Here is a 57,671-nt window from a genome sequence, read left to right on the forward strand (position 1 = left end):
TCAAGTCGCCGCTCGATATGCTTGTTGCGACACAATATGTTGCCCTGGCAGAGGAAAACGCGGAATTGGTTCAGAACTGAGTCAACCGCGAGAGAGGGAAGACCGATGATCTACACACGGCGCTTGTTCATGACACGAAGCTTGGCGGGGCTTGGGGCTCTTTCGTTGGTTGGCGACGTGGCGCGCGCGGCTGACGCTCCGATTGCAATCACCTGGCGGGACCTGGTGCCTCAAGACGGTGGCACCGAAATCGAAGCGCTGCGCGAGTTGGGCGTTGTGCAGCACGGTCAGTTGAGCACGCCGTTCGATCAAGAGAAGAGCGGTGCCGTGACCACCGACTACAACGGCAAAGTGGTGCGTATTCCGGGCTACCTCGTGCCGCTCGATTTCGACGGAACCGCGGTCACGGCCGGCTTGCTTGTGCCCTATGTCGGAGCTTGCGTTCATGTTCCGCCACCGCCGCCTAATCAACTGATCTATGTGACCGCCGACAATGCGCCTTATGAGGCGCAGGGGTTGTTCGAGCCTGTTACTGTTACCGGCCTCTTTGGCACATCGGCGGCAACCACTCAGTTGGCCGAAGTGGGCTACGCGCTTTCGGCAGATTTGATCGAGCCTTACTCGTAACCCAAACACGGCGCCAAATCGTGCAAAATGGCGACAGCCATGGAAAATGCGCACGCGCAAATTGCCCTCCGGGTCGTTGCCTGTTTAACATAAGCCTCAAAATCCGAGCGGTGCAGGACGGCAAGAACATCGGGCGACAGGTAAACAGGCGAAGCTTTCTGACAACTGCCGGGGCCCAATTGGCTTTGGCGGCAGGGTGTACTGTTGGCGAAGACTTTCAAAAGCCGGCCAAGGATGTGCCAGAGCAATTCCTGGGGGCTCAGACGGAATCCTCGGTCGCGCGGGCCAACGTGCAGTGGTGGCAAGCCTATGGTGACGACAAGCTGAACCGCCTGGTGCAACTGGGGCTAGAGCAGAACTTGGATGTCCGCAAGGCAGTGGCCCGAGTGGAGCAATCCCAAGCCATTTTCGAAGGGGCAGGGTATCCGGTTTCCGGTGTCGCCCGCGTGTCAGAATTCAAGGTCGCAGGTGGTGGCACCGAAGGGCGGGCAGACACTGGATTTGTTCGGGCCGAGGCCAGCTGGCAAGCAGATCTGTATGGGCGACTTAAGCGCGAACGGGAAGCAGCAAAGTACCGGCTAGAGGGCGCCTATGCCGATACCAACGTGGCGCGCGCAACTCTTTTGGATGAACTCGTAACGGCCTACATCGACGCGCGGTTCTATCAAGAACTCATCCGGATCAATCTTAGGGTGGTGTCTTCGCGTGAGCAGACATTGAATGCCACCTTACAGGCGCGAAAGCGACGCTCGGAAATGGGGGCGGTCGAGGCCGAGGAGACGGATATTCCCGAGGTGTCAGACCTGGATGTGGCGCAGGCGCGAACACTGGTGGCGTCTGCCCGTGCAGAATTGCCCGAAGCGAAAATCCTGTTTTTCAAATCGGTGTCGAGGGTCGGTGCCTTGCTGGGGCAAGCTTGGGACCGCCCGCGCGAGGGGTTGGACCGAACGGCGCCGCAACCGGTGCCGTCGACGCGCGGCCTGAAGACGGGTGTGCCGGCGGACTTGATACGAAACAGACCGGATGTGCGTTTGGCCGAAAAGCGTTTGGCGGAATCCGTGGCCCTCGCCGGCGTTGCCGAAGCAGACCTGTTTCCAGAACTTAAACTCACCGGAAACATCAACGTTAACTACTCAGGGAACGATTTGCTCCCAGCTGCGAGCTTCGCGCGGTTGGGGTTGGACATTCCTTTGTTCGACCTGCCGGAACGACGGTCAAAAGTCCGGTTTCAAAAGGCCCGCACCAAAGAACTGCTAGCAGTTTGGGAGGAAACCGTTGTCGAGGCGGTAGAGGAAGTTCAAGATTCCCTGGTCAGCCTGCGAAACCATCAGGAAGCCGTGAAATTCACTTCAGAGGCTATTGCCAATTTGAATGAAGTTCTGAAACTGGCGCGGAAGGCCTATGTGGCGGGGCAGAGCGGGTTCCTGCAGGTGCTGGACGCGGAACGCGGTCTGCTCGCAGCTGAAAATGCGCTGGCTTTGGACAAGCGTAACTTTGCAGTGGATTTTGTGGACTTGAATGTAGCGCTTGGCGGAGCTTACGACCAGAATCCTGTTTAGTTTGTGCAGCTTGCACGCCAGATACCTGCAGCCCGTTTTGGGCTGCAGGCCTTGTCGACGGTGATCAGCCGTTTAGTTCTGCTTGACACTTACGTGCGGCTTCGATGGCTTTGAACGTGCCGTCCAAGCTGACCGAAAACGCCTCTTCCCGTTTGGGGAAAACAACCATGGTGTAGCGCTTTTGAACTTGGGTAACGAATTCGGGGTTGTCGATTAGGATGTACCCACCCTTATAACCATCTTCCATGTGCTTGGATTTCTTCCGAGCATTGCCCTCATAAAGCTTACCATCAAGCGAGATAGTCACCTTCTCCTTGCCGCCACGAAGTTTGATGTCGGCTTTGGTGAACACACCGAGGTACGCAAAATCCTGGGCTTTGTTCAGGCCCATCTGGACAATGTTTGTGTTCGAATCGATGCGCTCGGCCAAGCAGGAATTCCGCGTTACGTCGACCCACACAGTCCAGCCTTCAACTTTTCCCCACTCAGTAAACACGTCATCAACCGAAGGCAGAAAATCGTCTGAGGCTAGGGCTGAAACAGCGGGCATCGCAATCAGTGCGGCAGTGGCAGCAAGTGTCTTTAAAGTCATATAAACCTCCCAGGGTCAGTAGCTTGGTCTTATTGTAGCTTGATTTAATTCAGATATTCTATTCCGTGACTACAACAGAGCACGTTGGTCAATAATGTCAACAGCGTGCGAGAGAAAAAATTTCAAGAGCAATCGCTTTGCGAGAATACAGAGCGCCAAACTGCGTGCGTCAGATGGGAACCAGAGAGGTGTGAAACAGCGCGAACCAGGGGCGCAGCCCTTGGTTGAACTGTGGTTAAGCCCGTGGTGCAGAGGGACCTACTTTCCAGCTCTGGCTGTCCGAAACAACAACGCAAAGACAAACATTGACCCAATGGATGTGGTGACAATCCCGACCGGAAGTTCCTGTGGCGCCAGTAACAATCTGCTGAGAATGTCCGAGCCTGTCAACAAGGTCGCCCCCACAATCGCCGCCGTCGGTAACAGGTTGCCATGTAGCGGGCCGGCGATACCGCGGGCGATATGAGGGACCATCAAGCCAACAAAGCCGATGACGCCAGCCACGGATACAAACACGGCTGTTGCCAGGGCGGCTGCAAAGAACATGCTGAATCTAAGACGTTGCACAGGGACCCCAAGGGTCGAGGCCGTGAGATCTCCGGTGAGCAGCGCGTCCAGCCAGCGGCTACGATAGAGCGCGTAGGACAAGATTAGCAGCAGCCCGGCACAAACCAGGGGAAAAGTCTCCCATCGTGCAAGCCCAAGGCCGCCCAGCATCCAGAAAATGACCGAATGCGCTGCACGGCTATCGCCGGCAAAGATCAGGTAATTGGTGATGGCGGAAAACAGAAACGACACCGCGAGGCCCGACAAGATCAGCTTTTCCGGCGCGCTGGTGCGCAGCCCGTGAACCAGCGCCAGAACAATCCCCGACGCCACTAGGCCACCGAAGAACGCAGCCAGCGGTAAGGTCCAGAAGCCAAGGACGTCACCAGTGACGGTGATCACGAATACTGCTCCTGCCGCTGCGCCCGAGGACAGACCAAAGAGAAACGGGTCGGCCAGATCATTGCGGGTGGTGGTTTGCAAGACAACGCCAACGACACCCAGACCCGCCCCAATGACCGCCGCGAACAACGCACGCGGCAGGCGCAGGTCAAAGACGATCCGATGCAGCGGCGACATCTCTCCATCTTCGATCCCCGCGCCCAACAGCACGGCTTGTAACGCGTCACGGGCAGGAATGGGCGTGGTTCCGTAGATTGTTGAGATCAGCAAGAAGGCGGCCAAGACGGCCGCCCCCAAGAATAAATTTAGGCTCAATCGCCCCATATCAGTTCAACTCGGGGTGCATCGCCTGCGCCATTTTCGAAATCGCCTGGATGTTTGCCGGTCCCGGTGTCAGCTCTTCATACCGCAGACCGATCCAGCGTTCGTTCTTGACCGCATCGGTTTGCGACATAACCGGATGTTCCTGCAAGAACTTGAAGGTGTCTTTGGCCCCATTGCCGGTTTGATAATCCAGCAAAACCAGAAATTCCGGGTTCGCCGCAGCCACCGTCTCCCACGAGGTGCGACCCCAGCTGGTGTCCATATCGTGGGTCACGTTTTCACCACCAGCAGCGGCGATCATCGCGTCGGGAATGGCAAACTTGCCTGCGGTGAATGGAGCGTCTGCCGGACCGTCCAACAGGAAGACGCGCGGCTTTGCCAGATCGGCGGTCTTGGCCTCGATCGCGATCAGCTCATTCTTCCAGCCCGAAACCAGCGCTTCGGCTTTGTCTGACACCTGCATGACCGCGCCCAGCCGCAGAACGTCATGGAACAACAGGTCCATGCTGGCCGCCGGGCGGTCCTTGTCCAGATGCACACAGCTCTCTGTCAGGATCATCGTCTTGATGCCAAAGGGTTCCAGTGTGTCAGGGGTGACGTCGCCGCCGGGCTTCATGCCATAGTACCAGCCCGCAAAGAACAGGTCCGGCTCGGCAGCTACAAGATTTTCGATTGTGGGGTATTTCGGCGCCAATTCGGGGATATCGCCGCGAAGCGTGTCGAATTCGGGGCTGGTCTTGTACCAGCCGGTGATGCCCGTCAGGCCGACAATCCTGTCCTGCAGGTCCAAGGCAAAGGCCATGTCAGTCATGTTCATGTCGTGCACGACCAACCGTTCGGGCGCAGTTTCGAACGTCAGCGGTTCACCGCAATTGTCGACGGAGATCTCTTGCGCAGAGGCCCCGTTTACCATGGCTGTGATCAGCGCCACGGACCAGATGTATTTCATTCCTGTTGTCTCCATAGGTCAGGTTGAAAGAGTTGTTTTTCGGATGTCCAGCACCGGAATTATCCGGCCCTCGTGTTCAAAACTCAGATAGTCGACGCCAAAGGTGTCGCGCACATGTTCAGGTGTCAGAACGGCTTCCACTGAGCCAAAACTGGTGAGCCGTGTGGATTTCATCAGTGCCACATGGGTCGCAAACTCGGGGATCAAGACCAGGTCATGCACGATCATCACCACCGTGATCCCCAATCCCGCGACCAGCGACAGCATCCGTCCCTTGGCATCCGGGTCCAGATGGTTTGTCGGCTCGTCCAGAAACAGCAGGGACGGCCGCTGTGCCAGGGCCCGCGCGATATGCGCCCGCTGACGCTCGCCGCCCGAGAGCATAGACATCTTCTTGTTGGTCAAATGTCCCAGGCCCGTTGTCTGCAATATCCGGGTCAAGTCTTCGGCATTTTCCCGGCCCGAGCGATCCGAACGGATTGGTATCTGGCCCAAAGCCACGTAATCGCGCAGCGTCAGGCGCCCATCGGGCAGTTCGTGCTGGCTGACCACGGCGATCATACTTGCCCGCTCGACCGCTGACATCTGTTTCAGGTTGCGCCCCTTGATCAGGACATCCCCCAAGACCAAGTCCGCCGCGCCACAGAGTAGATTCAATAGCGTGGTCTTTCCCGCGCCGTTTGGACCGGCAATAGCCAGAACGGCACCTTCCTCCAGATTGAAAGACGTACTTTGAAGCAGGACGTCACCGTTCAGGGCAAAATATTCTAGATTGCGCGCGACGAGAAAGGAATTTCCGGTCATGACAGCCCCCGAGAGGTCGTCGAAATCAGAATAAGTCGATCAGCTTTTTTGGCACTGCTGCCTCCACTTGTTGCCAAGTGCGGACAGAGGATGCCGATCCTGCAACCACGCGTCAAACGCGCCATCAAAGCCTCCTTCCAGGACGCCCCGCCCCGGGTTGGTTGAACATTTGATGGCAGGTCTCCTGACTTGCGGGTCGATGCTTGGCCATCCTTCCCGGCCCTTGGGGACCAGTGGGTGATTGGCGTTGCTCTCCACTTACAGTTGCGGGGGCAGTCACGGAATTGGCGCTGATTGGCGAACCTTACCGTATTCCCTTTTATCCCTTGGGCGAACCCTAAGGAACCATCACGAATTTGAGTGCCTGACTTTGATGAACGTGTCAACACAGCCTAATCGTGCAACAATGCTGTGAATGAGGCGGAATTGGCTTATGTGTCCGTCGAATCCCTAAAACTCAACGAAGCCCTAAACGATGTCTGGCATGTAAAACTGGCCGCATTCGGATGTAACGCGCAGACCCGTCAGGCGATGATAAACGAATTCATTTGCCTTGTGCGTGGCATGGCATTTCAAAGCCAATGGCACAAGGATCCCGAATACCATAATGATATGCTGGAGAACTGGCTTTTCAGAGCACAATCCATTCCAATCCTCAAGAATATATGCCGATAGTCGCAGCATAAAATGCTGTGAATTTCTGAAATTCAACCAGAACTGCCGCTCAATGAGGTAAAACACACTTTTCTTCCGGCGCGATCCCTTACTTTTGATGGAAAGCCAAAATGGGAAAGAAACCGATGCTGTCCAACTCGCTCATAGAAAAAGATCGCGCTCATTACTTCCACCCCGTGGTGCCAATTCGAGCGCATGAAGAGCGTGGCGTGACAGTCATGCAATCGGGCAAAGGTGTGTTCCTGACCGACGCCAATGGCAACGAGTTGCTCGATGGGTTTGCCGGTCTGTGGTGCGTCAACGCAGGCTACGGCCACGAAAGCGTGGTCGAAGCTGCGGCGGAACAGATGCGCCGTTTGCCCTATGCCACTGGGTATTTTCACTTTGGCAGCGAGCCGGCGATTGAGCTGGCCGCCAAACTCGCCGAACTGTCCCCAGGCGATCTGGACCACGTGTTCTTTACTCTGGGCGGCTCGGACGCTGTCGACACCGTCGTTCGCATGGTACGCTACTATTTCAATGCCCGCGGTGAGACGTCGAAGAAACACTTTATCGCGCTGGAAAAGGGCTATCACGGCTCTAGCTCAAATGGGGTTGGTCTGACCGCGCTGCCGGTATTCCACGACAAGTTCGATCTGCCGATGCAGTGGCAGCATCACATTGCCTCTCCGTTCCCTTATCGCAATGACGCGGCCACGGGTGAAGCGATCATCGCGCAGGGCGTTGCCAATCTGAAAGCCAAGGTGGCCGAACTAGGCGCAGACAACGTCGCCGCCTTCATCATGGAGCTTGTGCAGGGTTCAGGTGGCGTGATTGTGCCGCCTGATGGCTATGCACGCGCGATGCAGGACACCTGCCGCGAGTTGGGCATCCTGTTCGTTGTGGACGAGGTGATCACCGGTTTTGGCGGCACCGGACCGATGTTTGGCTGCGAACACGAAGACCTGACGCCGGATTTCCTGACCACGGCCAAGGGGCTGACCTCGGGCTATGCGCCGATGGGGGCGATGTTTGTATCGGATCGCATCTATCAAACCATTGCTGACGCCGCGCCCGACGGCATGCCATTTGGGCATGGGTTTACCTATTCAGGCCACCCGGGTAGCGCCGCCGTCGCGCTGGAAGTCATCAAGCTTTATGAAGGTGGAATGATCGAGAATGCCAAAACCGTCGGCGCTTATTTCGAAGCCCAGTTGAAAACCGTGCTGGATCACCCTGTGGTGGGTGATGTCCGGTCCAAGGGCCTGCTGGCTGGAATCGAGATCGTGTCGAACAAGGACACCAAGGCCAAGCCTGCCAAGGACAAGGATGTCCCCGGACGACTGGCCAAGACCGGTTATGAGAACGGCGTAATTTTCCGGGCCTTTGCCGATGATGTTATTGGCCTTGCCCCACCTATTTGTATCTCCGAAGCAGAGATCGATCTGCTGATCACGCGCCTCCGCGCAACCCTGGACAAAAGGATAACCCCATGAAACTGTCTGACTTCAAAGCCCTCACATTCGATGTCTATGGCACTCTAATTGATTGGGAAGGCGGCATGATCACAGGTCTGAAACCGCTGACCGACCGGGTGAGCCACAGCCTGACAAGGGATGATATCCTTGAGGCGCACGCGTTTTACGAAAGCACTGCACAGCGCTATTCCCCGGCCAAGAAATATTATGAACTTCTGCCCGTCGTGTATCGCCGTCTGGCCGAGGAATGGTGTGTCGAGGTGACCTGGGAAGAGTGTGAGGCTTATGGCATGTCCGCGCGTCACTGGCACGCCTTCGACGATACAATCGAAGCGCTGACCTACCTCAAAAAGCACTTCAAACTGGTGGTTCTGACCAACACCGACAATCTGACATTCTCGGGCGCGAACACGCGTCTGGGTGTGCATTTTGATGGTGTTTATACCGCTGAGGATGTCGGTAGCTATAAACCCGCCGATCGCAATTTCGACTATATGCTCGAGATGCTGGCGCGTCAGGGGATCGAAAAGGGTGACATCCTGCATACCGCCGAAAGTATGTTCCACGACCATGCGCCTGCCAACAAGTTCGGGCTGGCCAATTGCTGGATCTACCGCCGCCACGACAAAGAAGGGTTCGGCGCCACCATGAACCCCGGCGAGATGCCCACATATGACTTTCGGTTCAACAGCATGATGGACATGGCCAAGGCGCATCAGGCAGAACTGGCCGGATAAACCGGATAAACCGGATACCCGGAGGAGGAAAGAATATGGCTGGATCACCGAAACTCGACCGGATCGATATCAATATTCTTTCTACTCTGCAGGAGCAGGGCGATATCACCAATGTGAATCTGGCAGAGGCTGTGGGTCTGTCCCCCAGCCCCTGCCTGCAACGGGTCAAGCGCCTTGAAAAGGCCGGGTATATCCAAAATTACCGTGCGGTTCTGAACCTCAAGAAACTGGCAGAACACGTCATCGTTTTTACCGAGATCACGCTGGCCGACCACCGCCGCAAGGATTTCATCAAATTCGAAACCGAAATCCGGCAACACGACAATGTGGTCGAATGCCATCTTTTGAGCGGCGGTTATGACTACCTGCTGAAATTCGTCGCGCGTGGCGTGTCGCAGTATCAGGAAATCATGGAAAATCTGCTCGATCGCGATCTCGGGATCGACAAGTATTTCTCTTACATTGTGATCAAACCGGTGGTCGAAAAACACAGCGTGCCGGTTCAGGATCTCGTTGAACGGGATTGACGGCTCCCGAGGGGTATTTTTATCCGTATTGTCAAAGCGCAAGACACTTGTTTCACACAGCAAAGAATAATGATGCATACGACTGTGAATTTGCAGGATTTTCCATCGTGTCCACCTGGTGGTGCGCACAAGGTCATCCCTCCGGTTCCACAGGCTCCATCCTCTCTAACCGTATTTAGGGGATCCATAAGGCATCTGATGCACCCGGACAGGGTTGGTGCTGTTGATTGCATTCATCGGAATTGTAATCCCGGTGTATTGGGCTTTTGCGGTCGACTTGCTGACCTCAAAGACATCGCCGCTGTTTAAAATAGGCGAGGTCGAATTAAAGTCAGCCCAGGTCGCACAGCTGTTCTGGGCCGTGGTTGGCATCGCCGGATTCCTGGGTGTTTTTGACGGAGCGGAGGTGAACCGGTTGGGTTGTGCGCTGGCGTTGAGCGTTTTTTAAACCGGTGTCGCCCTGGCCCTGGCCCTGGTGCTATTGCCATTGAGTGACCATTTTACCGTTGGCGCAGTGTCCGGCCTCCTTTTCAGAAGCCCATTTTTTTGTATTTGTGGCCGCAACCTTGGGTATGTGGTCGATGGAGGTATTCGTCCAAAGATGCTGCCGTGGGATTTTGCCTTGTGTTTCTCACGCTTTGAATGGGGCAGTTTTTTGGCCCGTTATTGATTGCTTTGACAGTTAGGTTGTGTGGACAAAAAGGGTTCACATCAGGCTTTGAGCATGATTCAAGCTGGTATCTGCGTTGGAGACCAGCTTGGCACGAGACTTGATGCCGGCCGAGGAGTGGGCGTTCTTTGAACACTTCATTCTTGCCACCCGCGCCCCAAAATGGATGCAAACCCACCAACCACCGCCTTGTTCTTGATGGCGTTTTCTGGATAGCAGGTACTCGGAGAACCCGCTCTAGCGAGACACATCTACGAAACTTGCAAGCGACATAAGACTGGGAACGTCTGATCCCAGCCCGAAGCGGACATGGTCGGTTTGCACGCCGGGTGAGAAAAAGTAATTCGCTGCGATCCAACTAAACGTCATCGATGCGCAAGAAGCGGACCTTTCAATGTTACTCAGACTCACCCTCTTGCTTGTTGGCCGCTTGGATGTTGGTCCTGATAAGCTGAGCCGGTGGGTTTGAGCAACAAACATAACCATGTTTTAACTGTCGCATCTGGCGAAAGCCTAAGCAACAACAGCCGCCACTCTCTCAACTGTCCAATACATAGCAACCATCCCAATCCCGTAGATGATGATCAAACGGGCTGCGGACCGTTTCCCCTCTGAAAGCCCAAGATGCGCAAACAACCACCCAAGAGTTAAAACCAGGGCTACAAAAATCAGCTGCCCGACTTCCACGCCGAAATTGAAAAACAACAAGGCGATGGGAATTTCGGCAGGCGGCAAACCAATTTCCGACAACGCTCCGGCAAATCCCAATCCGTGCAGCAATCCAAAGGCGAAGGCTACAATCCAAGGTGCTTCGAAGGTCAACGATGTCCTTCCCCGCGATTTCCAGACGATCTCGGATGCAAGAAACACAATGGACAAGGCGATTGCAGCTTCGACCGGTGCGGATGGTAAGTTCACATATCCCAGCGTTGCCAGGCCCAGAGTTATCGAGTGCGCCACCGTGAAGGCAGTGATTGCCTTAACAAGCTTCCATCGGCTGTTGACCACAAAAATCAATGCCAGAACAAACAGCAGATGGTCCACTCCGGCAAGAATGTGCTCGATCCCAAGGACGGTATAGCGCTGCGCGGCGCGTAGCGTGGACCCAGACCCGGCGAGCCATTCGTTTAGCTCAACTTCGATGACGTCACCTGTTCGTTTCGCCAAGCGCGTGACGGGCTCTTGCTCTAACCACTTGACGGTCAACAAGGTGCCTTCGCGCTTCCAGGGAAGGAACAAGGTGTCGTCCGCTGACAAACGAGTGGAGCACGTAAAGACAAAGACGACCGCGTACCCTCCACGTTCGCCATTCGGGTTTCCGATAATCGTGCATCGGTCGGGCAAGTCAGGTGTCAGAATTGCCGACGATATTCTGCGCGGCACCTTCGAGGTCAACCGGTACGTACCCGGCGTGGTTTCAACCAGGTCCGCGCGATCAACACCCAGTGAATGGGCGGATGCCGTACTATGCCCGCTGATCAAAGCCGCGATGGTAAGGAGGATCGCAAGGCAGATTGATCTAAGCGCCATTGTCGGTCCCATCCAGGCGCTCCACTTCAACTTGGTAATCCTGCCGAACAGATTGAAGCTCCGTTTCCAACAACTGACGAGATTTGTCCGCGAGCCATTGCGCCGAAATCCAATCTCTGGCGCGGTCAAAATCCGGCAACTGAGGTGGGTTTGTCTTAATGACGCGAAGGAAATGAACGGACCCCGTCGGGCTTACAAAGGGTCCGTGCCAATTGCGATCTTTTGATAGGGCTTCCAGCGCCTGTCGTGCCGTTTCTCCACCCAGAGCCTGAACCAACCGTCGTTGATCCATGTATCGCAAGACCCGCCCAAACGACATGTCGACCTCACCAAACCCAGCAGGATCAGAACCCGTATTGAGGTCGTTCAGAAGCCCTTGGGGAACTTCGCCGCTTGCCTTGAACATGACGTGGTCAAGATCGAAACTTGGCGGACTTTCGAATTTGTCAGAATTCGCAGCAAAGAATTCTCTCAGGTCAGCTTCGGTAGGCTCGCGCAAATCGCCGGCAATGAAGAAACGCATATTTTGCAACAACAGAGCCCGAATACGAGAACTGTCGGAAAAGCCTCGCTTGACGGCCTCGCGAACAAGGATTTCCTCTTCGATGAAGCCATCGACTATGTCGGTCTTTTCCGCATCGGTCAGTGGCCGCAATTGCAGTTCTTCTTCTTGATCGAAAAGGAACTTCTGTGTTTGGGTATCGACAACGATCAGGTCGCGTTGGTCGGTGGCGAATAAGGCCTGCATCACGAACAGCAACCCCGCGAGAGCCAGAAAGTGCACAAGAGGTTCGCGAAGGACCCGCGCAACCATGCTCTGCGCAGGACCAACGTGTTCCTGCATTGTATTGCGATCAATCGTGTTCATGCGTGCATTCCGTTAGAAAGGACGCCCCCATAAAAGGCGTCCTTTGGTTGGATTTACAAGTCTCATGCAAATCTGCGCATCCGTTACTTGCTGTTATCCTGCAACATAGCTGGATGCACATAATTCGGATCGGTGATGCCGGATTTGCGCGCGGCGTAGGCTGCAAAGATGTGGCGCTGCAAACGGCTGATCGTGTTTGCGGTGTTTCTGCGGCGATCGTCCAGAAGCGGCGAGTATTCCGAGAAATCAATTGCAATGACTTCGTTCTGCAGGAAGATCATCCGCAAAAGCTTCATCATCTCGAGCGTTGTCAGGCCGCCGATTTCTGGATTCGAAACCCCCGGTACCGCAGACGGGTCGATCACATCCATATCCAAGGAAATGTAGATCCGGCGCCCCTCAAGCTCTTCGATCAACTTCTGAGCAGTGGCGTCGAACCCGTTCCTTTCGAACTGAGGCATAAAGTAATAATTCGTCTCGTTGTTGAACATCCAGTCCATGCGTTCGACGCTTTCATAGGCGCCGCGCAGACCAACGTGAAAGATCTGGTCCCCGTTCACCAACCCTTGCTCGTGTGCAAATCGCAGAGCTGCTCCGCCATGAGTGAACATGCCTAAACGACCATCGGGGGGCGCAAGATCCGTGTGGGCATCAAAATGGACAATGGTAAAGCTTTTGGGCCCAAAATGGTCATGCAAAGCCATGAGTGATGCAACTTGCGTGCCATGATCCCCGCCGATGATCATGGGCATGGCTTCGCCTTCCAGGATTTCCTTGAACACCAGAGCCTGATCCGCAAAGTTTTGCATCATCAGCGATGGGTGCTGGTTGGCGTTGCCATAGTCGACGATGTTTAGCTCGTCGAAGTACTGATTGTTGAACCACATGTCGTGGCCTGTTTGGGCAAAGTCATAGTTGTGGATGAGGCGCATGTAGTTGGCGGCCCAGCCCGTTCCGCTGGATGGGTTGTATTCTGACGGCGCCCCAACAATGGCGATGTCCACCTCTCCGGCGATCAGGTCTTCGGTCGTCATTGCAATCGGTAGGCCAAAATAGGTTGGAAAGGCATGTTTCATCGGCACGGCATAATACCGCTGCAGATCTATCGGTCCTGCCTGCCGTTCCGGGTTGTCGCCGATCATGTCCTTGCGCAAGTAATACTTGTTCCATCCCGGATCGAGAAGCTGAACATTAGGGTTGTCCGGATCACGCCACGGCACAAGCGTTTCCGGTATTCCGTCAATTCGCCGATCAGCAGAGAGATCCGGGGCCGGATTGTCTTCGGCAAAGCTTGCTGATGACAGGGAGACAGACGCAGACAATACTGCAGCGGCAAAGGTATGAACTTGCGTCATCTTTCTGCAAGCCTTTCATTATCAATGGATTTTTTGGCGCATTGTGTTTAAGTCTACAAGCGGGGGAGACGTCACACTGTGCAAAAAGTGCAGCTCACATGCTTGTATTGGAATTGGGGCAAGTAAGAGGGCAGCGTTGTTTCAGTGAGTCCTACGATGCTCCCCAGGTGGGGATGGACCGTATCCCGGGGAGGAAGTTGCACATGTCGGGAATTCAACATTTCAGTATCGACCTGGCGGACAGCGATACACTCGAAGCGTTCTATGCAGAGCAGACAAATACCGACACGCAATTCCTGCAACTTTCGACTGGTGCCGCAGTTTTGACGGCACAAAGCCTGGATTTGCAGGGCATTCGGCTACTGCGCGTTTCGGGGACTGGTCAGCACCTTTGGCATGACCGGATGCTGTCAAGCGAATGGCGGTTCGCGGTTCTGACCAATGCAGATGGCGACGCCACGATGGGGCGAACTGAGCTGGCACCAACCACCGGCCACCTGCTGCGCCCGGGGGAAGAGGCACCTCTAAGGATAAACGGGAGCTATACCACGCTGGAACTGACGTTTAGTGAAATGCTTCCCAAACACATGGGTTGGGATTGTATGCCCGGCAACTTGGCCAAACTGGACGAAGACGTCTCGCGTGCGCTGCTTCAAACAGCCAATATGGCCTTCGCGTCAACTGACTGTCGCGCGGGCAATCCTGCTGCAACATCATCGTGGCGCAATGTGTTTTTGGATTTACTCGATTTGGCGTTGATGCCCTGGAGGGTCGACCCAAAAAGCCGAAAGACCACCATGCGACACTCCACGCATTCTGATCTGGTTCACACGGCAAGGAAACTTCTGTTAGATCGAGATGCCGAGCATGTCGTGGATGTCGAAACGCTTGCTTCAAGTGTGGGGGTCTCTCGTCGGCGTGTGTTCCAAGTGTTCAAATCGGAACTTGGTATTGGGCCGCGCCGCTTTCGCGAAGTCGTTCGCTTGAATGCCTTGCGCAATCATTTGCTGCGCGAGACGCCCGAGAGCAATTCGGTAACCTTGCTGGCAAACGACTACGGCTTTTCTGAACTGGGGCGTCTGGCTGGAACCTATCGAAAGACTTTCGGGGAATTGCCCAGCGAAACGCTAAAGCGCAGCTATCGCCGCGAACTTTAGTTTCGTAGCGTTTCGTGCGGGTACTCGCCAAACTGTTTGTGATACTTTCCGGCCAATCGCCCCAAGTCCCCAAACCCAAGGCCCATGGCCAATTGCGTGACTGTATGGCTGTCAGTATCCGAGGCCTTTAACATCTGCCGCAGTTGTCCAAGTCGCAACAGTTCCTGATACCGCCTGGGCGTCAACCCGATGGATTTTCTCAGCGCATAAAACAGGGTACGCCGGGACACGCCCAGCTTTTGGGACATGGCCTGGATATCCACATCCATCTCATCAGGGTCGCTTAACACCCGGTCCAGACCCTTCAAGACACTGTAGGCCGCAGTGCTGCCGTCCATGAAACTTGTGGTGTCTGAATCCGCTTCCAACCAGGGGGTAAGCGCGATTTCCAGCGCGTCCAGGATTATATCCCTCAACTCGGAAAACTGCGCTTCGGTTGTCCCGGGTTCACTCGCGATTTCTGTTGCGTGACGACAGATATGTTCGAGCCGGGCCAACAGAGGGCGTGGGTGCTTGCTAAGTGGGGTCCCCGAGAATTGCCAACCCAACTGCTCTGCAATCTCGCGCGACACACCTATCTCTAGTGTCACAACCGGACCCAGAAAAACATAATCCATCTCTTGGCCCGGCAGAAACAACATCGCATCGTTTGGGGTCAACTCGTGACCAAGAGATGTCGCGCCCTTTTCTGCCCCGACCATAAAGCCAAAATGAACCCGTCCGTCATCCGACATTTGATCCAGCCAGCGACAGTGGGCAACACCGCTCGCCCAAAGCAGGGTGACCCCGTTCAAATCGACCATGTCATACGTCAGATCCGCAGCCCCCGGTGAAAACTGCGTGTAGCCGGGGATCATGCCCGTGGCATCAAACAGGAATTCACCGATCTGATCCGGTGTGTTCAACAAAAAGCGCTGGCGTTTCATGGTGATACTTTGATTGCGTGTTTCCCGGCTGGCAAACGCATTTTTCACGACTTCCGGCATCGCATTGCACAAATTACGTAGCGAGCTTGCGGCAGCTCCTACACGATAAAGTCGATTGATAGTGCGAAATTTGGAAAGGGTCGACGATGAGAATTTCAACAATCCTTGGTGTTACGACATTGGTTGCTTCTCTGGGCGCGTTCTCATCCCAGGCCTCTGCCCAGATGCTCAAAGATACCGTCGACGCGGCGCCAAAAGAAGAGCCAGCGCCGATGCCGCATATCAATCAAGACGACCCGACCAAGATGAATATCAAACAAGACAAGTCCACGAACATTTGGCGTGACCTGCGCGAGGGGACCGGCAGCAGAGGTGAAGCGGGACCAATCGATATTCAACGTTACCAGTTGCAAATGGAACCCGTGGGCATTCAAACCTTCTTCAAGCTGCCAGTTGCCCTGCGCCCCGAGGACCTTGTGGCCGGGGAAATAGACGTGGCCATCTTTGGTGCCCCAACCGGAGCGTTGCCGCATTCGGCGGGCAACATGTGGGGCCCGGCTGAAATTCGCACCACGCGCGATTATGGCGGGTACGGCGATCCAAAGTTCCCCCTGAGCTGGGTGGAATACGAGACATTGCTGGCTCCGTTCACGGTTCTGAATGCGGTCGATTACGGGGATGCCGGGTTGAACGCATACAATCAGGCCCACACGCTGGAAGAAATTCGCCGAATGACACGCGAGATCGCTTCGGTTGGCACTATTCCGTTCATTGTGGGTGGCGACCACTCTGTGCCGAATGGAACGTTCCGTGGCATTGTGGATGTTTATGGCCGGAACAATGTGGCGTTTGTCCATTTCGATGTGCATCTTGACCGGGGCCAAGGCAAATTCGGGGCCTACTATCACTCGGGCAGCTTCATGACGATGGCTGTTGAAGAAGGTCTGGTTGATGGCAGCAATGTTATTCAATACGGCATGGCCACCCCGGTCTTTGGAGAAGGCGACTGGGACCAGGTTCTTGCTGAAGGCGGGAAGGTTTACCATATCCACGAAATTCGCCGTGATGGTGTCGAAGAAACCTTCGACAAGATTTACGAGGACCTAAAAGATATCGATCTGGTTTATGTCTCATTCGACATCGACACTTTTGATATGAGCTATGCCCCTGGCACCGGATCGTCATCACCCATCGGTTCGCACCCCGAGGATCTGTTCCCGATGCTGCGCGAATTTGCAGCCCGTAAAACTATTGTCGGCGTGGACTTTGTGGAGTTCAATCCGTTCTACGACAACAAAGGGCAGCAAACCGCGCGCCTGGTGCGTCGAACCATGTTTCAGTTCCTAACTGGGATTGCGATGAAGAAGGCAGGAATGGAACCCGACTACATCCACCCGCGAATCTCGGGCAAACCCTGAGTATTTGATGAAAGATGACGGATGTGGGGCAGTGCCGCTGTGCCAATTGAGAGGTTTGCCCGAACTTGCCAGCATCTAACCGTGTAGTTCCGCCTGTAGAGCCAAGTATGACCCTTGAGATAGGCATAGCGAATTCGTGCAGACGACATGGTATGTTCCTTTCTTTGTAGATTGTGTGTGGGTGGATCAGAGGAAGAGTTCCTCTTCTGATCAGCCTTTGGCGTGGCTGTGAACGCGCAGGATCAGGTCGAAGTCCGGCTCGCCGTACTCGTCCTTCAGGGGACCGGTGATCGCGTATCCGGTGACAAGGTCGTCATAGACCTCGTCGACCCGGAACAGGTGTTCGGGCCAGTCTTCTCCGCCTCGAATGACGACAACATCGCCTTCCTTGAGATTGAGGTAGGTCATGTCGAAACCCTCCGCGTGAGGAGGTCAGGCAGGACTGCCCCCAGTGTGAAGCTGAAGGGCAAAGGGAACGGGATTGGGCTGAGCCAGCCGGGTAGTCCCGCCAGCACCAGCAGGATCACAGCCAGTGCGTCAGGGGCCGTCAGACGAAGGTCGTAGTGTCTTCGCAAGCCCCAAGCCAAGGCCAGCCGAAAGCCGCCCCCAACTGCGACTTGCAGCGTAAAGGTTGTAAGCATCTATACTTCTCCATGAGAGTTTCTTTTGTATAGATGCTTGGGTTTGCTCAGTTTTTACGGATTCCGAAGTTGGTGCTTCATCCCCAGTGCGGACGTTCGACGCCTCAGCGCTGACCGAAAGCTATGTGGGACCTGGCCGTCATTTGCGCACCTGCAATCTGTAGGGCAAGACAAGGGATATACACCGTGCTGAAGGCTATGAAAAACCGGACAGTAGAGATGCAGTCCGTTCCACAAACCAAAACGCGGCAACACATCCGACGACATAGACAATCGCTATTCTCACCCGCGCAGCCCAAACTTTGGAAAGGCACATGGCACTCTTAAGAAGTACGAGAATGCAAAGCACAAATGCCAGTTGTCCTAGTTCCACGCCGACATTGAAGAACAACAGCGCAACTGGAACCTCGCCGGGCGGGAGGCCAATTTCGGAAAGTGCGCCTGCAAATCCCAGGCCGTGAAGCAATCCGAAGCCAAAGGCGACCATCCACGGGAAGCGGTAAGTCAGCCCGGGGTGGCCGCGACGGGCATAGATGATTTCCGCGCAAAGAAACACGATACTCAATGCAATTGCGGCCTCTACGGGACCGCCTGGGATCGACAGAAACCCCAAGGTTGCGAGTCCCAACGTGATACTATGGGCAATCGTGAAACCAGTAATTGTTTTCACCAATCGCCAGGTGGTGTCAGTCATGATCAGCAGGGCAAGAACAAACAGCAAGTGGTCTAAGCCCAACAGGATATGTTCGAAGCCTAAAACAAGGTAACGCCACGCGGCCCGCGCCCAGCCTCCGGAACTAGCCTTGAAGACATCCAAAGAAACCACGATTGTTTGGCCCTCTCTGGGCAAGAACTCGGTCACTTGCGAACCATCCTCCCAGATGGCGGTCAGCATCACGCCGTCCCGTTGCCAGGGCAGATGTATCTCATCCGAAGCGGTCAGCGGACCGGAGCAGGAAAAGGTGAAAGTCACCGTATCTGCACCGCGCACGCCTCCGGGTGAACCGTCAAATCCACAGTGACTTGGTAACACCGGCGTAGTGATGGCAGCAGCCAGCAAGGGCGGCACCTTTGATGCCAGCCTATAGGCATTATCTCCCAATGCGCGCAGTTCGCCCTTGTCCACGCCAAGAGTATGGGCATTGACCAAGGAAGGAGCCAGACTACCAACGAAAAGCACCGCCAGCATTGTCAGAAATCCGCGCAAACCGGTCACTGGCCACTAGCCTTTGGCAGGTCGATCCGGATGTCGTAATCCTCGGCGATCCTCGCAACTTCGGTGTCGATCTTGTCCCGACGCTGCTTGTCGATGTACACGCCGACGATCCATTGCCGGACTTCTTCAAATGAGGCTTCGCGCGGGGGGTCTCGCTGCTCGATCCGGACGAAATGCACACCGCGCGGCGAGGTTAACGGGCCGTGCCAGCCATCGTCATCCAACGTAAAGATAGATTGCGCAAAATCTTCGCCGAAATTTGTTGCCAGCTGGATTTCAGTCACTGCAGAAAAACTGCCACCCAGCCCCTGCCGGTCGTCTCCCAAATCAACGATACTTGCGCCCGTTTCGAGAGTTTCCATCAAGCCTGTGGGAAGAGAGGACGGGTCGCGGAAAAAAACGTGGCGGAGCCTCAGCGTTTCATCAAGAAGGTAATTGTGTATTGTCTCTTGGTAAAAGTCGCGCAGATCCTGTTCGGTTGGATCATCTACCTCACTTGCGATGAAGAAGCGCATGTTTTGAACCAGCAGACCGCGAATGCGCGAACTGTTGTTCAGGCCACGATTGCGCGCCTCGCGCACCAATAGCTCCTCTTGAATGTAGGCATCAACTACATCCGTCGCCTCAGTCTTTGTCAACGGGCGCTGCAACGTATCCTCACGCGCCCGCACCAAGTTTTCGACCAACGCTTCGTTGACGACAATCTGCTCTTTCTGCCCATTTGGAAAAGCAGCATTCAGACCAAAAAGAACCAGACCGACAAGCAGGAACAGAAACAGCGGATCGCGAAACAACTTTGGAAGCATTTGGGCCTCGGTCAGGATTGCGGAGGGGTAGTTCTATAGCATTGAAGCTATAGTGTGCTCGCGCCGCCAATAGCCTGAAAGCGCGGAAGCGGGTGAATAGAAAACCCTCTTCCTGACCATCGTCTGGAAGAGGGCCCGATCGTGTTAGGCTTGCAGTCAGTCGCTGCGGGTGGCTCCAAGCATATCGGGATGGAAATAGAACGGATCGGTGATGCCCTTTTTGCGCAGGGCAATGGCAGTCAGTGATTCACGTATCATGTTAAGCGTGACGGCCCCAGTGGTGCGGGCATGGTCGTCCATGTAGGGGTTGTACTCGACAAAATCCATGCCGATAACGTCCGCAGAAACCGCCAACGCCTTAATAGTATCCATCAACTGGCGGGTGCTCCATCCTCCAATCACTGGTGCGGTAACACCACCAGCGACCGCAGGGTCCAGCACGTCGATATCAATCGAGATGTAGATCTTGCCCGGACCCTTTTTGACATCCTCGATGACATCTTTCAGCACAGTTTTGAAACCACGGGTTTCAAATTCCGGCTGAAAGTAAATGCGAACCTTGTTTTCCCGGAACCAGTCCATTTTGTCCGGCCCGTACCCGGGCGAACGCTGTCCCAACTGAATCGAATCCGTCCCTTTGACGATGCCTTCTTCTACCGCGAGATACATCGAGTTGCCGATGGTGATGTAATGGCCGAAATTCTCTTTACTTGTATCGGTGTGTGCGTCGACATGAACAAGAGTGAAGCTTTCTGGTCCGTAGACGTCCTGCATTCCCAGAATGAGCGGATAAAGGATCGAGTGGTTGCCGCCGACACTGATCGGAATGGCTCCTGTTTCGGCAACCTCGCGGGCATAGCGGCGAATGTTTGGCAAACTGGCTTCAATTGAATTCGGATCAACCGGCACGTCGCCGTAGTCAACGACCGTCATTTCAGTGAACGGGTTGGTCTGTAGTTCGGTCGTGATTGCGACCGGCCCTCCCGGCATGATTGGTTCTGCGATGCGAAGCGTTTGCGGCCCCCATGACGTTCCAAGACGACCATAGCCGCCATTGTCCATCGGAACCCCCATGATGGCGACATCCACGTTGCCCGCCCTGAGATCTTCAGGTGTCAGCGCAACCGGCGATTTAAAAAATGTTGGTATACCCGCAAAGGATGGAGCGAACTCGGTACGCCTAAGATCAATCGGTCCCGCAGGACGATTGTCATTCGACATGTCGCGAGTGTTCATCATAGCCTTGCCGGTTTCATCATTCGGATTCAGGCGGATGATGCCATTTTCAGCATCGAAAGCCTTGTCGAAATTGGTCTCTTGCGCCGTCGCGGGCAACACTATCGCCGCGCATAGGCCAAGGGCCGTAAGGGTCGGCAGATGGCGGGTGTGTGTGGCCATTTTGGGTCCTCCAACAGGGTTTCGCCCTGAGCCGAGCACGAAAGTACGGCCTGGCAACACTAGGCAACTACGCAAATGTGGACTATGGCGAGCGTGGCCGCTATCCGATTACGGCACAGTCGGGTGAAATCTTTGCCTATGGGGGGTGCGTCCGAATGACCGTAATAGCAGACCAGTATCTGTGGAGTTTCGACGGGATCGACCTAGTCCCGGCGGCTTTCCCGGAATGGGAGCTGGAGGCAATACAGCTTGACCCCGGACCTACGGTTTCGCGGGCAAATGCACTGTGCTTTCCTGACCTGACGGTCATGGCCTGCTATGAATCCCATCGCAGCATCAATCATTTGCACTTGCCTGCGGATTGGTCGCTCATCACTTTTCTGGCCAGCACGTCGCCCTCAGCGCGTGTGAATGGCGCGCTGGTGCCAAATGATCGGATTGTGGTGACGACCTCGACCCGGGACCATTCAGTGGTAATTCCAGCCGGATATGATGCCATCCAGATCGAAGCAGCCAACGCCCTGCTGTTGCGGCACGGAATTCTGTCACAGGCGCAAATGCTGTCTACAACGACCGACTTGGAATTACATGTACCGCTTGGGAAAGCAGGGCGTGCCTTTCGGCGCGAGCTTTTCGCCCTGGTGAGGTCACCAGATCATATCCATCAGATCAGTCGCCACCCAGTACGGGCCGCAGCGGTTCTTGATCGGGTGATCCGCGGCCTATCGGCGTCAGTGGGTGAAAGCGCCCTAACCACTCAAACTTTGACCCCGATGCGAAATCGTTACCGGATTGCCGAAGGCGCGCGACAGTTGATCGACACCGATCCTGGGGAAGCCCTGACGGCGACCAAAGTAGCTGAAACAATCGGCATCTCTGAACGGGAGCTGCGCTATGCATTTGGGGAAGTATTCGAAACCAGTCCCTATCAGTATATCCAAAAGCGACGATTGCACGAAGCGCGCAAAGCCCTGCGTCAGGGCAGCGCAACCGAAACAACGGTCACCGAGATCGCTTTCAGTAACGGATTTCTGAATTTTGGACGCTTTTCAGGGATTTATAGGCAGATGTTTGGCGAGCTTCCGTCACAAACATTGTTAGATTCAATGGCCGACTAGGGCGATTCAGCGTGAATTTCCTGCAAGATCAACCGGCTTCACGCCGGGTGCCACAAGCCGATAGGCAACATCCAGATATATGCCTGATTGCGACTAGGCTTCTGTGTCGGAAAGCTGAGCCATTCCAGAAACTCTCCCAACATTACCCCCGTCTGGCCCCTCCCGGTGAGGTGATCCAGACGGGGTTTCCTTCTCCTATTTTTTGCCCTCACCCATCCCGGCACAGACCTTTGCCACTAGGTTCTTCCTTGTAGTTCTCTCTGACCATTACCCTTACCTATTCCCAGTAGGATCCTCCCCACAGGAACCACACCACCGCCCCCTCCAGAACCCATCCAGAGGTCCTCTCTATGGCCCCTACAGCCCCCCTCCCAGAGCACCTACCCCAAGGGTATCCAGACTCCCAAAAGGCCCCCAGGAATGCCCCACTTCGGCTCTCTGTCAGGCTAAGGCGAAGAAAGGGATCATCGGGCTGGAATTCCTACCACCCCAGCCATCTTCTCTTACATCAAGTAAACAAGTGTTCAGGTCCTTCAATGGCCCTGGAAATGCCCCTGTTTACGCCCCAGCTATGGATCTCCTACCAAAGGTCTCCCTCTTCATGGTTATCCCTCTCTCTTAATAGGTATAAGTAATGGATAAGAAGAAATAGAGAGAGAGAAGGGAAGAACCTGAGTAGGGAAACCCTGGTAGGGATACCCCGCCAGAACCCCCCTAAGCAGAGATCCCCAGTAAGAGGTCCTGAGCATGGTTAACCAGATTAAGAACCCTTGGCATTCACGACCCATCGATGTGCACAGGTGGTCAGATCATCCCGAGGTTAGGGAACTGGTGGATAGGATCTGGGAGGGGTTCCTTGGGGGGACGATTGCTGAGAGAGGACCTGGCCCGAAGCCCAGGATGGGGTTTAGGAAGCAGTTGAGGGTGGTGATCCTGGACCTGTATGTGGCTTGGTTGGATGATCCGGAGTTGAGTATCGGCGTGTCTATGTCAGTGAACTCGTGGGACACTAACTCCCGATATAACGCGCTGCACATCTCCAAGAAGATCATTCCGATCATCAAGGAGCTGCATGAGAAGGGTCTGATCGATTTATCCAAGGGCAGTTATGGCAGCCCCGGTGCCAAGGGAAACCGAACCACCCGGATCAGGGCATCAGAGGAACTCCAAGGCTGGTTCGCCAAAGCCAAGTTCGAACGCGACGATATCGGGAGGGCTGAGGGTGAAGAGGTCATTGTCCTGAAGAACGATAGCAACAAGCAGATAGAGTACGAGGATACGCCAGAAACACGCGGGTGGCGGGAGGACCTTCAGGCTTACAATGACCTGATTGCCAATTCCTTCATCGACATACCGTCTCTCCAAGAACCCACTCTGGAGATCAGTAAGGAACTCCCGCCCGGAGCCACTGGTGACATAGACGAATCCAGACGCATTCGCGTGGGTAATGCGAACAAAAGGACGCGGCGCATATTCAGCCGGGGCAGTTGGGACATGCATGGTCGGTTCTATGGCGGGTGGTGGCAACAGATCGACAGTGAGTGGCGGTCCAAGATCACGATCGACAATGAACCCGTTATCGAAGCTGACTTCGAGGGCATGCATGTGGCGATGCTCTATGCCGAGGAAGGGCTGGAATTGACTTACGATCCTTACACTCTGCCGGGATATAAAAACAAAGGCTTTCCACAGAAGCTGGTCAGGAAGCTGGCCAAGTCTCTTGTGCTTACTGCTATCAACGCAAAGGAAAAAAAGGCAGCTTACAAAGCGTTCCGAGCCGGTTTCTCAGTAAATCACGTCGGCAAGCGAATGACCGATGAAAAGATGGATATCTTGCTAGAAGCTGTACTCGAAAGAAACCCATGCTTGGGCGACTACCTTTTCTCAGATCAGGGTATTCGGTTGATGCAACAGGACAGCGAGATTACCTCCCTGATCCACAACCACTTCACCAAAACAGGCATACCCGTTCTGTCTGTCCATGACAGCTACATCGTAGATTGTCGGCATGTCGGAGAGCTCAGGCAAGTCATGCTGGATGCATCAGAAGAAGTGACCGGAAGGCCTCTTCGGATGTCCTACAACATCCCAGGTCGCGAAGAGTTCGAGGAGGTGGATGAGGCCTCTCTTCGGAAGCACGTTCACGACTTGCACTGGGCGGTCTACGAAAATGAGCAGAACGCCTGTAAAGGATATGTCCATCGGCTGCTGCAGTTCCAGAAGAGGACTGGCCGACGCATTAGCCCTTACGCGGAGAACCCAGTCTAACGGGCTTCATCAATGAGGCTTGCTAGGGAGCTAGGACTGGGAACGTCGGCTCCCAGCCCGTAGCAGACGTTCCTTTCCAGCACCTCGGGCGAATTACGGAACTTCGCTGCGGTCTGCACCAAGGTCCGCAGAGCGCGGCTTTGCAGCCCTTCAGTTTTCTGGTGGCATATAGGGATCAGGCGTGCCAGGCGGGATTGGAGGGTACTTTTCAAACGAAGCGGCGTGCTCAAACATTTGCGGAATCGCTTTTTCAGCTACCCATGTGTACGGGAACAACACGTTTTCACGCTCGTGCGGATCGTTCAGCAGGTTGTAAATTTTCGGCGTGTCAAACGATTGGGTTTCGTCAAAGATTGTCGCGTTTTCCTTGAACATCACCTTCCAGTCCTGCCATTTCACCCCAAATATTTGATCGCCCATATAGACGATTATGCCATCGCGGTTCGAACTTGGTTGATTGCCAAGAAAGAACTCTGATTGGTTGATGCCGTCAAAAGCACGGTCGGTTGGCACGGTACCTCCGGCAAAGGCGGCCAGTGTCGGGAATAGATCCATAGAATGCACTACATCGTTGCTAGCAGAGCCCGCCGGAATCTTGCCGGGCCATTTAATCGCAAATGGAACGCGCATGCTACCCTCGAGGCTGGTAAACAAAGTTCCCCGCCAAGGACCTGCTGTGCCTTGTACCATTGGGGTAGGAGACACGTTCGCGTTGCCAACCGGTGCCGCCTCAGGACCATTGTCGGCAGTGAATATTACAACCGTGTTATCAGCTATGCCCGCATCCACCAAAGCCTGATTGACGCGCCCAACATATGTATCGACTTGCAACAATATATCTGCCCAAACGCCGTTTCCAGTCGCGCCAGAAAATTCTGGGTGCGCTATATTGGGATAGTGTGTCTGCGTATAGGCCAGATATATGAAAAACGGTGAATCTTCGCCGCTCTTGCGGTTGATGTAGTCGATGGCCTTTTCGGTCAGATCACCATCGATGAGCCCTCGGTACTCGAGGTCATAATCACGGGCGACAGTCGCAGCTTCCTCTGCAACTCCCTGCATCACGACAGGCGCTTCCATTTTGGCGTCCGCGAAGCCGTTAAGAGATCTCCAAACCGTGACGTCCGTGGTCTCAACCCCATAAAATTCATCAAACCCCTGATTGGTGGGGTAACGCCCCTCCGACCAGCCAAGGTGCCATTTTCCGAGCATGGAAGTGCTATACCCTGCCTGCTTGAACATCTCGGCCATTGTGATTTCCCATTGGGTAAGACCATAGACACCTCCACCCAAAGGAACCGTATGGTTCCCGCTCCGAACACCATAACGCCCGGTCATCGTCGCGGCACGAGAAGGGGTGCACTGACTTTCGACGTTGAAGTTGGTCAGTCGCAGGCCCTCTGCCGCCAATGCGTCCATTTCTGGCGTAGGTGTCCCACGAATGATGCCACCACCGTTAAACCCTGGCTCTCCCCATCCGAAATTATCTAGGAAAATGAAAACAACGTTAGGTTTGGATTCCGCATACGCAGCTGATGTCGCTGTAAAAACTGATGCTGCCGCTAGGGTCGCTAATAATAAATATTTCATTTTCCCTCCCTTTCGGGACACAAAGCCAATCTAGCTCTGGGCCCATTTTCCCAAATTAAAACTGAATACTGAATGATAACGCTCCATAGTCGCCTGACAGCCGGTTCTTTGAATGAACATCGTGAACCCAGCTTGCAGAAAAAGCGATGCTACCTCCTGCTGATTTTGGTATCCAAGAGATTGCTGGCCCAATACCAAGTGCTTCGCCTTTGAAGTCTCCCAACAAAGCTCCCGACCCTGAATCTCCAGTCAACTGTTTGTAGGCATAGCCGTGAATGCCAAGAGCCAAATCTTCGGACACGAATTGATTGAACATGAAGTCCATGTGAAATTCTGTGCCTGTTCGATAGTTCGTGTCCGGGTTTTCCGTGTTGAACATGAACCCCGGCACAACGGAAAACTCGGTGCCGGAATCCGGGTTGAACCACGTCATCGCCGCAACAAGATCCAAGCTCCAGTAATTGCGACCGATATTGACGAGGTTTCCGGTGTCGTACTCACCAGTAGGAGCAATGATCAGCCCGTAAATGTTGGAATGGAAGTTGCCTGATGACCAGTAGAACGAAGCTGGGATAATCCCCATGTCGCCAAAAGCAAACTCGTCTTGAGATCGGCTGGAACCACCGACGGATGAACTGTAAGACGCATATCCCAAGGGTAAATACCCTCCAACAGCAAACCGACCGCCAAGAGCCGGGGCGTCCCATACATGCAAGCCCTGAAAGAGAGCGTAGAAGGCCTTGCTTTGCATCGAGGCATGAATTTTACCTTCGCTGACCGCGCGATTGGTCTTACCGCTGTAGAGCAGATTGACGTTGGCAAAGACATAACCCAGTTCAGGCGCCATTCCGGGCAGAAGGCTCCCATAGGCACCGGGGAAATAGTTGGAAAACGCGCCTTCTCCTGCGTCAACCGGTGTATGCGAATGAACTGCCATCAACGACAGGCCCAACAGGACACTGAGCTTGCGAAGCTTAGTTAAGAAGCTTGTCTGTTTCACATTTTATCCCCCCAATAGATGGCCAAAACACTGCTTCGGGTTGAACCACATTAAACAAATCGATTATTGATGTGGTCCTTTTCAAACTACCAATAAATATCGAGCAGTAAAGTTCGCAGACCGAGTGTCCAATTGGCCGCGAGACTCTGAACGATTTAGAAATCGCTCGGTTTGGCCCGTGTCGCGATCCATAATCCAACACTTTACTGGACTCTGGCGCTTACAGTAACAAAGGTCCGGTTTCTGCGCGAAGCTGACGTGGGTGGTCGCTTGGAATTCAAGTCGTCTCCGGATCATCCAACCAAGCCGCGTACAGGTCAAGGAACCCCTCCCAGATCCTATCCACCAGTTCCCTAACCTCGGGATGATTTGACCACCTGTGCACATCGATGGGTCGTGAATGCCAAGGGTTCTTAATCTGGTTAACCATGCTCAGGACCTCTTACCGGGGATCTCTGCTTAGGGGGGGGGGCTGGCGGGGTATCCCTACCAGGGTTTCCCTACTCAGGTTCTTCCCTTCTCTCTCTCTATTTCTTCTTATCCATTACTTATACCTATTAAGAGAGAGGGATAACCATGAAGAGGGAGACCTTTGGTAGGAGATCTATAGCTGGGGCATAAATAGGGGCATTTCCAGGGCCATTGAAGGACCTAGCTGCTTGTTTACTTGATGTAAGAGAAGATGGCTGGGGTGGTAGGATTCGAACCTACGATCTTCAGTACCAAAAACTGTTGCCTTACCACTTGGCCACACCCCATCGGTGAGCGGCTGTCTACGCCGAGTGTTCGGAGGGCGCAAGAGGTTCGAAACAAAAAAATGGCGCCAAACCGCAAAATTTTCTTTGGCCCGTTTAAGTGCCCGTTGAAAGCAGGATCGCACCGGCCCGGCTGCCAGCTTCGACGGCCTCGTGTGCAGCGGCTGCTTGCTCTAGGGCAAAGATCTGCTCGACAGGGCTATTCAAGGCGCCGGCGGTTAGCGCCGCCGTCAAAGTCTCGATCGAGACCTGGCGTTGGGTCGGCGTCAGCAGGTACACTAGGACGATTTCGAGGATCACCGCTTTGAACAGCAGAGGAAAGATTGGCAGGGTCGGTGTCATGTCTTTGGCCGAACCATAAGCGTTGATGCGCCCGTTTTCGGCAATGACCTCGGCGTCTATGTCGATGTTTGCGCCCAATTCCACATCGATAATCTTGTTGATGGGTTGGCCGTCATTGGCAGCCAAGATCTGTTGTGCCAAATCCGGGGCGCTGTAATCGATCGCGACGTCTGCACCCGCTGCTTTCGCGCGGTCCAGACCCGCGCCGCGCGCCGTGGTGATCACCTTTGCGCCGCCCCATTTGGCCAATTGCACGGCTAGAAACCCCACGGTGCCGGCACCGCCGTGAATCAGCACGGTCTGATCGTGGATGTCGCCACCGCTGAACACCGCATGCGTTGCTGTCAGGCCCGGGATACCCAGGGTGGCACCAACTTCATCACCGACTGATGCGGGCAGGGGAACAGCCTGCTCGGCGGGCAGAGTGATCTGCTCAGCAGCGGTGCCATGGGCGCGCTTCCACTGGCCGTTCCAGAGCCAGACTCGTTCCCCCAAACGCGAAGCGGGCACACCATTCCCGACGGCCGAGATGACACCGGCACCATCACTGTGTGGGATGATTTGCGCGAACACCGGTTTGTCGAGCTCCGGTCGACCTGCGCGCGATTTCACGTCCGAGGGGTTCACACCGGACATTGTGACATCCACCGTCACCTCACCCGGTCCGGGGGCGGGGCAATCCACATCTGTAACGGTCAGAACCTCGCGGGCCGAACCAAATGCGCTGTAGGTGATCGCTTTCATCTGCATGTCCTTCGAAAAACTGTCGCGACGTTCACCCTAGCGGGGCGGCGGGCGAATGCTAGGCTCAATCGCAACAGAAGGAGGACAGACCATGAAGGCATTGCGCACGCCCGACGAACGCTTCGAAGGGCTCCCGGATTACCCGTTTGAACCGAACTATCTGGAGGTTGATGACACCGAAGGTAGCAGCCTGAGAGTGCATTATCTGGACGAGGGGCCTGTAGGTGCGAATCCGGTGTTGACCATGCACGGCGAACCCAGTTGGTCCTACCTCTATCGGCACATGATCCCTGTGTTCGTCGATGCCGGGCACCGGGTCATTGCGCCTGATCTGGTGGGCTTTGGTCGCTCGGACAAGCCCGATCAGCGGTCTGACTACACCTACGAACGGCATGTGACCTGGATGGGGTCGGTTGTTCGTCAATTGGATTTGCGGAACATTACCTTGGTCTGTCAGGACTGGGGCGGGCTGATCGGACTGCGTCTGTGGGCGGATATGCCCGAACGGTTTGCCCGCATTGTTGTGGCCAACACGGCTTTGCCCACAGGTGATCAGCCGATGGGAGAAGCGTTTAAGGCTTGGCGCACATTCAGCCAGGAGGTGCCGGAATTTCCTGCCGGTCGCATCGTCTATGGTGGCACGACCAGCAAGCTGACGGATGAAGAAGTTGCGGCCTATGACGCGCCTTACCCAGATGAAACTTATAAAGAAGGCGCGCGGCAGTTCCCGGTCCTGGTGCCGGACAGCCCCGACAACCCCTCATCTCAGGCGAACCGCGAGGCTTGGGGCGTGTTGCGGGGACTGAATACGCCGGTGCTGACTGCCTTTGGCGCTGACGACAAGATCATGGAAGGGGTGGACAGAGTATTCCAAGAGCTGTGTCCCGGCGCGGCGGGACAGCCGCATACGATTTTGCCTGAGGCGGGTCATTTCCTGCAAGAGGATGTCGGGCCAGAGCTGGCGCGGCTAACAAATGAGTTCATTGCCCGAACGTCGTGATTGGCTTTGCGGGGCTATGTTTTAGTCCCGCAACTCCGCAGGCGCGACGCCCCAGAGGCTTTCCTTGCTGACCCAACCTCTATAACCACCTGCCGAAATGCGGCACCAATCTGCCGAGCAGCTGCCAAGCCGGGCCACGACACCTAGTTCGAAATGTGCAGCAACCGGGGCGTTGTCATCTGCGCGTGCATGCACCGGCACCATGTCCCGTTCAATCAGGACGGTGCGGGCGCCAGACAACAGCGCATAGTGAACCCAGCCACCGGCTCCATCGCGGTCCTGCACTTTGCGCCAATGGCCATGCTCGGCGGTGATTTGCAGCGGCATGTCGCGGCGCTTGAACACCCAATCAATGCGATGGGTCAGGGATGGCCCGCGCCGCACGTTGCCCTCGTTGGCTTTCATCGAGACATAGCGCGGTAGGGGAAGATTGGTCACCGGGCCGCGCTTATCCTGCGCCAAGGCTGCTGTCGCCGCAAAAGCGATTGAAATGCCGGAAAGTGCCGCCAAAACGCGGCGATAGATCGAACTCGAATGTTTCACTGCCTGCCTGCCCGAATACTAGCCTGAATGCTCGACTGCTTTGTCAAAAAAGGCTGCGTCATTTGCGCATGGGGTTCTTGTGCCCCGCCTGTTCCTGCGCCACGATGACATGGCGCGGAGCTGTTTGAAAAGCCTGGGAGAGCGGAAGTGTCAAGAGAACGTCTGAGTGTTGTTGTTACGCGACGGTTGCCCGAAGCGGTTGAAACCCGGCTCAGCGAGTTGTTCGATGTGCGCTTGCGCGACGACGACACGCCTATGACGAGATCCCAATTGGTCGAGGCGGTGCAGGATGCCGATGTTCTGGTGCCCACGGTGACCGACACGATCGACGCGGGTTTGATCGGGCAAGCCGGAGAGCGGTTGAAGCTGATCGCGAATTATGGCGCTGGTGTCGATCACATCGATGTCGAAACTGCCCGCCGCCGGGGTGTGCTGATATCGAACACGCCCGGTGTTCTGACCGATGATACCGCCGACATGACATTGGCCTTGATTCTATCAGTCACCCGCCGCCTGCCCGAGGGCATGGGGACCATGCAAAAAGGCGATTGGGATGGTTGGGCACCAACGGCATTTCTGGGGGGGCGTCTTGGAGGCCGCCGCCTTGGGATATTGGGCATGGGCCGCATTGGGCAAGCCGTAGCCCGGCGCGCGGCGGCGTTTGGAATGCAGGTCCACTATCATAACCGCCGCCGTTTGCGCCCCGAAATTGAACGCGAGCTAGAGGCGACCTATTGGGAAAGCCTGGATCAAATGGTGGCGCGGATGGACATCCTGTCGATCCACTGCCCTTCGACCCCCAGCACATTTCATCTGATGAACGCGCGTCGTCTTAAGCTGGTGAAACCGACCGGTGTTATCGTAAACACCTCGCGCGGCGAAGTGATTGACGAAAATGCGCTCACGCGTATGGTCCGTAACGGTGAAATCGCAGGCGCGGGTCTGGACGTTTACGAGCACGGCACAGATGTGAACCCACGACTGCGCGAACTGCCCAACGTGGTGCTCCTGCCGCACATGGGTTCGGCCACCATCGAGGGGCGGATCGAGATGGGCGAAAAGGTCATCATCAACATCAAGACCTTCGAAGACGGCCACCGCCCGCCGGATCAGGTCGTACCTGCGATGCTGTGACCTCAGTTACAGGGCGCAGGATAGGTCAGGGTTCCTGTTCGGTATGTTGGTCCGGGTCGAAAACAAGTGACACGCCCCGGCCCATCCGCCCAATAGCGGTGCGGGTTAACGGCCGACCGACCGTCGATCAGAAATCGGACGTGCCCCCAATAGCTGCCTTTCGCACCGGATCGCCATTTTCGCCCCAATTGAAAATGAAGATGCCGGATGCCTACGACGCAATCAAAAGTCCCGTGGTTGTCGCCCAGGAACGCGATGGGTTGCCCGCGCTTAACCTTTTGCCCAGGTTTGACTGACACGCTGCCCAGATGACCATAAGCTGCTATCAGCGCCTTGCCATCGAACCCAAGCCCATGGTCAATCACGATGGTTGGTCCCCAGCATTCAGCAATTTCCACATCACGCACGACCCCATCAGCAGCGGCGATGACAGCCATTCCGTTGCGCCCGCTGATGTCGATCCCTTGATGCCTCTCGATTCGCGGCAATTGGTTCGCGCCCCACATGCTGTGAAAGTCCGAAATGATCTGGGGCGCTTTTGCGGGCAGTGTTATGTCGGCGGACTGTAGGTCGCTTCCAAAGAGCGCGAAGGCAATGGTCGACAAGATATAGGCGACGCACTTCATCTTATTTCCTTGTTTGGTACCGACATGAGAGACATTCAGCCGATGTTTTGCGAACATCACAGATGGAACTTGGCGAAGATTAAAATAGGCTTAGGATCAGGGGTCTAAGTGAATTTTCACGCCGGAGGATTTGAAATGCGCAAATTGGTTAAAGCGGGGCTTCTGGTCTCGGTCGTTCTTTTTGTTCCCGTGGCGCAGGCGCAAGAGGCCGCTGATGCTGTCGCCCCCGAGGCCGCGACTTCGGGCCAGGTGCAAACTTCGGGCCAGGTGCAAACTTCGGGCCAGGTGCAAACTCTCTCGGATGCAGCCCGCGCGGCTTTGGCGGCCAAGGATGCAGGTCAGGCGGTCGAAGCCGAGCGCTGGATGGTGGCGGCTGCCAACCCGCTGGCGGTCGAGGCCGGGGCCATGGTGCTGCGAAATGGTGGTACGGCTGCGGATGCAATGGTGGCTGTGCAGATCGTTTTGGGACTGGTCGAGCCTCAATCCTCGGGTCTTGGTGGGGGAGCCTTTTTGGTTTGGTACGACGCCGCCTCGCAGAGCTTGACTACACTGGACGGCCGCGAAACCGCGCCCTTGGCGGCAACGCCACGACTGTTTCAAGAAGACTCGGGCGAGCCGCTGAAGTTCTTTGATGCTGTTGTTGGTGGGCGTTCTGTTGGTACGCCCGGCACGCCCGCGCTGTTGGAAGAGGCGCATCGCCGTTGGGGGCAGTCGCCATGGCCTTCGCTATTTGACGCCGGGATCGCATTGGCAGAGCAGGGCTTTCACGCCTCGCCCCGTCTGGCCGGTCTGGTCGGGCGTGATGCCGAGCGTTTGGCACGGTTCCCCGCGACAGCCGACTATTTCCTGCCCGGTGGCGCGCCGTTGACTGAAGGTGACGTGCTGACAAATTCGGCGTACGCCGAAACACTGCGCAGATTGGCCGCGCAAGGCGCGGACGGGTTCTATTCCGGTCCGATTGCCGCTGATATCGTGGCCACAGTTCGAAATGCCGAGGGCAATCCCGGAGTGTTGTCGCAAATCGATCTCGCACTTTATCAGGTCAAAGAACGTGATGCCGTTTGTGCGGCTTACCGCGCCTATGATGTTTGCGGCATGGGCCCACCGTCGTCTGGAGCGCTGACAGTGGGGCAGATCCTGGGGATGCTGGACAACTATGATCTGGCAAAGTTGGGTTCTGAAAACCCGGAAAGTTGGCGATTGATTGGTGATGCCTCGCGTTTGGCGTTTGCCGATCGGGGCCGCTATATGGCCGACAGCGACTATGTCCCGATGCCGACTGCTGGGTTGGTGGAACGGGACTATCTGGCCGAGCGGGCCAGGCTTTTGACTGGCGACGATGCGCTGCCAGAAGTGACGCCCGGGAACCCAGAGTTTGATCATGCTCTGAACTGGGCGGACGACGAGGCGATCGAGCTGCCTTCAACCTCGCACATCTCGATTGTGGATCAGTACGGCAATGTCTTGTCGATGACGACGACAATCGAAAACGCCTTTGGTTCGCGCTTGATGACAAATGGTTTTCTGCTGAACAACGAGCTGACCGATTTCTCGTTCCGCAGCCATCGCGACGGCGTGCCGATTGCCAATCGGTTAGAGCCGGGCAAACGTCCGCGCTCGTCCATGAGCCCGACGATTGTGATGCAGGACGGCGCGCCTGTGCTTGCCATCGGCTCGCCTGGGGGCAGCCGGATCATTGGTTATGTGGCAACCGCCATTGTTGGCTGGGCGGATTGGGGTATGGATGTTCAACAAGCACTGTCGGCCCCTCATTTGGTCAATCGTTTTGGCACCTATGACATCGAGCAGGGTACAGACGCCCAGGCTCTGCAATCGCCGCTGGAAGAGATGGGATACAAGGTAAATCTGCGCGATCTGACATCCGGTTTGCACGCCATCGAGATCGGGGCGACATTGAAAGGTGGGGCAGATCCCCGGCGAGAAGGGATCGCTTTGGGAGAATGAGTTGAGATTGTTGACTTGACAACTACATTGCGTATTGTCGCGTCAAACGAGGGAGCGAGACATGGTCCAAGCGACAGCATTGCCACGCAATGAAACCGGGATCGAAACGGTTGTTGGCATTCTGAAACAGCAATTCGGAGACCGGCTGCAAACCGGGGCGTCGGTGCGCGAACAACATGGCCACACCACCACCTGGATCGAAAACCAGTCACCTGACGCCGTGGTCTTTCCGCAGTCCACCGAAGAAGTAGCAGAGATCGTCAAGACCTGCGCACTGCACAAGGTGCCGGTCATCCCGTTCGGCACCGGCACTTCGCTTGAAGGGCATGTGAATGCGCCCGCAGGCGGGATCTCGGTCGATGTGAGCCAGATGAACAAGATTTTGACCGTCAACAGTAGCGATCTTGATTGCGTTGTGCAGCCGGGGGTGACCCGTGAGGATCTGAACACCAACTTGCGTGATCAGGGGCTGTTCTTTCCCATTGATCCCGGCGCCAACGCCTCGCTTGGTGGTATGACAGCGACGCGCGCTTCGGGCACCAACGCGGTGCGCTACGGCACCATGAAGGACAACGTTGTTGCAGTAGAAGCGGTCATGCCGGACGGGCAGGTGATCCGCACCGCGCAGCGGGCCAAGAAATCGTCTGCGGGGTATGACCTGACCCGCCTGTTGGTGGGGTCCGAGGGAACGCTGGGCCTGATCACCGAGATTACATTGCGCCTGCAAGGTATCCCCGAGGCGATAAGCTCCGCACGGTGTTCTTTTCCGTCGGTCGACGCCGCCTGCCAGGCAGTGATGATGACCATTCAGTACGGCATTCCGGTGGCCCGGATAGAGCTGTTGGATGCCCTGTCGGTCAAGGCGGCGAATGACTATTCAAAGCTGACCCTGCCTGAAACGCCGCTCTTGCTATTGGAGTTTCACGGGTCCGAGGCGGGCGTGGTCGAACAGGCAGAAACCTTTGGACAGATCGCCGAAGAGTTCGGTGGCAACGATTTTGCGTCGACCACTTCGACTGAAGAACGCAGCAAGCTGTGGCAGGCACGGCACGACATGTATTGGGCCTCTCTTGGGTTGCGCCCCGGCGCCAGCGGGATTTCAACGGACGTCTGCGTGCCAATCTCTCGTTTGGCCGAATGCGTGACAAGCGCACAGGAAAAGGCCGCCGATCTGGGATTGGTGGCCCCGACCGTGGGCCACGTGGGCGACGGAAACTTTCACACGTTGCTGCTGATCGATATGAAAAACGCCGACGAGGTCACCAAGGCCGAAGAGTTCGTGAGCTGGCTGAACGACATGGCTATCTCGATGGATGGCACCTGCACCGGCGAGCATGGAATCGGTCAGGGCAAGCGTCCCTATCTGGTCAAGGAACTTGGGGTCGCGACCACCTATATGCGCGCGATCAAAACGGCGCTGGACCCCGACAACATCATGAACCCGGGGAAAATCCTGCCCGACTAAGGCAAATGTCACATTTTCACCCGGTTTTGCCAAAGCCATGTCAAAATTCTCGCGCAGGTTGATCCCATCTGATCACCTTGTGCGAGTATTTTTTGATGAGCATTGCGAACACCGTTGGGTTTGTTGCTGTGTGTGGCGCGGTTGCGATTGGCGTTGACGTCTTTACGCAATCCAAGAAAGCCGAAGGCGCATTTGGGGCCTCCGCGTATCTTCATACTTTGAATGACCGATATGCGGCCTTGTTGGACGACCGATATGCGGCCAAAGCGGAATCCGATCGGCAGGATCGTTGGGCCGCTGGTGGTCAGGGCTTCATGCCGACCGCGCCAGAGGCGTGGACGAGCTACAGCTTCGCCCAGTACGAAGAAGCTCCTGTCATAAAGGCGTTGAGCTTCAAGCCCACGCCGGTGGCCAATACGCTTTCTACAGCGGACGTCTACACCGCAGAGCGCAGCGGTAACGCCGCAAAGGCGCGTATCTTGGACCGCACCGGGCGTGTCTACAGTGGCGCTGGGCCAAACGGAATCGAAACTCTGTGGTTCGACATCACCTTCAAACCCAAGGCGCAACGAAACACCATGGCAGGCCTTGCGATGGGCAACATGATGGCCTTTTCCAAAGGTATGGAGCAGACCGAAGGTTACGCCGTTTTCGATGGGGTCGGCTTTGTCGAAGTTTCTCGCAGCATGTTGGACCCAACAGACGAGCCGCTGGAATACCGAAACCTTGTCGGGCGCATCGGGTTTGACGAAGAAGTGGTGATCCGACTGCGCACCGATGCCAGCGATGAAACGATCCGTCGGTTCTTGGGCAGTTTGGACTATGCGGCCTTGAATGCCGTCTTGGCACATCCCGTCGCCGCTGTCGGGGCGGGATATGTTGTCGGGTCTGACAAACAGATCGTGCGGGCCGAGCAAATGGACGACCTGTACCGCAAGGCGTCGAACATGCAGACCAAGATCTCGATGGAGAAGATCGAGAATATGGATATGGGGGCCTTGATGGTGAACACCTTTGCGTCGGGCTTTAACACAGACGGGGTTGTCGACATCACGGGTGGTGCTGTGTTTGAAAACCAGGATCTGTTGCAGATTGGGTATGGCAATGCCGTCTCAAGCCTATTTGAGTTGGACCGGCGCAGGGCCGAAGGTGCACCATCGGCCAAGGAACCTGATACCCGTCAGGCGGCAGTTGAACCGGTAAAAGACAAACCAGGGATGCTATCAGGCCTGATGGACAGCTTGCAGTCCACGGGGGGAACGCAGGTCGAAAAGCCGGTTGAGGTGCGCGTCAACAAGGGTGGATTCAGCGGATCAAACTGCGTCATGCAGGGCGCAGTCAAACGCTGTAAAATCGTACAGAACTGAACCCGAAAAGGAGAAACCGACAGCCGACACCCGCAGGGCGTCGTTTTTTCCTTATCACAGGTCGGAGGACTGTCGCGCCCGAGCTTGGCTTTCCGTCATATGGAGGCAGCTAAATTCAAGGGGAGTCGCCCGGATATGAAAACCCAAGTCAAAGCACTGGTCGTCGGCGGTGGTGCCGTCGGAACTTCGATTGCCTACCACCTGGCCAAGGCGGGCTGGGACGATGTCATGCTGATCGAGCGGGACGAGCTGACGTCCGGCTCGACTTGGCACGCGGCTGGTCTGCTGCCGCTCTTTAACATGAGCTATGCCACCACGCACATCCACAAATACTCGGTCGATTTCTACAAGCAGCTGGAAGAAGAGACCGGCCTGAATGCGGGCTTTGCCGTTGTGGGCAATCTGCGCATGGCGCAGACGCAAGAGCGTATGGACGAATATATGCTCTATGCGTCCACCGCCGAAACCTGCGATGTGGCTTACGAGTGGCTCTCCCCCGATCAGATCAAAGAACGCTGGCCGCTGATCGAAACCGGAGATCTGAAAGGTGCGATCTATCACACCGAAGACGGTTACATTAACCCCGCCGACGTGACACAGGCGATGGCCAAAGGCGCGCGTCAGCGCGGCGTCGACATCGTGCGCAAGCTGCAGGCCGATTCTTTCCACTGGACTGGCACGCATTGGGAAGTCACCTGCACCAAAATGGTCGAGAAGGGCGGCAATCTGATCCCGTCCGACGAGCAGGTGGTGATCACAGCCGAACACGTCGTGACTGCATCGGGCAACCACGCGCAGCGCACTGCCAAAATGCTGGGCATCAAGATGCCCGCCATTCCAGTCGAGCACACATTCATCGTCATGGACAAAGATCCCGAACTGGTCAAATGGCGCGAAGCAGGCAACCCCGAACACCCCGTTGTGCGCGACGCCGACAACGAGAGCTATGCCCGTGAAGAGCGCGGCGGCTGGATTCTCGGCATCTATGAACGTGGTGCACCTGCACAGTTCGAACACGGTGTGCCGGATAGTTTCCGCGCCGATCTGTTCCCGCTGGATCTGGATCGGATCGCGGATCAATACATGGCGATGGCCGAACGTGTGCCGTCCTGCGCCGAGAGCGGCCTGAAAGACGATTTCAACGGCCCGATCTGCTACACCCCTGACGGCAATCCGCTGGTTGGCCCCGCTCCGGGTCTACGCAACATGTGGCTGGCCGAGGGTTTCTCGTTCGGCATCACCGCTGCAGGCGGCACAGGCTACTACCTCGCGCAGATGATGGTCGATGGCGAAGCCGAGATCGACATGGCCTCGCTCGACCCCAAGCGGTATTCCAGCAACTGGATGACCACCGAGTTCGCCGCCCGCAAGAACGAAGAGTGCTACGAGCACGTCTACATTCTGCATCACCCTGACGAAGAACGCCCCGCCGCGCGCCCGTTGCGCACCGCGCCTGCATTCGACCGTCAAAAGGCGCGTGGCGCTCAGTTCGGGTGGGTCAATGGCTGGGAACGCCCGAACTATTTCGGCCCGCTGGATGCGCCCGAGAGCTTTGATCATGACGCCCGTTCCTTCCGTCGCGGCGGCTGGTGGCAGCATGCCGTGGACGAAGCCAAGGCCATCCGCGAAGGCGTCGGCCTGATCGACGCAACCGCGTTCACCAAACATGTCGTCAAAGGCCCCGGTGCGACCCAGTTTCTGGACTGGTTCACTTGCAACAAGCTGCCAAAGGTTGGTCGTATCAACCTGACCTATGCGCTGACCAGCCACGGCACGACCCGCACCGAATACACCATCGTGCGCAACGGCGAGAATAACTATTACCTCGTCTCTGCCGGTGCCTGGACCGAATACGACGCAGACTTCCTGCGTAAGGCAGCTGAGGACAAGATGGAGGAGTTCGGCTATATTGAGATCCAGGATGTCACCACCCAGTGGGGCGTCTTTGCCATCGCCGGGCCCAAGTCGCGTGACGTTCTGAAAGAGGTCATCAACGACGCCGATCCGTCGACAGCCCTTTCGAACAAGCGCTTCCCATGGCTGTCGGCCCGTCAGATCGAATTGGGCATGTGCCCGGTCAACGCGATCCGCGTGGCCTATACTGGTGAGCTGGGCTGGGAACTGCATCACCCGATGGAAATGCAGAACTATCTGTTCGACCTGCTGGAAAAAGCCGGTGAAAAGCACGGTATGAAGCTGGTCGGCGCACGCGCCCAAAACTGGCTGCGTCAGGAGAAGTCCTATCGCGCATTTGGCACCGAACTGGGCCGCGACGCGACCCCGGCCGAGGCCGATCTGCCGCGCTTCATCGACTTGTCCAAAGAGTTCCACGGCAAGGACAAGATGGTCGAAACAGGCGTGCGCTTTAAATGCTGCACCGTGTTGATCGACGGTCCTGCCGATGCAGACCCTTGGGGCCGCGAGGCGATCTATGCCGAGGATGGCGTGACCCGCCTGGGCCGTCTAACTTCGGGCGGCTATTCGGTGTCGTTCGAGAAATCTATCGGCATGGGCTATTTGCCGCCCGAACTGGCGGTCGAGGGCACCAAAGTAAAGGTCAGAATGCAGGACAAGCTTTGGGATGGCGTTGTGACCTGTGACAGCCCCTATGACCCCAAGAACGAGACCATCCGCAAGGACGGTTAAGGAACTCTGCACAAGAACAAAGGGCCTCAGTGAAACGCTGGGGCTTTTTTGGTATCCACTTGGTTCCTCTGTTCACTGCGGGTTCATGAAGTTACCCTTACGGAATGGATAAAATTGACAAGCTTTCTCACTGGATGATGACCGAAGGGCGTTGTTCCAACGATCCAGTCAAAGTCGTCTCGCATTTCTGCGCATCTCTGATCGAAGCAGGCGTGCCACTATGGCGGGTCAATATCGGACAACGGTTCGCCAACCCCCTGTTGATCGCCTGGGGTGTGGTCTGGACGCCTGAAAACACCGAAGTCTATGACGTCACGCATGAACGCATGTTGACGGACGGGTACGTTGGCAGCTCGTTCGAGTACATTCTCAAGCACCGCCGTCCTCTGCACAAAAACTTGCAGGACTTGGACCCGGGAACGGATCATGTCTCGTACCTGGAATTCGCCGAGCTTGGAGGAACGGATTACTACGCGACCTTACTCCATTACGGTGACGGCTCGATGCATGGCTGCACCTTTGTGACGCAAGATCCGATTGGGTTTTTACCTGAGCATCTGAATATGATCGAGGCCGCGCTGCCTGCTTTGTCTTGCGCACTAGAACCGGTCACGATGCGCAAATCCTCGAAGAGTTTATTGCGCACCTATCTGGGTGGCGGCGCGTCCGATGCCGTTTGGAACGGAACAATCAAACGAGGCGAGCGCACGACGGTCGACGCGGTGGTGATGTTCTCGGACCTGAGAGGATTCACGGCGCTGTCCGAACAGGCAGACGAAAATGATTTGTTCGATGCTTTGAACGGGTATTTCGACGTCGTTGTTCAGGCGGTCGAGGAGAATGGCGGTGATGTGTTGAAATTCATGGGCGATGGCATCTTGTCGATTTTCCCCATCCCGTTGGGCGCTGACACTGAAGAGACATGTCGAAAGGCGGCTTTATCCGCTCAGCGTGTTCTGGGTGGCCTTGCAGATCTGAACCGTGCGCGAACAGCAAATCAGAAAGTTCCTCTCGACTTGGGGATTGGTATCAACGCTGGTCAGGTCAGCTATGGCAACATTGGCAGCCCGGGTCGTTTGGACTTCACTGTGCTTGGCGGAGCAGTCAACTTGGCGAGCCGCGTCGAAGGGCTGACCAAATCTATTGGAACCCGTGTTCTGGCCACGTCTAGCGTGGCCAGCAGCGCCTCTGACCTGTTTGTTGCCTGTGGAAGTCACGTCGTGCGAGGTATCAGTGAACCAGTCCCCCTCTATTCGCTTGCGGAAACCTAGACCGGCCGCTTCATGGCCTCGAATGCTTCCATCGTGAAATCGACGGCCTTGCCGCTGTCCCAATCATAGAGGTCGCGTTTCAGCTGCATCAGCGGTCCCAAATAGACATGGATGGCCTCGCTGGCCTGAGTGCCTTTGGCGGTGACGGCGTGAATGGCGTCCTTGTCCAATGCGATGACTTCACCTGCTGCGGCCGAAATCTCTCCGATTTGTTCCAGACCTATTTCGCCTGGGCGGTAAAGCAGGCTAAGTTCCTCGCCACTGTAACAAGCGATCAGGACGGGCAGCAGATGTTCGTGGGGCGGCAGCATGGTGTCGGGTTGAAACCGGCAATGCCAGATCGACAGATCATCGTCCTCGTGAAACAGCGTCTCTGCCTCGCTCAGTTGGTCTGAGGCGGCCAGCAATGGGGCCGGGGTGCGGATCAATTGCTCTAGATACTGTTGGATAGCGGCCTGAGGGTCAGGTGTCATCACGCATTCCTTGATGTTTGTCACCAAGTCATTGAACGAAAAAACGGCCATGTCGTCCCCCTTGTTTGATGGTTACGCTATTGGCTCGTGGGGTAACGACACAAGGGAAAACAGCAGAGCGTTTGGGACGCTCTGCCGTGTCACGCCCGCCTAGGTCGTCAGTTCATCATAACATTCCAACGCCTTGGCTGCGTACATCATTGATGGGCCACCACCCATCTGGATGCACATGCTCAAGACATCGGCCACTTCTTCGCGTGTGGCCCCGGCCTTGGCCAATGCTTCCACATGGAGCGAAATGCAAGGCTCGCAGCGGTCAGCGACCGAGATGCCGAGCGCCACGAATTCTTTGGTCTTGTAGTCCAGCGTACCGCCTTGCTTGACGGATTTTCCCAATGCCCCAAAGGCTTTTGCGGTGTCGGGGATGGCCCCGTTCAAGTTGCGCAGACCCGCGCGCGTGGCGGAGAGTTTGTCGGTCCAGGACATGTCAGTACCTCATTCACATAAAGATTGCGGAATGTGTAAGTGACACCAAACTTGTCGACCTTGATTCAGATCACGCGGCAGGGCGTTCTGCTATCAAGGCCAAGTTGTTGGCAGGCATGTCGATAACATCGATAACTTGCAATCCGGTAGATTGGATTGTTTCGATTACGTCTTGATCGTTCTTGTAACCGATCTCGGGATCTTGGACGGCAAGCGCCTCGTGAAAGCGGATGTCGCCGTCGCTGGTCAGCACACCGCTTCGCATGAATGGGCCGTACAGGACCAGACGACCACCGGGGCACAGAGTTTTGGCTGCTTGCGTGATCAGAACCTCGGCCTCACGTTCACTGATGAGATGGAGGAGGTTGGCCAGCGTCACCAGTGACAGGTCGGGGAATTCCACGGCCCAGCCAGGGCGGGTTGCATCCAAATGGCGCGCAGGCAGGATGGTGTCGATCCCCTGGGCGTAGCTGTCGATGCTGGCCAGCCGCTCGGGGTCAATGTCCGTGGGCTGCCAAAGCAGATCGGGAAAGCAGGGCGCAAAGGTCGCCACATGCTGCCCTGTTCCGCTGGCAATCTCTAGCGCTTTGCCACTGCGGGGGGCGACCTGTTTCAGCAAGGTGCAGATAGCGTCCACGTTGCGGCTAGCCGAAGGGGCGATCAAACGCGCACCTTCGCCGGGCGTGGCGATGCTGGCGGTTGGGGGAAGGGTGCGCTTGCTCATGTGCGGAGCCTTTCAGGGCTGAGAGCATTGATTGTATCGTCGTCCAGGTCAGAGCCAAGGCCGCATACAAGATCAGCAACCAGTTGCGATGCTGCCGGCGCGGTTTGAAACCCATAACCGCCCTGCGCCGCGACCCAGACAAAGCTTGGGTCAGCGGGGTCGGGGCCCAGCACCAGGTTCTTGTCCGGCACAAAGCTGCGAAGCCCGGCCCAATTGCTGAGGAGCCGTGTCACTGGCTCGGTCACCCTCTGTTCGTATCGCGCCAGCCCCTCGGCCAGCACCATGTCATCTGCAAAGGCGTCATGCGGGGTGGTCGGGTCCATTTCGGACGGGGACACGATCAGCGCGCCCGCGTCCGGTTTCGCATACCAGCTTTCGCCGACGCCGAACAGCATCGGCCAGTGTCGCAAGTCTTGCCCACCGGGTGCAGGCAGTCGCGCCATGGATCGGCGATAGGGTGTGATCCCAATAGGAGAAACTCCGGCGAGGGTGGCGACTTCATCCGCCCATGCACCTGACGCATTGAGCAGGATGCGGGCCTCGAACATGTCGGCCGCATGAACCTGCCAGCCGGTTTTGGTGCGCGTTACCCGGTCCACCTTACGTCTCGGCATGACCTGCCCGCCGTTGGCGCGCACCTGTTTGGCAAAGTCTTGGAGCAGCAGATCGGTGTCGATGTCCCAAGCGGCGGTGTGAAAGGCTGTGTACCCAACGGTGTCCGGGTTCAGGATCGGCACCATATCCAGCGCCTGTTCAAATGACAGCGGCGTCATCGACAGGTCGCGGCACTCTTGCTCGAATGTGGCGCGCTGATCGTGTCCGCCGACAAGCAACAAGCCGCGCGGGGTCAGATAGCCGCTTTCGCTGTTGTGAAAAAAATCCGCGCTGGCCTGACTGAGTGTCAGGGTTGAGCCCACACCATAGCTGGGTTCAAACAGCGCCGCAGACCGTCCAGAACTGTGATAGCCAAGGGCATCCTCGGCTTCGAGCACACAGACCGATCCATGTGCCGACAATCGGGCGGCCGCGCTTAGACCCGCGATACCGGCACCGATAACCAGAAAGTCGATCATGAAAGCTCTTCTGTGCGGTCGGTTGCGGGCTGCGGTGTCGGGGCAAGGGCGCTTAGGCGATCATGGATTTCGGGACTTAGTACATAATCAATGGCGTTCAGCGAGGGGCGCAGCTGTTCCGCTGTGCGGGCCGAAATTATCGGACAGACCGCATTTGGATGTGCAGCAACCCATGCCACGGCGAGCGTCGCAGGACTGACGTCCAGTTCACTCGCAATCTGCATCAGACCCTTAACCGCACCCGGCATCCAATCCAGCCCATAGCGCGTGGCGTATCCTGCATCCTCGACCAGTCGTCCGCTACCGCCTTGGGCATATTTTCCAGTCAACAGCCCCCCACCCAAGGGGGAATAGGGGGCAACGGCGATCCCCTGATCGGCGCACATGGGCAGGATCTCGACCTCGGCCTGACGCTTGACCAGATTGTACATCGGTTGCAGCACGTCGATGGTCAGGTCGAACTGATGGGCCACGGCGACGGCCTTCATCACCTGCCAGGCGGCGGCGTTTGACAGGCCCACGTGGCGTATGTGCCCGGCCTGCTTTAGCTCGGCCAGGCAGGCCATGGTTTCGCTCAGGTCGCTCGCGGGGTCAAAGCGATGCAGATAGAGCAAGTCGACGGTGTCCTGCTTTAGTCGTTGGCGGCAGATGTCGAACTGTGCGCGAATGTTGTCCGCCCCCATACCGCCCGCGTAAGCAACCTTGGTGGCGATGAACAAATCCTCGGCAACCTGCGCGATCATCTCACCCAGAAAGAGTTCAGATGCGCCGTCAGTATACAGATAGGCCGTGTCGAAATGGGTAATCCCAGCGGCGCGCGCGGCGTCAAACATGGCACGGGATTGGCTTGCATCGGCGCGCCCGCCAAACTGCATCGTGCCAAAGGCGAACCGGTTGATAACCTGACCGCTGCGGGTGCGAAGGGGGCGGGACATACTGCAAATCCTGTTGTTTGATTGGCTCGGGGCCAAACACGCGGGCCCTGCATTTGACGTTGCACAGATTCCAGATGCGTGCAATGCACAGGAAGTAAGAGTTGTTTTCAAAGGATAATATTGTGGAACACGGGACGCTTCATCCCATGGCGACTGGGCATATACCCGACTATGTCGTGGCAGCAGACGGTAGTGATTATCTGTTTACCTTCATGGTGTTCTTTACTGTTGGGTTGATCCTTTTGATCGGCATCGGGTATTTTACGTTGCACGCGATCCCAGAAAAAATGGCCCATGAATCGAACCATTCGCAGTTTCAGATTGTGGGTATTTTGGCGCTGCTGGCCTTGTTTACCCACAACAATTTGTTTTGGGTTATTGCGGTCGTAGTCGCAGGGTTTCGATTTCCTGATTATCTGAGCCCGATGGAATCCATCGCCCAGTCTTTGGCGCGACTGGCCGGGTTTAAACCCTCTGAAAGCGACTTCGCGACAGAGCCGGTGAAAGAGACGCCCACTGCAGTCGCTGCCGATCCCGCACCAAAACAGGAGGGATAAGACATGCTTGAAACGCTGATCTGCGCCCTTTTCACGATCCTGCCTGACTACCTCTTCCGCCGCTATGTCCAAGGCAAGCGGATCGGGCACGAGATTACCCTGTTTTCAATGTGGTACGAACTGCGCATTGGCTTGACGGCTTGTGCCATCGCGGCCATTTCGGTCATCACGGTTCTGTTTTACTATCACCCGGCGACAAACACGGTCGCGTCATACTATCGGACCCTGACGCTGTTGCCGCAGTTCGGTGGGCGTGTGTCCGACATCTATGTGGAGAACAATCAAAAGGTCAAAGCGGGCGAGCCGATTTTCCGTCTGGATGCAGTGTCGCAAGAGGCGTCCGTGCAGGCAGCTAAGGCCGCAATTGCCGAGGTGGATGCGTCGGTGTCTGTCGCGCAAACCGACCTTGCCGCCGCCAAAGCAGGCATCGTGCAGGCCAACGCGGCCCTAACCCAATCGAACGAGGATCTGGCGCGCAACCAAACCCTGCTGGAACAAGGATCAAGCGCGGTCAAACTGACCGAGATTGAGCGTCTGCAAAATCTGGTCGACGAGCGTGCCGCACTGGTGGACGCAGCCGAGGCGCAGTTGAAAGCGGTCGAGGAGCGCATCAGCGTTGTCATACCGGCGCAACGTGACAGTGCCGAGGCGCAGCTGGCGCAGGCAGAGGCGGAATTGGACAAGACTCTGATCGTGGCGGGCGTTGATGGCACCATCGAACAGCTTAGCCTGCAAGTGGGCGATTATGTCAGCCCAGTCTTGCGTCCGGCGGGCATTCTGGTGCCCGACAGCATAGGTCGCAAACGGTTCCAGGCCGGGTTCAACCAGATGTCCGCACAGGTCGCAAAGCCCGGTATGGTGGCCGAGATCGGATGCATGACGCAGCCATTTACAGTCTACCCAATGGTTGTGGTGGCGGTACAGGACGTAATCCCGTCAGGCCAGATCCGCCCGTCCGACAAGATATTTGATCCGCAGAACAACCAGGTTCCGGGCAGTATCATGGTCTTCCTCGAGCCGCTTTATTCGGACAGTGCGCCTGACCTGCCACCGGGCAGTAATTGCTTGGCGAACCTTTACACCAACAACCACGACCGCCTGGAACATGACGAGGATCTGTCGACTGGCAAGTGGCTCTTCTTGCATGTGGTCGACACGATCGGCGTTGTGCATGCAGCGGGCCTACGCCTGCGGATGATCCTGATGCCGGTGCAAACGTTGGTCTTTTCGGGCGGGCACTGACTGACCCCGGAACGTTGACACCAAAAGTTTGCAGAAGTGCCCCACTGGGGCACTTCTTTCTTTTTGGAGAGATGGATGGACTGGGTCACAATCTTGTTGCTGGTGATCGGCGCATTGACCGCCGGATTCATCAACGGGTTTGCGGGGTTCGGAACGGCCTTGGTGGCATCGGGATTCTGGTTTTTGGCCCTGCCTGCGTCGGTTGTTCCGCCGTTGATCATCTTGGCCGCCCTGGCAAGTCAGATTGTGGGGCTGTGGAAACTCTCGGGAAGAATGGATTTTCGCTTGTCCATCTACCTGATCTCGGGCGGAGTATTGGGCGTTCCTCTGGGGGCGCTGCTGCTGAGCATGCTTGATCCCACTGACGTCAAAACGATAATTGGCTGGTTCCTGATCGCTTATGCTCTGTTTCTATTCAAAGGTCTGCCTGCGGCCATGAGCGTCACACCGAAAGACGGGCTTCCTGATCGCTGTGTCGGCTTTCTTGGGGGGTGCTTGGCGGTTTCGCGGGTCTGTCGGGTGTGCTCCCGCTGATCTGGTTGCAGCTCAAACGGCTTTCCCCCTTGGATCAACGCGCGCGGTATCAACCGTTCAACCTATTCATTCTGATGTTGTCGGCAGTTGCCATGGTGGCCGTTGGCAAGGTTGATGTTGAATTGATAATCTATGCCGGAGTGGCCATCCCGTTCAGCCTGCTGGGGGCCGTTGTCGGTGCGAACATGTTCTTGTCGATTTCCGAAAAAGGGTTTCAGCGGGCCGTGTTGCTAATGCTGATGATTTCTGGCTGTTTCATCGTTTCTCAATCACTAATGTAGGTAACAAAAAAGCCGCGCTCTAGGCGAGGCTTTTCAGGTTCGTTGATCTGGTGCTTACCGCGGACAGCCGCCTGTGATGCCTTTGGCATAGGCGTTCATAAACCGCAATTGGCCGCCCGCCATTCATGGATCAAGCCCCGGCTGCTGCGCCTTCAGGTGCAAGGATTGTCATGCCCACTTTGTCGGCGACTGCCATAATCTCGGGGATGTCTGGCGGCCCATCCGATGCGGGCACTTGGGTTGTGCCATCGGGCATCACATCCCCCGCCTGTGTAAAGAAGGTGTCATGCATGTGCCCCGGTGCGTTGACACAAATTAACCGTCCTGGGCTTTGACCAGTGCATGTAAAAGCATGAACGGCACCATCTGGGACCTTAACAAAGTCACCGGCAACAGCGTTGATTTGTTTCCCATCGACATGAAAGTCAAACTGACCTTCAAGCACAAAGAAACTCTCGTCTTCACCGGCATGGTGATTTGGTGGAGCGCCTGCGCCTGGGGCTGTCTTGATTTCGACGATTGTGTACTTGTCCCCAGTTTCCGCCGGAAAAGCGTGGAAAGTAAGAAGGTTACCAAGCAGGTGATAGATGCGTGGCCGTGATTTAGTCATCGTTTCGAATCCCTTTACTTAGACAAATATCCCATTATGATACATGATAATCATTATGAGACAAGTGTATCATGGAGGGCGCTGTGGCACCGCGAACGGCCCAAAAAACCCGAACCCGCGCCGCTTTGCTAACGTCCGCGCGTCGTTTGATGGCGGATGGAGAGGAACTTACACTAGCGCGGGTCGCCGAGGACACTGGTATCAGCCGAGCCACGGTATATCGCTATTTCTCGGATCCGGGCCCACTTGCGGCGGAGGCGACACTCGACTTTCAAGTGACGCCGACATCGGAACTGCTGCAGGGTATTTCGGACCCGCGCAAGCGAGTTCACGCAGTTGCCCGCTTCTTTCTAGATTTGTCTCGCGAACATGACCGTTTTTTTCGCCAATTCCTGGCCAAAACAATGGAGGTCTGGCAAAAGGACTCCGAGGTCGAGCTGCGCGGAGCAAGGCGGGTCGCGGCATTTGCCGAGGCGCTGGACCCTGTTCGTGACCTTATGGAAGACGCGGAATTAGAAGAGCTTGCGTGGCGTCTTTCCATGCTCACCGGAATCGAGCAACACATCGTTTTGGATGATATCCTGTGCGTTGATCATGCGACCGGCAACAGACTGCAATCGGGTCTCGTGGACGCCGTCCTTGACCGCTATCTTCCTTAGTTAGCGACGAACGACAGGTCATCTAATAAACGACAGATGCTGACATTGATCGCAAAACTAACAGTTGCTCACTCAATACTGTCGTCGAGATTCCGAGCGCCCTCAAGTTGACCGAACCAATCTACAAAGTCAGACCTTTCACACAAAAGGCCCGCCAATTTGGCGGGCCTGTCGCAGTTGCAGTTGTGAGTGATGGTTTACTGCGGGATGTCGCCTTCGAGGCCTTCAACATAGAAGTTCATGCCAGCCAGGGTACCGTCGTCTGCGGTTTCACCCTCTGCCAGCCAGTCGCTGCCGTCCTGCTTTTTGATCGGGCCGGTGAAGGCGTGGTACGAACCGTCAGCCAACGAGGCTTTGATCGCCAATGCAGCCTCTTTCACGTCAGCCGGAACCGCATCCGAAATCTCGCCAATGCCAACCATGCCGGCACCGATGCCGTCCCAGGTGTCTTTGCTTTCCCAGGTGCCGTCCATCACGGCCTGCGTGCGCTCGATGTAGTAGGGTGCCCAGTCGTCAATGATCGAGCTGACGCGCGGCATTGGGCCATATTCGGACATGTCCGACGCCTGACCAAAGGTGATGACGTTGCCAGCGGTCTGAGCGGCGGCTTGCGGCGCGGTCGAGTCGGTGTGCTGCAGGATCACGTCAGCGCCCTGTTCGATCAGAACCTTGGCGGCATCGGCTTCTTTTGCCGGGTCAAACCAGGTAAACGCCCAGACGATTTTGAACTGCACGTCCGGGTTTACCTTGCGCGCGTGGATGAAGGCCGAGTTGATGCCACGGACAACTTCGGGGATCGGGAAGGAACCGATGTAGCCGACGATGTTGGATTTGGTCATGTGACCGGCAATGGTGCCCTGAACGGCGCGGCCTTCGTAGAAGCGGGCCGAATAGGTCGACACGTTGTCCGAACGCTTGTAGCCGGTGGCGTGCTCGAATTTTACATTCGGGAACTTCTTGGCCACGTTGATGGTCGGATCCATGTAACCAAAAGACGTGGTAAAGATCAGGTCGGCACCGTCCAGCGCCATCTGGGTCATCACGCGCTCGCTGTCGGGGCCTTCGGCCACGTTTTCAACGTACACAGTCTCGACCTTGTCGCCGAACTCGGCCACCACGGCTTTGCGGCCCTGATCGTGCTCGTAGGTCCAGCCGCCATCGCCGACGGGGCCGACGTAGACAAAGCCGACTTTGGTTTTGTCTTGTGCGACCGCAGCCGTGGCCAGGCCAAGGCCAAGTGCTGCAGTGGCAAGAAGTGAAGTGAGTTTCATTAGGTTACTCCCCAGGTTGGAATGTTTGCCCTTTGTATCAGGGCTTTGGTTTGATTTTGCCACATCAATGCGTGGCGTGGAAGATGCGACCCAGCGATGCAGGCGCGCCGCTTTTGTCGCGTGACAGGAACACCAGAACGATGATCGTGATCAGATAGGGCGACATTGCCAGATACTCGACCGGAATGGCAACGCCTGCGGCCTGCAGATTCAGTTGCACCACCGTAACACCGCCAAAAAGATAGGCACCCAAAAGCGCGCGCCATGGTTTCCAGCTGGCAAACACCACCAGAGCCAAGGCAATCCAGCCCACACCGGCGGTCATGCCCTCGGTCCATTGCGGTACACGGATCAGGCTGATGTATGCGCCGCCCAGACCGGCACAGGCACCCCCGAACATGATTGCCATGATGCGGATGCGTACAACCTTGTAGCCAAGCGCGTGGGCGGCGTCGTGGTTTTCACCCACCGCGCGAAGCACCAGACCAACACGCGTGTACTTGAGCAGGGCCCAAACAGCCGCCGTCAAAGCGATGCCCAGATACAGGATCGGGTCGTGACCAAACAGGATCGGGCCGATGAAAGGCAGATCGGTCAGGAAGGGGATATCCAACTTGCCCATTTGGGGCGGCTTGATCCCGACATAGCTTTGTCCCATGAGAGAACTGAAACCCAACCCAAAGAGGGTCAGCGCCAGACCGGACGCCACCTGATTGGCCAATGCAACTTGGGTCAACAGTACAAAGAGCAGCGACAACAGCGCGCCGCCGATGGCCGAGGCAAGGAAGCCTAACCAGGGTGAGCCGCTTTCGACGGTGATCGCAAAGCCCGAGATCGCACCAACGATCATCATGCCTTCGACGCCCAGGTTCAAAACACCGGCTTTTTCCACCACGAGCTCGCCAATGGCAGCCAGCAGGATCGGGGTTGCTGCCACCATAAGCGAGGCGATCAGCAGGACGGGATTGATTGCAGAAAGATCCATGGTTCACGCCACCTCTTTGCTGGCAAGTCGAATGCGATAGTTGGTGAGCAGGTCCAGCGCCAGCAGGAAGAACAATAGCATCCCCTGGAAAACCTGGATGGCGGCCGAAGGCAGGCCAAGGTTCGACTGGGCGATGTCGCCGCCGATATAGGTCAGCGCCATAACGCCACCCGCCAGAACGATGCCTACGGGATGCAGGCGGCCCAGAAAGGCCACGATGATCGCGGTAAAGCCATAGCCCACATTGAAGTCGATGGTGATCTGTCCTGCGGGGCCTGCGACCTCGAAAAGTCCGGCAAGGCCTGCGAGAACGCCAGCGGCACCCAGACAGAAAAGGATCAACCGTGCCGGGTTCACACCTGCAAACTTGGCCGCACGAGGTGCCTCGCCCGTCAGGCGTATGTGAAAGCCCAGCATGTGGCGGTTGAGCAGAACATAGGCAAAAATCACTGCGATCAGTGCCGTCACCACACCCCAATGCATGCCCGAACCCGCAAATAGCTCGGCGTTATGCGCGCTGTCCCAGGATTGCAGGTTGCGCGAGCCGGGAAAGCCATAGCCTTCGGGGTTCTTGAGCAGGCCTAGCGAGACCGAGGCCAACATCTGCTCGGCCACATAGACCAGCATCAGCGACACGAGGATTTCATTGGTGCCGAACCGCACTTTCAGGATGGCCGGGATCATCGCCCAGATCCAACCGCCAAAGGCACCACCAATCACCATCAGCGGAAAGATGTACCACGCCTCAAGCGGATAGAAGGCAAGGCCAACACCAGCGCCCACGATGGCACCCATTATGTACTGACCCTCGGCCCCGATGTTCCAGATGCCTGCGCGAAAGCCCAACGACAGGCCAATCGCGATCAGCACCAATGGCGCGCCTTTGATCAGCAGTTGCGGGCGATAATAGAATGAGAATTCGCCAAAGAGCGGTTCCCAAAAGATGGTCATGATTGCTTCGATTGGGTTCTTTCCAAGCGCTGCAAACAGCACTCCGCCAAAGAACATGGTTGCAAGTACCGCCACGACAGGCGTGGCCATGGACCAGGTCTGTGATGGCTGTGGTCGTTTCTCCAGCACGATCATTTGCTCTGTCCCCCCAAAGTCTTTTCTTCTTGTTTCAAATACGGCCGCCGGAGGCGGATCTGACAGTTAGACATGCGCCACCTCCATCCCGTGTGCGCCGCCCATCATCAGGCCGATCTCGTCAACTGTCAGGCCGGTGGTTTCCCGAGGGGCACTCAGGCGACCCTCGTTCAGGGCGGCAAAGCTGTCCGAGATTTCCATCAGTTCATCCAGATCCTGACTGATGCAGACAACGGCAGTGCCCTTGGCTGCCAGATCCAGAATAGCCTGCCGGATCGAGGCCGCAGCGGCGGCATCGACGCCCCAGGTCGGCTGGTTCACCACCAGTACATCGGGGTTTTGCAGAACTTCGCGTCCAATGACGAATTTTTGCAGGTTTCCGCCCGACAGCGAGCGCGCCGCGTTGTCGGGGCCGGGGGTGCGCACGTCGAATTCTTTGATAATGCGTTCGGCAAAGCTCTGGGTCTCGCCCCATTTCAGGAAGCCGTTGCTTTCCAACCCTTCACGCACCGATCCGGTGAGCAGGGCGTTTTCCGTCAGGCTCATGTCGGGCGCTGCCGCGTGGCCCAACCGTTCTTCGGGCGCAGACAGCAGACCCAGCTTGCGCCGCGCTGTCGGTCCCAGCTTGCCAATAGGCTGGCCTTTCATCTTGACCGCATCGGGGGCCGTTGTGATTTCGCCGGACAAGACGCCCAACAGTTCGTCCTGACCATTGCCGGCAACTCCGCCGACGCCCAGAACCTCGCCGCGCCGCACGGTCAGGTGCAAGTTGCGCAGCGCTGTGCCGAATTCGGATGGTGACGGGACCGAAAGGCCGGAAATGTCGAGTGACACCTCGCCAAAGTCACGTCCCGAGCGTTCCGGGGTTTGCAGGGTCGTGCCCACCATCATCTCGGCCATGTCACGGGCCGAGGTTTCAGCCGGTGTGCATTCACCCACATTCTTGCCCAAGCGCAGGATTGTTGCGTGGTCACACAGCGTGCGGATCTCTTCCAGTTTGTGCGAGATATACAGGATCGAGGTGCCCTCGGATCGCAGTTTCTGCAGCGTTTCAAACAGGATGTCGACCTCTTGCGGGGTCAAAACCGATGTCGGCTCGTCCATGATCAGCAGCTTGGGATCTTGCAGCAGGCAGCGAATGATCTCGACCCGCTGACGCTCACCTGCGGACAGATCACCAACCGTGCGAAAAGGGTCCAGCGGCAGGCCGTAGGTTTCCGATACCTCGCGGATACGCGCGGCCAGATCGCCCATCTTGGGCGGGTTTTCCATGCCAAGCGCGATGTTTTCGGCCACGTTCAACGCGTCAAACAGCGAAAAGTGCTGAAATACCATCGCAATCCCATCGGCCCGCGCGGCCCGCGGCTCAGTCGGGGCAAAGGCCTGTCCGTTCAGCACCATTTTTCCGCTGTCAGGCTTCACCAGCCCATAGATCATTTTCACCAGCGTGGATTTCCCCGCGCCATTTTCCCCAAGCAGTGCGTGAACCTCGCCCTGTCCGATATCGAACGAGACGGTGTCATTGGCCACCACGCCTGGGTATGCTTTGGTCAGCCCTTGCAGGCTCAGAAGTGGAGTTGTCACGCGCTCAGGTCCTTTTTTCGTGTCTCTGTCAGGGCCGGGCGCAGCATTTCGGCTGCAACGCCCACGGCGATCATTTGCGGGTGCTTGCCCAGGCTCGGGTCGCCAATCGGGCAGGTAATTCGGCTAATGCGGTCGGGGGGGTGCCCCAGTTTGCCCAGCCGGGAACGGAATCGTGCCCACTTGGTAGCCGAGCCAATCAGTCCGGCAAAGGCGAAATCGTGGTTTAACAGACGGTTGCACAGTTCCAGATCAAGCGTGTGCGAATATGTCAGCACCAGATGCTCGGCATTTGTCGGGGCATAGCGCACCAGTTCTGCCGGCTTGGCCGCAGGCAGTGCTGTCACGCCCGCCGGGATGGTTTCAGGAAACCGCTCTGACCCTGTGTCCACCCAAGTGATCGCCAGATCAGGCAGGGGCGACAGCACATCGACCAAAGCGCGCCCTACGTGACCCGCACCCCAGATCCACAGTTGGCGGGCCGGTTTGTGCACAGGCTCGATCATCCAACCGTCGATCAATTGCGGTTCTGGCCGGGTGCCTTGACCACGCACTTCGTTCAACAGACGCTTGACCGTCAACGGCATGACGCTGGCGTCAGTCGCCCGGCATATGATTTCGGCGTCTAGTTTGTTGACCGCTTTGGCGTCATACACTTCGCTGAGCAACGATACTACACCACCGCAGCATTGCCCCATGTCGGGACCAAGTGCGTGATGGCTAAGTACGCGTTCCACCATTTGGCGACGCGCGGCCTCTGCCGCCTCGAACTCCAATGTTCCGCCGCCGATGGTGCCGGACTGACCACCCGGCCAGACCAGCATGGATGCGCCGACCTCACGCGGGGATGACCCCTTGATCGCGGCGATCACGACGCGGGTGACGCGCCCGTGGGATTTGACGGCCTCCCTCAAAGCCTCCAGGTCAAATCCCATCGCGAACCCTCCTGACGCCAGCCCAGACCTCTTCGGCTGTGGCGGGGGCATCTATGGCCGGATAGGCGTTGCCGCAGGCAGAAACCGCGTTCGACAACGCCAACCAGGCTGAAATACCCAGCATAAAGGGCGGTTCTCCCACCGCTTTGGAGCGATAGATCGTGTCCTCGCGGTTCTGCTCGTCCCACAGGGCGACGTTGAAGACATCCGGGCGATCTGAACAGGCCGGGATCTTGTAGGTCGACGGCGCATGGGTGCGCAGACGCCCCTGATTGTCCCAGACCAGCTCTTCGGTTGTCAGCCAGCCTGCGCCTTGCACATAGCCACCTTCGACCTGACCAATGTCCAGCGCGGGGTTCAACGAGGCGCCAGCATCATGCAGGATGTCGGTGCGCAGGATGCGGTTTTCACCGGTCAAGGTATCTATGGCAACTTCGGTGATCGACGCGCCATAGGCAAAGTAAAAGAACGGCCGCCCGCGCCCCTTGATCCGGTCCCATTCGATCTTGGGTGTCTTGTAGAACCCGGTGGCCGACAGGCTGATCCGGCCCTGATAGGCCATCGCTGCGGCCTCTTGGAACGTATAGCGCGCCTCGCCAACCTCGACATGGCCATCGCTGAAGGCGACGTCGCTGACCTCGGCCTGATGGCGTTCCGCCAGGAAATCCGCCATCCGGTCGCGGACGGTGTCGCAGGCGGCTTTGACCGCCATGCCGTTCAGGTCAGAGCCGGACGAGGCCGCTGTGGCCGAGGTGTTGGGCACCTTGGCCGTGTCGGTTGCGGTGATCTTGACCAGATCGAGCGGAATGCCGAAGCGGCTGGCCGCCACTTGCGCGACCTTCTGGAACAGGCCTTGGCCCATTTCTGTGCCGCCGTGGTTCAGGTGGACCGAGCCATCCTGATAGACGTGCACCAGTGCGCCGGCTTGGTTAAGGTGGGTCAACGTGAAAGAGATTCCGAACTTCACCGGGGCAAAGGCAATGCCCTTTTTCACGATGGGGTTTTCGGCGTTCCACTTCTCGATGGCGGCTTTGCGGGCAGCATAGTCGCTGGTTTCCATTAGCCGCTCGGTCATGCCGTGCAGTTCGAAATCCTCGACCTGCATACCATAGGGGGTGGAGTTGTCTTTCTGCCCCGAGGCGTCGGCTTTGGCGGCATAATAATTCCGTTTGCGCACCTCGACCGCGTCAAGCCCCAGATCATGGGCGATGTGATCCATCACGCGTTCGATCCCGACCATGCCCTGCGGCCCGCCAAAACCGCGATAGGCGGTGGCGGATTGGGTGTTGGTTTTCAAGCGGTGGCTTTCAATCCGCGCGTTCGGCAGCAGATAGGCATTGTCGGAATGCAGCATGGCGCGGTCAGCCACGGGCAATGACAGATCCTGCGCCCAGCCACAGCGGGTATAATGCTTGAACGAGACGCCCTGCACACGGCCATCATCGTCAAAGCCGACACGATAGGTGATGCGGAATTCGTGCCGCTTGCCGGTGATCACCATGTCGTCGTCGCGGTCGTAACGCATCTTGCACGCGCGGCCCGTTAGACGCGCGGCCACGGCACAAGAAACGGCCAAAGCGTTGCCCTGGCTTTCCTTGCCGCCGAACCCGCCGCCCATGCGACGGGTTTCAACGCGCACGCCATGCATTGGCACACCAAGCGCCTCAGCCACCTTGTGCTGGATCTCGGTCGGGTGCTGGGTCGAGGAATGAACCAGCATGTCGCCCCCCTCGTTCGGTACGGCCATGGCGGCCTGACCTTCGAGGTAGAAATGCTCCTGCCCGCCAATTTCGAACGTGGCGTCGATCTGGCGTGGTGCGGCGTCAATGGCAGTCTCGGCGTCGCCTTTTTCGTAGATGCGCGGGCCTTCTTCGAACCGGCTGTCGGCTGCCATCGCCTCGTCAACGGTCAGGATCGGGGTCTCTTCGACATAATCGACTTGCCCAAGTGTAGCAGCTTTGCGCGCGGCCAAATGGCTGTTCGCGATCACGAGGAATACGGGCTGCCCGACGTAATTCACCGTACCATCCGACAACAGTGGTTCGTCATGGATCGACGGGGAAACGTCATTGGTAAAGGGCAGATCATCTGCTGTCATCACGGCAACGACACCAGGTGCTGCTTTGACCGCGTCCAGGTTCATTGCGGTGATGCGGCCTTTGGCAATCGGGGACTGACCAAAGGCCAGGTGCAGCGTGCCAGCAGGCGAGGGGATGTCGTCCACGTATCGGGCCGATCCCGTCACATGCAGGCGCGCGGCATCATGGGGAAGGGGTTTGGAAACACTCATGCCGATACCTCCAGTACGTTGGTGGTCTGACCCTGGCTTTCGGCGAAGTACCGCTCGAGCAAGGTGCGGGCGGTTTCAAGCCGGTACTCGGCCGAGGCGCGCATGTCCGTGAGTGGTGTGAAGTCTGTGTCGAACATGGCTTTGGCAGTGGTAATGGTCGTGGCTGTCCAGGGCTGACCGAGCAAAGCAGCTTCGACCGAGGCCGCGCGTTTCGGAATACCGGCCATACCGCCAAATGCGATGCGGGCGTCGGTGACGGTGCCACCTTCAACCGTGATGCTGAAACAGCCGCAGACGGCCGAGATGTCCTGATCGAACCGCTTGCTCAGCTTGTAGCATTTCAGCGTGTCAGGCTGGCGGGGGAAGCTCACCGCCTCGACAAACTCACCCGGTTTGCGGTCTTGCTTGCCGTAGTCGATGAAGAAATCCTCAAGCAACACGTCGCGGCGGGTGTCTCCTTTGCGCAGATGCAGGGTCGCACCAAGTGCGATCAGAGCGGGCGGGTTGTCCCCAATGGGCGAACCATTGGCGATGTTGCCACCAATAGTGGCGGCGTGGCGCACTTGGACAGAGGCGTAGCGGCGAACCATTTCGGCATAAGACGGGTGCAAGTCGCTTAATGTGTCGCCCACGGTGTTCATATCGACCATGGCGCCAAAGCGGACATTCGCTTCGGTGACCTCGACCGATTTCAAGTTATCGCAGCGGTTCAGGAAGATAACTGAATTCAGGTCGCGCAGCTGTTTGGTGACCCAAAGGCCCACGTCCGTCGCACCGGCAATTATGGTGGCGTCTGGATTGGCCGCGTAGACCGCTGCCAGTTCGTCCGACGAAGTCGGGGCGTGGGCGGGGCCATCGTCGGCTGTTTCAGATGTGTCGGGCAAGACAAAGGCGCGGTCATTGTTCACCCAAGTCGGAACGGGTTTGTCTT

52 protein-coding genes, 1 tRNA gene, 3 pseudogenes and 1 riboswitch (2 of these 57 only partly in view) are annotated in these 57,671 nt (G+C 56.7%); of the genes and pseudogenes, 23 read left to right on the top strand and 33 right to left on the bottom strand.

Annotated features, from left to right (window positions below):
* From G6R15_RS03895 to G6R15_RS03905, 3 genes are all read left to right on the top strand, one after another.
* Positions 1 to 80 carry the 3' end of a hypothetical protein gene (locus G6R15_RS03895; protein WP_164658463.1) on the top strand. 967 nt of this gene lie to the left of the window's left edge, so the window shows 80 of its 1,047 coding nt (coding positions 968-1,047); its start codon lies beyond the left edge, outside the window; the stop codon is at positions 78 to 80.
* Positions 81 to 129: 49 nt separating this feature from the next.
* Complete coding sequence (locus G6R15_RS03900; protein ID WP_240336653.1) at positions 130 to 627, top strand: DUF3299 domain-containing protein; 498 nt, start codon at positions 130 to 132, stop codon at positions 625 to 627.
* A 110-nt stretch (positions 628 to 737) separates the two neighbouring features.
* On the top strand, positions 738 to 2,186 hold the full coding sequence (locus tag G6R15_RS03905) for an efflux transporter outer membrane subunit (protein ID WP_164658465.1): 1,449 nt from the start codon (positions 738 to 740) through the stop codon (positions 2,184 to 2,186).
* Between the two features lie 64 nt (positions 2,187 to 2,250).
* Here G6R15_RS03905 and G6R15_RS03910 read toward each other — a convergent pair whose 3' ends face one another.
* The 4 genes from G6R15_RS03910 to G6R15_RS03925 all read right to left on the bottom strand — a co-directional run bounded on the left by G6R15_RS03910 (position 2,251) and on the right by G6R15_RS03925 (position 5,803).
* Positions 2,251 to 2,778, bottom strand: coding sequence for a hypothetical protein (locus G6R15_RS03910; RefSeq protein ID WP_164658466.1), 528 nt, complete (start codon positions 2,776 to 2,778; stop codon positions 2,251 to 2,253).
* 258 nt (positions 2,779 to 3,036) lie between these two features.
* Entirely contained in the window at positions 3,037 to 4,008 is a 972-nt protein-coding gene (locus tag G6R15_RS03915; protein ID WP_240336654.1) for an iron ABC transporter permease, read from the bottom strand.
* A gap of 43 nt (positions 4,009 to 4,051) precedes the next feature.
* A complete protein-coding gene (locus G6R15_RS03920; protein ID WP_164658468.1) occupies positions 4,052 to 4,999 on the bottom strand; it encodes an ABC transporter substrate-binding protein in 948 nt (315 codons plus the stop codon).
* An 18-nt stretch (positions 5,000 to 5,017) separates the two neighbouring features.
* Positions 5,018 to 5,803: an ABC transporter ATP-binding protein gene (locus tag G6R15_RS03925; RefSeq protein WP_164658469.1), complete on the bottom strand. Its 786-nt coding sequence runs from the start codon at positions 5,801 to 5,803 to the stop codon at positions 5,018 to 5,020.
* A 156-nt stretch (positions 5,804 to 5,959) separates the two neighbouring features.
* Positions 5,960 to 6,168, bottom strand: a riboswitch (cobalamin riboswitch).
* A 420-nt stretch (positions 6,169 to 6,588) separates the two neighbouring features.
* Here G6R15_RS03925 and G6R15_RS03930 point away from each other — a divergent pair.
* From G6R15_RS03930 to G6R15_RS03950, 5 genes and pseudogenes are all read left to right on the top strand, one after another.
* A complete protein-coding gene (locus G6R15_RS03930; protein WP_240336655.1) occupies positions 6,589 to 7,953 on the top strand; it encodes an aminotransferase class III-fold pyridoxal phosphate-dependent enzyme in 1,365 nt (454 codons plus the stop codon).
* Complete coding sequence (locus G6R15_RS03935) at positions 7,950 to 8,672, top strand: haloacid dehalogenase type II (protein WP_164658470.1); 723 nt, start codon at positions 7,950 to 7,952, stop codon at positions 8,670 to 8,672. The genes G6R15_RS03930 and G6R15_RS03935 overlap by 4 nt, the downstream gene beginning before the upstream one ends.
* Before the next feature lie 35 nt (positions 8,673 to 8,707).
* On the top strand, positions 8,708 to 9,199 hold the full coding sequence (locus G6R15_RS03940; RefSeq protein WP_164658471.1) for an Lrp/AsnC family transcriptional regulator: 492 nt from the start codon (positions 8,708 to 8,710) through the stop codon (positions 9,197 to 9,199).
* Positions 9,200 to 9,416: 217 nt separating this feature from the next.
* Positions 9,417 to 9,647 carry a hypothetical protein gene (locus G6R15_RS03945; RefSeq protein ID WP_164658472.1) on the top strand — a complete coding sequence of 77 codons (231 nt, stop codon included), beginning with the start codon at positions 9,417 to 9,419 and terminating at the stop codon, positions 9,645 to 9,647.
* 298 nt (positions 9,648 to 9,945) lie between these two features.
* Positions 9,946 to 10,093, top strand: a pseudogene (locus G6R15_RS03950) (IS5/IS1182 family transposase); the annotation flags it as partial.
* 289 nt (positions 10,094 to 10,382) lie between these two features.
* On the opposite strand, the gene G6R15_RS03955 reads toward G6R15_RS03950, so the two are convergent.
* From G6R15_RS03955 to G6R15_RS03965, 3 genes are all read right to left on the bottom strand, one after another.
* On the bottom strand, positions 10,383 to 11,411 hold the full coding sequence (locus tag G6R15_RS03955) for a HupE/UreJ family protein (RefSeq protein ID WP_240336656.1): 1,029 nt from the start codon (positions 11,409 to 11,411) through the stop codon (positions 10,383 to 10,385).
* Positions 11,389 to 12,267 carry a peptidyl-prolyl cis-trans isomerase gene (locus G6R15_RS03960; RefSeq protein ID WP_164658473.1) on the bottom strand — a complete coding sequence of 293 codons (879 nt, stop codon included), beginning with the start codon at positions 12,265 to 12,267 and terminating at the stop codon, positions 11,389 to 11,391. Before G6R15_RS03960 ends, G6R15_RS03955 begins: the two co-directional genes overlap by 23 nt.
* An 83-nt stretch (positions 12,268 to 12,350) precedes the next feature.
* Entirely contained in the window at positions 12,351 to 13,622 is a 1,272-nt protein-coding gene (locus G6R15_RS03965) for an arginase family protein (RefSeq protein WP_164658474.1), read from the bottom strand.
* A 203-nt stretch (positions 13,623 to 13,825) separates the two neighbouring features.
* Here G6R15_RS03965 and G6R15_RS23045 point away from each other — a divergent pair, with 203 nt between their 5' ends.
* Positions 13,826 to 14,779: a helix-turn-helix domain-containing protein gene (locus tag G6R15_RS23045; RefSeq protein ID WP_164658475.1), complete on the top strand. Its 954-nt coding sequence runs from the start codon at positions 13,826 to 13,828 to the stop codon at positions 14,777 to 14,779.
* Here G6R15_RS23045 and G6R15_RS03975 read toward each other — a convergent pair.
* On the bottom strand, positions 14,776 to 15,705 hold the full coding sequence (locus tag G6R15_RS03975) for an AraC family transcriptional regulator (RefSeq protein ID WP_164658476.1): 930 nt from the start codon (positions 15,703 to 15,705) through the stop codon (positions 14,776 to 14,778). The two genes, G6R15_RS23045 and G6R15_RS03975, sit on opposite strands and share 4 nt — an antisense overlap.
* Positions 15,706 to 15,851: 146 nt before the next feature.
* Between G6R15_RS03975 and G6R15_RS03980 the strand changes: the two genes are divergently transcribed.
* Positions 15,852 to 17,123 (top strand): arginase family protein, encoded by a 1,272-nt coding sequence (locus G6R15_RS03980; protein ID WP_164658477.1) that lies wholly within the window; start codon positions 15,852 to 15,854, stop codon positions 17,121 to 17,123.
* Positions 17,124 to 17,333: 210 nt separating this feature from the next.
* Here G6R15_RS03980 and G6R15_RS03985 read toward each other — a convergent pair whose 3' ends face one another.
* The 5 genes from G6R15_RS03985 to G6R15_RS04005 form a co-directional block, all read right to left on the bottom strand.
* Entirely contained in the window at positions 17,334 to 17,531 is a 198-nt protein-coding gene (locus G6R15_RS03985; protein ID WP_164658478.1) for a hypothetical protein, read from the bottom strand.
* Complete coding sequence (locus tag G6R15_RS03990) at positions 17,528 to 17,764, bottom strand: hypothetical protein (RefSeq protein ID WP_164658479.1); 237 nt, start codon at positions 17,762 to 17,764, stop codon at positions 17,528 to 17,530. Before G6R15_RS03990 ends, G6R15_RS03985 begins: the two co-directional genes overlap by 4 nt.
* 196 nt (positions 17,765 to 17,960) lie before the next feature.
* Complete coding sequence (locus tag G6R15_RS03995; RefSeq protein ID WP_164658480.1) at positions 17,961 to 18,953, bottom strand: HupE/UreJ family protein; 993 nt, start codon at positions 18,951 to 18,953, stop codon at positions 17,961 to 17,963.
* 23 nt (positions 18,954 to 18,976) lie between these two features.
* Complete coding sequence (locus G6R15_RS04000) at positions 18,977 to 19,786, bottom strand: peptidyl-prolyl cis-trans isomerase (RefSeq protein ID WP_164658481.1); 810 nt, start codon at positions 19,784 to 19,786, stop codon at positions 18,977 to 18,979.
* Between the two features lie 156 nt (positions 19,787 to 19,942).
* Positions 19,943 to 21,121, bottom strand: coding sequence for an agmatinase family protein (locus G6R15_RS04005; protein WP_164658482.1), 1,179 nt, complete (start codon positions 21,119 to 21,121; stop codon positions 19,943 to 19,945).
* Positions 21,122 to 21,339: 218 nt separating this feature from the next.
* Between G6R15_RS04005 and G6R15_RS23050 the strand changes: the two genes are divergently transcribed.
* Together G6R15_RS23050 and G6R15_RS04015 are read left to right on the top strand one after the other, a co-directional pair.
* On the top strand, positions 21,340 to 22,302 hold the full coding sequence (locus G6R15_RS23050; protein ID WP_164658483.1) for an AraC family transcriptional regulator: 963 nt from the start codon (positions 21,340 to 21,342) through the stop codon (positions 22,300 to 22,302).
* A 747-nt stretch (positions 22,303 to 23,049) separates the two neighbouring features.
* Positions 23,050 to 24,570: a hypothetical protein gene (locus G6R15_RS04015; RefSeq protein ID WP_164658484.1), complete on the top strand. Its 1,521-nt coding sequence runs from the start codon at positions 23,050 to 23,052 to the stop codon at positions 24,568 to 24,570.
* A gap of 150 nt (positions 24,571 to 24,720) precedes the next feature.
* Here the strand turns inward: G6R15_RS04015 and G6R15_RS04020 are convergent, their stop codons facing one another.
* The 4 genes from G6R15_RS04020 to G6R15_RS04035 form a co-directional block, all read right to left on the bottom strand.
* Positions 24,721 to 26,160 carry an arylsulfatase gene (locus G6R15_RS04020; RefSeq protein ID WP_164658485.1) on the bottom strand — a complete coding sequence of 480 codons (1,440 nt, stop codon included), beginning with the start codon at positions 26,158 to 26,160 and terminating at the stop codon, positions 24,721 to 24,723.
* A gap of 55 nt (positions 26,161 to 26,215) precedes the next feature.
* Positions 26,216 to 27,160 (bottom strand): transporter, encoded by a 945-nt coding sequence (locus G6R15_RS04025; protein WP_164658486.1) that lies wholly within the window; start codon positions 27,158 to 27,160, stop codon positions 26,216 to 26,218.
* Positions 27,161 to 27,843: 683 nt separating this feature from the next.
* Positions 27,844 to 27,918: transfer RNA gene (locus G6R15_RS04030), tRNA-Gln, on the bottom strand.
* Positions 27,919 to 28,011: 93 nt separating this feature from the next.
* Complete coding sequence (locus tag G6R15_RS04035; RefSeq protein WP_164658487.1) at positions 28,012 to 29,001, bottom strand: NADPH:quinone reductase; 990 nt, start codon at positions 28,999 to 29,001, stop codon at positions 28,012 to 28,014.
* Between the two features lie 91 nt (positions 29,002 to 29,092).
* On the opposite strand from G6R15_RS04035, the gene G6R15_RS04040 reads away from it, so the two are divergent.
* Positions 29,093 to 30,001 (top strand): haloalkane dehalogenase, encoded by a 909-nt coding sequence (locus G6R15_RS04040; protein WP_164658488.1) that lies wholly within the window; start codon positions 29,093 to 29,095, stop codon positions 29,999 to 30,001.
* A gap of 21 nt (positions 30,002 to 30,022) precedes the next feature.
* On the opposite strand, the gene G6R15_RS04045 is transcribed toward G6R15_RS04040, so the two are convergent.
* A complete protein-coding gene (locus G6R15_RS04045; protein ID WP_373456005.1) occupies positions 30,023 to 30,511 on the bottom strand; it encodes an SH3 domain-containing protein in 489 nt (162 codons plus the stop codon).
* A gap of 180 nt (positions 30,512 to 30,691) precedes the next feature.
* On the opposite strand from G6R15_RS04045, the gene G6R15_RS04050 reads away from it, so the two are divergent.
* Positions 30,692 to 31,678, top strand: coding sequence for a D-glycerate dehydrogenase (locus G6R15_RS04050; protein WP_164658490.1), 987 nt, complete (start codon positions 30,692 to 30,694; stop codon positions 31,676 to 31,678).
* Positions 31,679 to 31,680: 2 nt separating this feature from the next.
* Here the strand turns inward: G6R15_RS04050 and G6R15_RS04055 are convergent, their stop codons facing one another.
* Entirely contained in the window at positions 31,681 to 32,304 is a 624-nt protein-coding gene (locus G6R15_RS04055; protein ID WP_164658491.1) for a M23 family metallopeptidase, read from the bottom strand.
* 135 nt (positions 32,305 to 32,439) lie between these two features.
* Here G6R15_RS04055 and ggt point away from each other — a divergent pair, with 135 nt between their 5' ends.
* The 5 genes from ggt to G6R15_RS04080 all read left to right on the top strand — a co-directional run bounded on the left by ggt (position 32,440) and on the right by G6R15_RS04080 (position 41,018).
* Positions 32,440 to 34,269, top strand: a complete 1,830-nt coding sequence (gene ggt, locus G6R15_RS04060; protein ID WP_164658492.1) for a gamma-glutamyltransferase — start codon at positions 32,440 to 32,442, stop codon at positions 34,267 to 34,269.
* Between the two features lie 61 nt (positions 34,270 to 34,330).
* Positions 34,331 to 35,734, top strand: coding sequence for an FAD-binding oxidoreductase (locus G6R15_RS04065; protein ID WP_164658493.1), 1,404 nt, complete (start codon positions 34,331 to 34,333; stop codon positions 35,732 to 35,734).
* A 95-nt stretch (positions 35,735 to 35,829) separates the two neighbouring features.
* Positions 35,830 to 37,101 carry a hypothetical protein gene (locus G6R15_RS04070; RefSeq protein WP_164658494.1) on the top strand — a complete coding sequence of 424 codons (1,272 nt, stop codon included), beginning with the start codon at positions 35,830 to 35,832 and terminating at the stop codon, positions 37,099 to 37,101.
* A 135-nt stretch (positions 37,102 to 37,236) separates the two neighbouring features.
* Positions 37,237 to 39,747, top strand: a complete 2,511-nt coding sequence (locus G6R15_RS04075; RefSeq protein ID WP_164658495.1) for an FAD-dependent oxidoreductase — start codon at positions 37,237 to 37,239, stop codon at positions 39,745 to 39,747.
* Between the two features lie 104 nt (positions 39,748 to 39,851).
* The gene (locus G6R15_RS04080; RefSeq protein ID WP_164658496.1) at positions 39,852 to 41,018 is read left to right on the top strand and encodes an adenylate/guanylate cyclase domain-containing protein; all 1,167 of its coding nucleotides are present in this window, start codon (positions 39,852 to 39,854) and stop codon (positions 41,016 to 41,018) included.
* Here G6R15_RS04080 and G6R15_RS04085 read toward each other — a convergent pair.
* The 5 genes from G6R15_RS04085 to G6R15_RS04105 form a co-directional block, all read right to left on the bottom strand.
* Positions 41,015 to 41,542 carry a hypothetical protein gene (locus G6R15_RS04085; RefSeq protein WP_164658497.1) on the bottom strand — a complete coding sequence of 176 codons (528 nt, stop codon included), beginning with the start codon at positions 41,540 to 41,542 and terminating at the stop codon, positions 41,015 to 41,017. The genes G6R15_RS04080 and G6R15_RS04085 overlap by 4 nt on opposite strands.
* A 99-nt stretch (positions 41,543 to 41,641) precedes the next feature.
* On the bottom strand, positions 41,642 to 41,977 hold the full coding sequence (locus G6R15_RS04090; protein ID WP_164658498.1) for a carboxymuconolactone decarboxylase family protein: 336 nt from the start codon (positions 41,975 to 41,977) through the stop codon (positions 41,642 to 41,644).
* Positions 41,978 to 42,047: 70 nt separating this feature from the next.
* Positions 42,048 to 42,701: a DUF938 domain-containing protein gene (locus G6R15_RS04095; RefSeq protein ID WP_164658499.1), complete on the bottom strand. Its 654-nt coding sequence runs from the start codon at positions 42,699 to 42,701 to the stop codon at positions 42,048 to 42,050.
* On the bottom strand, positions 42,698 to 43,774 hold the full coding sequence (locus G6R15_RS04100; RefSeq protein WP_164658500.1) for an FAD-binding oxidoreductase: 1,077 nt from the start codon (positions 43,772 to 43,774) through the stop codon (positions 42,698 to 42,700). Before G6R15_RS04100 ends, G6R15_RS04095 begins: the two co-directional genes overlap by 4 nt.
* A complete protein-coding gene (locus tag G6R15_RS04105) occupies positions 43,771 to 44,709 on the bottom strand; it encodes an aldo/keto reductase (RefSeq protein ID WP_164658501.1) in 939 nt (312 codons plus the stop codon). The genes G6R15_RS04100 and G6R15_RS04105 overlap by 4 nt, the downstream gene beginning before the upstream one ends.
* Before the next feature lie 122 nt (positions 44,710 to 44,831).
* Here G6R15_RS04105 and G6R15_RS04110 point away from each other — a divergent pair, with 122 nt between their 5' ends.
* From G6R15_RS04110 to G6R15_RS22815, 3 genes and pseudogenes are all read left to right on the top strand, one after another.
* Positions 44,832 to 45,266 carry a hypothetical protein gene (locus G6R15_RS04110; RefSeq protein WP_373456000.1) on the top strand — a complete coding sequence of 145 codons (435 nt, stop codon included), beginning with the start codon at positions 44,832 to 44,834 and terminating at the stop codon, positions 45,264 to 45,266.
* Between the two features lie 3 nt (positions 45,267 to 45,269).
* The gene (locus G6R15_RS04115; protein ID WP_164658502.1) at positions 45,270 to 46,508 is read left to right on the top strand and encodes an HlyD family secretion protein; all 1,239 of its coding nucleotides are present in this window, start codon (positions 45,270 to 45,272) and stop codon (positions 46,506 to 46,508) included.
* A gap of 75 nt (positions 46,509 to 46,583) precedes the next feature.
* A pseudogene (locus tag G6R15_RS22815) lies at positions 46,584 to 47,323 on the top strand (sulfite exporter TauE/SafE family protein).
* 130 nt (positions 47,324 to 47,453) lie between these two features.
* Here G6R15_RS22815 and G6R15_RS22820 read toward each other — a convergent pair.
* Together G6R15_RS22820 and G6R15_RS22825 are read right to left on the bottom strand one after the other, a co-directional pair.
* On the bottom strand, positions 47,454 to 47,615 hold the full coding sequence (locus G6R15_RS22820; protein WP_240336699.1) for a hypothetical protein: 162 nt from the start codon (positions 47,613 to 47,615) through the stop codon (positions 47,454 to 47,456).
* A gap of 75 nt (positions 47,616 to 47,690) precedes the next feature.
* A pseudogene (locus G6R15_RS22825) lies at positions 47,691 to 47,933 on the bottom strand (cupin domain-containing protein); the annotation flags it as partial.
* 83 nt (positions 47,934 to 48,016) lie between these two features.
* On the opposite strand from G6R15_RS22825, the gene G6R15_RS04135 reads away from it, so the two are divergent.
* A complete protein-coding gene (locus G6R15_RS04135; protein ID WP_164658506.1) occupies positions 48,017 to 48,592 on the top strand; it encodes a TetR/AcrR family transcriptional regulator in 576 nt (191 codons plus the stop codon).
* Positions 48,593 to 48,789: 197 nt separating this feature from the next.
* On the opposite strand, the gene G6R15_RS04140 is transcribed toward G6R15_RS04135, so the two are convergent.
* The 7 genes from G6R15_RS04140 to xdhA form a co-directional block, all read right to left on the bottom strand.
* A complete protein-coding gene (locus G6R15_RS04140) occupies positions 48,790 to 49,863 on the bottom strand; it encodes a BMP family ABC transporter substrate-binding protein (protein ID WP_164658507.1) in 1,074 nt (357 codons plus the stop codon).
* A gap of 64 nt (positions 49,864 to 49,927) precedes the next feature.
* Positions 49,928 to 50,848, bottom strand: coding sequence for an ABC transporter permease (locus G6R15_RS04145; protein ID WP_164658508.1), 921 nt, complete (start codon positions 50,846 to 50,848; stop codon positions 49,928 to 49,930).
* Positions 50,849 to 50,851: 3 nt separating this feature from the next.
* Positions 50,852 to 51,934, bottom strand: coding sequence for an ABC transporter permease (locus G6R15_RS04150; RefSeq protein ID WP_164658509.1), 1,083 nt, complete (start codon positions 51,932 to 51,934; stop codon positions 50,852 to 50,854).
* A 66-nt stretch (positions 51,935 to 52,000) separates the two neighbouring features.
* Positions 52,001 to 53,518 carry an ABC transporter ATP-binding protein gene (locus G6R15_RS04155; protein WP_164658510.1) on the bottom strand — a complete coding sequence of 506 codons (1,518 nt, stop codon included), beginning with the start codon at positions 53,516 to 53,518 and terminating at the stop codon, positions 52,001 to 52,003.
* The gene (xdhC, locus tag G6R15_RS04160) at positions 53,515 to 54,450 is read right to left on the bottom strand and encodes a xanthine dehydrogenase accessory protein XdhC (protein ID WP_164658511.1); all 936 of its coding nucleotides are present in this window, start codon (positions 54,448 to 54,450) and stop codon (positions 53,515 to 53,517) included. The genes G6R15_RS04155 and xdhC overlap by 4 nt, the downstream gene beginning before the upstream one ends.
* Positions 54,440 to 56,740, bottom strand: a complete 2,301-nt coding sequence (gene xdhB / locus G6R15_RS04165) for a xanthine dehydrogenase molybdopterin binding subunit (protein ID WP_164658512.1) — start codon at positions 56,738 to 56,740, stop codon at positions 54,440 to 54,442. The genes xdhC and xdhB overlap by 11 nt, the downstream gene beginning before the upstream one ends.
* Positions 56,737 to 57,671, bottom strand: the 3' portion of a protein-coding gene (gene xdhA, locus G6R15_RS04170) for a xanthine dehydrogenase small subunit (protein WP_164658513.1). The gene runs 451 nt beyond the window's last position; the window shows 935 of its 1,386 coding nt (coding positions 452-1,386); its start codon lies off the right edge, out of view; its stop codon occupies positions 56,737 to 56,739. The genes xdhB and xdhA overlap by 4 nt, the downstream gene beginning before the upstream one ends.

Source organism: Tropicibacter sp. Alg240-R139, from assembly GCF_900537075.1.
Classification (GTDB): Bacteria; Pseudomonadota; Alphaproteobacteria; order Rhodobacterales; family Rhodobacteraceae; genus Falsiruegeria.

Coding starts and splice junctions, on each gene's coding strand:
- G6R15_RS03900 (WP_240336653.1), top strand. CDS start 130: ATGACACGAAGCTTGGCGGGGCTTGGGGCTCTTTCGTTGGTTGGCGAC.
- G6R15_RS03910 (WP_164658466.1), bottom strand. CDS start 2,778: ATGACTTTAAAGACACTTGCTGCCACTGCCGCACTGATTGCGATGCCC.
- G6R15_RS03920 (WP_164658468.1), bottom strand. CDS start 4,999: ATGAAATACATCTGGTCCGTGGCGCTGATCACAGCCATGGTAAACGGG.
- G6R15_RS03925 (WP_164658469.1), bottom strand. CDS start 5,803: ATGACCGGAAATTCCTTTCTCGTCGCGCGCAATCTAGAATATTTTGCC.
- G6R15_RS03930 (WP_240336655.1), top strand. CDS start 6,589: ATGGGAAAGAAACCGATGCTGTCCAACTCGCTCATAGAAAAAGATCGC.
- G6R15_RS03935 (WP_164658470.1), top strand. CDS start 7,950: ATGAAACTGTCTGACTTCAAAGCCCTCACATTCGATGTCTATGGCACT.
- G6R15_RS03940 (WP_164658471.1), top strand. CDS start 8,708: ATGGCTGGATCACCGAAACTCGACCGGATCGATATCAATATTCTTTCT.
- G6R15_RS03955 (WP_240336656.1), bottom strand. CDS start 11,411: ATGGGACCGACAATGGCGCTTAGATCAATCTGCCTTGCGATCCTCCTT.
- G6R15_RS03960 (WP_164658473.1), bottom strand. CDS start 12,267: ATGAACACGATTGATCGCAATACAATGCAGGAACACGTTGGTCCTGCG.
- G6R15_RS03965 (WP_164658474.1), bottom strand. CDS start 13,622: ATGACGCAAGTTCATACCTTTGCCGCTGCAGTATTGTCTGCGTCTGTC.
- G6R15_RS23045 (WP_164658475.1), top strand. CDS start 13,826: ATGTCGGGAATTCAACATTTCAGTATCGACCTGGCGGACAGCGATACA.
- G6R15_RS03975 (WP_164658476.1), bottom strand. CDS start 15,705: ATGAAACGCCAGCGCTTTTTGTTGAACACACCGGATCAGATCGGTGAA.
- G6R15_RS03980 (WP_164658477.1), top strand. CDS start 15,852: ATGAGAATTTCAACAATCCTTGGTGTTACGACATTGGTTGCTTCTCTG.
- G6R15_RS03985 (WP_164658478.1), bottom strand. CDS start 17,531: ATGACCTACCTCAATCTCAAGGAAGGCGATGTTGTCGTCATTCGAGGC.
- G6R15_RS03990 (WP_164658479.1), bottom strand. CDS start 17,764: ATGCTTACAACCTTTACGCTGCAAGTCGCAGTTGGGGGCGGCTTTCGG.
- G6R15_RS03995 (WP_164658480.1), bottom strand. CDS start 18,953: ATGCTGGCGGTGCTTTTCGTTGGTAGTCTGGCTCCTTCCTTGGTCAAT.
- G6R15_RS04000 (WP_164658481.1), bottom strand. CDS start 19,786: ATGCTTCCAAAGTTGTTTCGCGATCCGCTGTTTCTGTTCCTGCTTGTC.
- G6R15_RS23050 (WP_164658483.1), top strand. CDS start 21,340: ATGACCGTAATAGCAGACCAGTATCTGTGGAGTTTCGACGGGATCGAC.
- G6R15_RS04015 (WP_164658484.1), top strand. CDS start 23,050: ATGGTTAACCAGATTAAGAACCCTTGGCATTCACGACCCATCGATGTG.
- G6R15_RS04020 (WP_164658485.1), bottom strand. CDS start 26,160: ATGAAATATTTATTATTAGCGACCCTAGCGGCAGCATCAGTTTTTACA.
- G6R15_RS04035 (WP_164658487.1), bottom strand. CDS start 29,001: ATGAAAGCGATCACCTACAGCGCATTTGGTTCGGCCCGCGAGGTTCTG.
- G6R15_RS04040 (WP_164658488.1), top strand. CDS start 29,093: ATGAAGGCATTGCGCACGCCCGACGAACGCTTCGAAGGGCTCCCGGAT.
- G6R15_RS04055 (WP_164658491.1), bottom strand. CDS start 32,304: ATGAAGTGCGTCGCCTATATCTTGTCGACCATTGCCTTCGCGCTCTTT.
- ggt (WP_164658492.1), top strand. CDS start 32,440: ATGCGCAAATTGGTTAAAGCGGGGCTTCTGGTCTCGGTCGTTCTTTTT.
- G6R15_RS04065 (WP_164658493.1), top strand. CDS start 34,331: ATGGTCCAAGCGACAGCATTGCCACGCAATGAAACCGGGATCGAAACG.
- G6R15_RS04070 (WP_164658494.1), top strand. CDS start 35,830: ATGAGCATTGCGAACACCGTTGGGTTTGTTGCTGTGTGTGGCGCGGTT.
- G6R15_RS04075 (WP_164658495.1), top strand. CDS start 37,237: ATGAAAACCCAAGTCAAAGCACTGGTCGTCGGCGGTGGTGCCGTCGGA.
- G6R15_RS04080 (WP_164658496.1), top strand. CDS start 39,852: ATGGATAAAATTGACAAGCTTTCTCACTGGATGATGACCGAAGGGCGT.
- G6R15_RS04085 (WP_164658497.1), bottom strand. CDS start 41,542: ATGGCCGTTTTTTCGTTCAATGACTTGGTGACAAACATCAAGGAATGC.
- G6R15_RS04090 (WP_164658498.1), bottom strand. CDS start 41,977: ATGTCCTGGACCGACAAACTCTCCGCCACGCGCGCGGGTCTGCGCAAC.
- G6R15_RS04095 (WP_164658499.1), bottom strand. CDS start 42,701: ATGAGCAAGCGCACCCTTCCCCCAACCGCCAGCATCGCCACGCCCGGC.
- G6R15_RS04100 (WP_164658500.1), bottom strand. CDS start 43,774: ATGATCGACTTTCTGGTTATCGGTGCCGGTATCGCGGGTCTAAGCGCG.
- G6R15_RS04105 (WP_164658501.1), bottom strand. CDS start 44,709: ATGTCCCGCCCCCTTCGCACCCGCAGCGGTCAGGTTATCAACCGGTTC.
- G6R15_RS04115 (WP_164658502.1), top strand. CDS start 45,270: ATGCTTGAAACGCTGATCTGCGCCCTTTTCACGATCCTGCCTGACTAC.
- G6R15_RS22820 (WP_240336699.1), bottom strand. CDS start 47,615: ATGCATGACACCTTCTTTACACAGGCGGGGGATGTGATGCCCGATGGC.
- G6R15_RS04140 (WP_164658507.1), bottom strand. CDS start 49,863: ATGAAACTCACTTCACTTCTTGCCACTGCAGCACTTGGCCTTGGCCTG.
- G6R15_RS04145 (WP_164658508.1), bottom strand. CDS start 50,848: ATGGATCTTTCTGCAATCAATCCCGTCCTGCTGATCGCCTCGCTTATG.
- G6R15_RS04150 (WP_164658509.1), bottom strand. CDS start 51,934: ATGATCGTGCTGGAGAAACGACCACAGCCATCACAGACCTGGTCCATG.
- xdhC (WP_164658511.1), bottom strand. CDS start 54,450: ATGGGATTTGACCTGGAGGCTTTGAGGGAGGCCGTCAAATCCCACGGG.
- xdhB (WP_164658512.1), bottom strand. CDS start 56,740: ATGAGTGTTTCCAAACCCCTTCCCCATGATGCCGCGCGCCTGCATGTG.